Consider the following 56,551-nt stretch of genomic DNA (forward strand, 5'->3'; position numbering starts at 1 on the left):
CAATAAACCACGTTGGATTATCCAACTGGTTAGGTAAAATGATATTTTATCGCATTCTCTTAACTGATGGGTTATGAAATGCCATGATCGACAGCCGCATCAAGTTTCGCCACCTGCAAACTTTTCTGGAAGTCGCACGTCAGAAGAGCGTGATGAAGGCGGCAGCTATTCTTCATATCAGTCAACCGGCTGTCACCAAAACAATCCGTGAAATGGAAAGCGAGCTAGGCGTTGCCGTATTCGAACGCGACGGCCGCGGCATCAGGATCACGCGCTATGGCGAGGTGTTCCTGCGCCATGCCGGCGCTGCCATCACGGCATTGCGCCAAGGCATTGATTCCGTTTCCAACGAACGGTCGGGGGAGGGTGTCCACATCCGCATTGGCGCTTTACCGACCGTGTCCACCCGCGTGATGCCGCATGCCATCAGTTTGTTTCTGCAAGAGGAAACACAAAGCCGGATCAAGATTGTTACGGGCGAAAACGCGGTCCTGCTGGAGCAGCTTCGGCTTGGCGATCTCGATCTCGTTGTTGGCCGACTTGCAGCCCCTGAGAAAATGACGGGATTCTCCTTCGAACATCTCTATTCCGAGCAGGTGGTTTTCGCCGTCAGCGCCAGCCATCCGCTCTTGAATTCACAAGAGGATATTTTTTCGCTTCTCGCCGAATTTCCCGTTCTCATGCCAACCAAGGCATCTATTATCCGGCCCTTCGTCGACCGCTTTCTCATCGCCAATGGGGTGGCCACTCCGCCTATCCAGATCGAGACGGTATCCGACGCGTTTGGCCGCGCCTTTGTTCGCTCCAGTAACGCGGTCTGGATTATCTCATCGGGCGTCGTCGCCGATGATGTTGACGATGGGAGTTTGGCGCTTTTACCGATAGACACAAGCGAAACGCGCGGACCGGTAGGTCTCACGATGCGTGCTGACATAACGCCGTCACTACCACTGATGATCCTGATGCAGACTATCCGCGAGGCAGCAATAGAAGCATCAACTACCTAGACCAATAAGCCCGCAAGCGTATCGCGAGTTGATTGCATCACCGGTAGATAGGTTGTGACCATTTCATCAACAGTAACCCTCGGTGCCTGCGCACCGACGTTAAGGGCGGCAATGGTGGTACCCCGCATATTGCGCACCGGGATGGCAATCGAGCAGAGACCAATCTCCAATTCCTGATCGATGACGGCATATCCCTGCTCGCGTATCAGTTGCAGCTCCGCCATCAAGTCGGCAATCGTCGTTTTTGTATTCGGCGTATTCGCTTTGCGGTTGCTATTCTCCAGAACACGCTTCGCATCGCCCTCATTCATCGCGGCAAGCAAGACTCGCCCCATGGACGAGCAATAGGCGGGCAGGCGGCTTCCGGGATTGAGATTGATCGACATTACCCGCTTATGCGAAGCCCGGGCGATATAGACGATCTCATTACCATCGAGGACGGAAGCCGATGCGCTTTCGCCGGTCTTTTCCGACAGTTGATCGAGAAAAGGTTGCAGCAGGCGGGGCAGGGGCGTGGATGTGAGATAGGAATGGCCGAGACGCAGTATTCGCGGCGACAGCGAGAAGAATTTGCCGTCATAGTCGGCATAGCCGAGTTGCGCCAAGGTCAAGAGACAGCGCCGGGCGGTTGCACGTTCGAGGCCGGTGATCCTCGAGATATCCGTGATTGAAAGACGCGGATTTGCCGCGTCGAATGCCTCGATTACCGAGAGGCCCTTGGCAAAACCGCTGATGAAGTCTGTGTCTCGCATGGGCAAAATATGGCACGTTTTGTGCGTTATACGAACAAAAATCATATAACGCACAAATAAATTGACCTTTGAGCCAATGAAGCACTAATCAAAAGATGAGGAATTCGGGACAGGGAGAGAAATGTGGCGCGGATTTGCACGCTTTCCGAAGCGATTGAAGAAAATGTCAGGGACGGCGATTCCATTGCAATGGAAGGGTTCACGCACCTGATCCCTTATGCGGCTGGCCACGAAATCATCCGGCAGGATCGCAAGGAGCTTTTTCTCATCCGGATGACGCCAGATCTGATCTACGACCAGTTGATCGGCGTGGGCGCAGCACGCGGTATGAAATTCTCCTGGGGCGGCAATCCAGGGGTTGGCTCGTTGCACCGTTTTCGCGATGCAGTCGAGAACCAATGGCCACGCCCGCTCGAAATCGAGGAGCATTCGCACGCCGCCATGGCAAACGCCTATGAGGCTGGGGCAGCAAACCTGCCATTCGCCATGCTCCGCGGCTATATCGGTGCGGATCTAGCGAAGGTTAATCCGAACATCAAATCAATCACCTGCCCGTTCACCGGCGAAGTTCTTGCGGCGGTCCCGTCCATTCGACCTGACGTGTCGATTATCCACGCCCAGCGCGCGGACCGCAAAGGCAATGTGCTGATCGAAGGCATCTCCGGCGTTCAAAAAGAAGCGGTACTTGCGGCCAAACGCTCGATCGTTACGGTCGAAGAAATCGTTGATGAACTGAATCCGCCGTCGCCCAACGCGGTGGTTCTGCCGACGTGGGCCGTCAGTTCGGTTGTTCATGTGCCAGGTGGTGCGTTTCCGTCCTATGCGCACGGCTATTATCCGCGCTCCAACGCTTTTTACATTGCCTGGGACAGGATTGCCCGTGACCGCGATAGTTTCACCGCCTGGATCAAGGAGCATGTTCGTGGCGGAAAGCCCGAAGATTTCGCCCGCCATGTCGGCAAGCGTTCTGCAAAAGCAGCGTAAGGAGTATCGTCATGTCGATTGAATTTACACCAACAGAGATGATGACGATCGCTGCAGCCCGCGCTTTGACCAATGATGACGTGTGTTTCGTCGGCATCGGCGCGCCATCGGCAGCCTGCAATGTTGCAAGGCTTACCCACGCACCGGATATCACTCTAATCTATGAAAGCGGCACGATCGGTACGAAGCCAGACGTTCTGCCGCTTTCGATCGGCGATGGTGAATTGTGCGATACCGCCTTGTGCACTGTTTCAGTCCCGGAGATGTTTCGCTACTGGTTGCAGGGCGGACGCATCACCACAGGCTTTCTCGGCGGTGCGCAGATCGACCGGTTCGCCAATCTGAATACAACCGTTGTCGGCGACTATGACAAGCCGAACGTTCGCCTGCCGGGTGGCGGCGGCGCACCCGAAATCGCCAGCAATTGCGGCCAGATCTATATAACCATGGCGCTCAACAAGCGTGGTTTTGTCGACCATCTCGATTTCATCACGTCGATGGGGCACGGAGAGGGCGGCAATCATCGGGCGCGGCTTGGGATGAAAACCAAGGGCCCGACACGCGTCATTACCGACCTATGTATATTTGAGCCCGATGCTGTAACCAGGGAATTAACGGTTGTGTCGATCCATCCGGGTGTGATCCGGGCGACGATTGAAGAGAATTGCGGCTGGCCTGTTCTTTTTGCCGAGACCGTTACGGAAACTCCGGCCCCGACGACAGTCGAAATCTCCGTGCTCCGCGACATCAATGCCCGGACCAAGAAAGCGCATGAGGCCGCCTGATGACCGAAGTTTACATCTGCGATTATATACGCACGCCGATTGGCCGCTTTGGCGGAGCCCTGGCCTCCGTTCGTGCTGACGATCTTGGCGCAATTCCGTTGAAGGCACTGATCCAACGCAATAAAGGTGTCGACTGGGAAGCCATCGACGAAGTGATTTACGGCTGCGCCAACCAGGCTGGCGAAGACAATCGCAACGTGGCGCGCATGGCGCTGCTACTCGCCGGGCTTCCTGTGAGCGTCCCCGGAACAACCATGAACCGCCTGTGCGGTTCGGGTATGGATGCCGTCATCACCGCCGCCCGTGCTGTCAAGGCCGGCGAAATCGAACTTGCGATCGCCGGCGGTGTCGAATCTATGTCTCGTGCCCCTTTCGTAATGCCGAAAGCGGAGAGTGCATTTTCGCGCCATGCGGAAATCCATGACACGACGATCGGCTGGCGTTTCATCAATCCACTGATGCAGCAAGAATATGGCGTCGATTCAATGCCGGAAACTGGCGAGAACGTTGCCGAGGATTTCAATGTATCGCGTGCAGATCAGGATGCTTTTGCCGTGCGATCCCAGCAAAAGGCCGGGGCGGCGATGGCGAACGGACGCCTCGCCCGTGAAATCACGCCGGTCACGATCCCGCAGCGAAAAGGTGATGCAATCATTGTTGACCAGGACGAACACCCGCGTCCCCAAACCACAATCGAGCAACTGGCGAAACTCCCGACGCCGTTCCGCAAAGGCGGGTCGGTTACAGCGGGCAATGCGTCAGGCGTCAACGACGGCGCGGCAGCGCTGATCGTCGCTTCCGAAGCCGCCGCGAAGAAATATGGCCTGACGCCGATTGCCCGTATCGCCGGTGGCGCAACTGCTGGTGTACCGCCCCGTATCATGGGTGTCGGGCCGATCGCAGCCTCGGTGAAGCTCTGTGCCCGGCTTGGCATTTCGCCGAAAGATTTCGATATCATCGAACTCAACGAGGCCTTTGCCTCCCAGGGACTCGCGACGCTTCGGGCGCTTGGCATTGCCGATGATGCAGAGTTCGTCAATCCAAATGGCGGCGCCATTGCGCTGGGTCATCCACTTGGCATGAGCGGTGCCCGCATCACAGGCACAGCCGCGCTGGAACTCAAACTGCGCGGCGCGAAACGTGTACTTGCCACCATGTGCATTGGTGTCGGGCAAGGGATTGCCGTCGCACTTGAGAGGGTTTGATCAGACACTCTGCCGATCCCGAATGGAGGTACGCCTGCCACAATCATTGTCCTTATACAGATTTGGCTGTACCAGCCTGGCGCGTTTTTTGTGCACGTAGCCGCGTTAGGGTATTCTCCGCCCACTGCCAATCCGGCGCAAGTTCGGTGCTTCGAACTGCAGCATCGATAGCTTTGTCGCGTTGCCCATTCACCTCGTAGAGTTGCGATCTCAGCATGTAGACTTCCGCGCGTTCACGTGCTTGGAAGAGTGTTTCGAGCAGACGATCTGTGGCAATCAAACCCTGTTCCGGATTGGTCTTGCTGCGAACGCGAAGATTTGAAAGTTTCAGCAGAGGCCAAGCCCATTCGGGCCGCGCATCGGATGCACGCACAAACGCTTCAGCAGCGTCTTCGATATTGTTCAAAGCTTCATGGCAGCGCCCGAGCAACTGCCAGGCATCGGACGAATCCGGCCGGCGGGCAATGTATTCGCGCAAGGCATCAGTGCAGGGCTCGTATTTCTGTTGCCGGAACAGGACTTGCGCGAGTTGATAATTCCACCAATCAACGCTGCAATCGAATTCGACGGCTTTGCGCAGTTGGGCTTCAGCCTCTTCAGGCTGTTCCAGCCGCATCAGGGTCAAGGCCAGTTGATGCCGCGAGCGCGCATTCCATGGCTCAGAGCTGACCGCACGTTCCGCGTAAATACGCGCCTCATCAAGCTTTTCACCAAGCCGGGACAATTCGACCGAGACCATGTACTGTGCTTCAGGATTGTCCGGATGATGGTTCTTCAGCTCCGCAACAAGATCGGGAGGAATGGCTTTGCCGCTATGTGCGGACAACAGTGCCTGATAGACAGCGCGAACCGGGAAGATGGCAGGTTCGATGCTGGCCGCTTGTTGTGTTGCGAATGCCAAATCTTCCTTCGACAGAAGCTTCAGCTTGGCACGAACCACCGAAGCGTAGGTGAAGTGCGGCGTATCGACGGGTGGCTCGATCAAGAAGCGTTCGACGAATTGCGACAGGACAACATCCGGCTGGTAGGCTTCGATCAACTCACGGTCAAATGATTTGCCGTAGATATAGACGAGCGTGCTGAAACTCTCCTTGAGGAAAGGCAAGAGATTACCGCCAAAGGAATCGCCGAACATCACGCAGCGCGGCAGCGTCGTGTCCTTGTTGACAAAAACCCTGATCCTCCCGCGGTTCGGAATGCGGTTGTCGAAGGCGAGGCGGCCAGCTGCGCCTTCAATGCGGGCGGACAAAGTGGGCGCAGAAACAGGGGGTTCGAACTTGATACCCAGATCACCGACATACGGGACCTCTTCAAACGCCACCCGCGAGCCTTCGACCCGCAGCGGTTCGATGCCACTATTCGAAAGGCCCGCGCAAAAGGCCTGATAGCCAATATAGGCCCCAAATCCGCTCCAGTGCGTATCACTTTTCGGATAGGTTAGGCCTTGCATTTTACCCGCGCGGATTACCTCAAGAGGATAAATGATTTTCCGTGCGCGTTGCGGGCCAAGGGCAGCCATGATCTGGTGGATGGGGCGTTGTTCGGCGATTTCCACCCAGTCCGGAAGTTGTTCCGAATAGACGAGCTCTTTGTTCGGAGCCACGAACATCAGATGTTGGGCACCGACCGAAGCTACATATTGATCGCGTTCGAGGATCAGTTTTTTCCAAGCGTCAACACCCTGCTGATCCAGCAAATGACGGCCAGTGATCTGGTCGATAACGCGATTTGAATCATGATCGAGAAAAATCCAGCCATTTTTGCCCAGGAGATATTTCTTGCTCTTGTCTGCGCGCGACGTGGAAACGAAATCATCACTCATGAACACCTCCAGAGCGGCACGTCCTGCCACTCGCTGTTTTGGAATACGCGAATGCTTTTCACCGAGGTTGCCGCGCCATCCACATCGCCGTCATCTTTACCGGCGAAAGACGCGACCGCGTTGCTGAAGAGAAGCTGCGCAGGCGTGTGCGCGAAGGTGTTTCCAACCTCGTATATTTTCCGGTCATCGAAGAAGAACTGAAACCGGTCCTTGCTCCACAGCATGCCGTAGCGATGGAAGGCATCGGCCAGTTTCAAGCGCGGACGGTAAGTCTTGGATAAAACCTGCCTGTCAGGTAGCCAGCGGCGCGCTGTCACTTGAACCAGATTGGGATACTTGGCTTCTGCCACGTCGAGCTCAAAGCGGGTATCGCCTTCACTCTCGCGCACGGAGGTAAGCCAGAACGCGTTGTTGACACCGGGCTCATTGGCGATCTTCATTTCGCACTCGAAATAACCGTAACATTGGCGAAAATCGCGCGTTCGCACGTATCCGCCGCTGAACGGCCGCTTGTCACTCAACTTGCCCGTGTTGCGGCCAAGTTTCAATGAAAGCCCGGCGCCCGAAATTGCAACATTCCCGGGTATCCGGATGCTCCTGGTCTCTCCGCCGCTGTCACTAACCTTGATCCAGCGTTGATCGAAGGCGGCATTGTCGGTGAAATCATCATTGAACGAGAGTTGCCATTTGCCTCGCGCGCGTTGGAGCGGAACGGGAATATCCGAGCAAAGCGCGTGAGCAAGTGCAGGCCGCGTCAGCAATCCAGCCGAAGCAATTCCCAAGCCTGCGAGGCTCAGGAAGGAACGTCGGCTGAATTGCGCGCGGCTCTGCGTCATACCGCGGCCTTGGCTGGAGCTTCCTTGAGGCTGCGCAGGCTGGTTTCGAGATTCCAGGCACGATTACGCAAGGTTTCCACCTCTCCGGTCATGAAATCGATCTCGCTACGGAACCATGCCACAGCTTCATGGATGTTGTGCGGAACCTGAACCAGATTGGGTACCGAGAGCGGCTTGTCTGCAGGTGCAGCCACAGGCTTTGGCAGCACGTGGTTCAGCTTGTTCTCGGTCAGGAAGCGATGATACTCGGCATAGTTCAGGCGATAAATATGCTGGACTTTGGAGAAGTCCGCTTTTTCGAGCATTTTTTCGAGGTTGATCGGCAGGTAGTCCTCGATCTCGATCGATGGAATTGCAAACAGCGAGGACAATTCCCGAATACGCGAATCATAGGTGAAAAATACCGCCGGAATTCCCTGATGCAGGGCTATGACATTGCCATGTAGCCGGAAACCAACCATCACATCCACATTTGCAGCTGCGTCGGCCGCCCATTCTTCGATATCGAAAAAGGCGCTCATGCGATTGTTAAGCATCTCTTCCGCCTCGGCGTGGCCAAGCAGATTGAACTTGGTGAGGATGGCCTTGATGTTGTCCTGTTTCTCCTTGCCGGAGGAGAAAATAGCAAGCGTCTCTTCGCGTTCGCCCTGCGAGTAGAGTTTGCTCGAAGGACGCTTGGCGACTGCATCGATCAGCGCGCGCTGCATCCGGTTGGTCTTGGTCGCGTTGCTGGCGTAGTCAGCAGAAAGATATTTATTCAGTGTGAGGCCGACGCGGGCAGTTGCCGGATCGATGGATTTGATCGTGATCGAGGGGCGTAAGGAACGGTAAAAGCTCGGGCAGCCAATCACCCGCACATTCTTGATGCCGAGATCGTTGAATATCTCCGCGCTGTAGAAGCCACGAACGCCAATCGTCTCGCATTTGTCGGCGATGACCTTCCACGCCTCGACGGTACCTTTCGGCACGTTGAGCTTCTTGTACTTGCCGGCCTGTGCACCGACACCGATGGCGACGACCGGGCCTTTGAGCTTCTTGAGCAGTGGTACGACATGGGCGAGATCGACGGTTTCCGTCAGATAGTTCGAACCGCGCACGACGGTAGCATCATAAGTTCCGTCTTGCGGCCAGAGCTTTTCGTTACCGGCGTGCGAGAACTGCACGTTCTTGATGTCGTCGTAGGCGAGGGCCTTGAGCGTAGCGTCATAGACGAGAACGTCGCCTGTGTTGATGCCACCCTTGTTGAAGGCCGCCAGTGGGTCCTCAAACTTCAAATAGGCGGACTTGTTGCCAGGCTTGACCGCGGCGCCACCATTCAGAACAAAAAGTTTCTTCATCGTTAGTTCCTCAAATTATGCATGTGGGCTGATCCGGCAGCAGCGATCTGCAGCGGCCTGATTTCGGAAATTTCGTCACGCTGTTTTGGCGCTGCCTCGCGCGGAAACCGTTCGAAAGAGGGTGTCCTCTCAGGCGTGATTGTCGGCGCAGTCTGTTCGACAAGCTTCAGGGTTGTCTCCACCGGGAGGGCGGGAAGCCGGTCAGGGAACCATGACTTCAACTGGTTCACCAACGGTTCGACACTGTGTTCCCACATGAGGGAACCGCCGCGCTCTGCAGCAGCTTCAGAGAGGCGGCGCAATGCAGCGGGATCCTCTGACAATGCCGTGATGATTTCCGTCAGTTCCCGGCTGATAACGTTGTCGTCCGTCGACTCGATCAACAGACCATCGGCACCATGGTCGATGAGTTCGCCGACCGCGCCGACTGACGTGGCGATCGGTACACAACCCAGACGCTGAGCCTCGATAATGGTCAAGGGTGCGCCTTCCCAGCGCGACGGCAACACGACCACGTCGGCCCAGGCGAACGCCTTGTTCAGGTGGCGGCTCGAAAAGACCGGCGGTTCGACGTGAACGCCAACTTCAGCGAAACGTTCTTTCCACGAACCTCCGGCGCCAGCGTCCATGACATCGCTACCAATGATTTTCCAGTCGATCGGTGCTGAGCGCTGGCGCAGGTCGCGAACAGAGGCGAACAATCGCTCGATACCCTTTTGAGCATCGAGCCGTCCCAGGAAAAGAACATTGAGCCTGTCCCGCTGCGGCCTGTTGCGGCGCGCCGCAAGGATAGCTTCCTGCTCCTTGGAAGACAGCGCATAACTCGCGGCATTTTGAATGTGCATGAGTTTGGCATCCGGGACGCCCATACCATGCAACCACTCCGCCATATCCCTGGAGCAGGTCAGGATGGTGTCGTAGACATGCTCGAAGGCGAGCGTGAGGTACGGATGGCCTGCATCGCGTCCCATTTTCGATTTATCGAGTACGTGAACATAGTTCAGCACCTTCATGCCGCGGCGGCGAAGTTCACCGAGCATGGAATTGACCGGGGCCGCCTGATTGTTGATCACGACATCCAGCCCGGCCAGAAAGCCCATGATCAGCTCGGCTTTCGCGGCCTCATCATGGCCCATCAACAAATCATGCCCGGCAAACTGATTGGGACCGCCCCAGAGCGGGTAATCATCTGCGAGGAAGTTAACCGTCTTGAACACGCCGTCGTTTTCGGGAATGCGATTATAAACCGGCTTGCCAAGCAGGAAGAGGTGTACTTCGCAGCCCGCATTCTTCAAAGCTTGCGCCACCGCATAGGCGACTTTTTCGACGCCGCCGAAACTGCCAATGGGCAAAAGGAATCCGACACGCAGCGGATTGGACGCGTGAGCGAGTCTTGGCATTACCGGTCTTGCGCCCACTGCATGCCGCAGCAATTCGAAATAGCGGCTGCGATTGGGGAAATAGACGGAACGCCAGAGCCAGCGGTTTTTTGACTGCAATCGATAGCCGGAATCGCGCAGTGCCCCCAATGTAGCCAGAAGGGCATTGGTTGGCGACAAGGCAGTGCTTTGCATTTCTCGCGACGTGAATGGCCCGCTGATGACGATTTCGATCACATTGGGACTTGGAACCGGCTTGTGCAGTGAGCGCGTCCAATCGTCGGATGCATCATCTGCGCAGGTAGAGAAAATATCGAATGTACACATCCAGCCAAAAGGCTTGTCAGTAAGGGGTTCCGCGTCGCTGATCTTGCGTATGTCAATGCCGACCTTGGCGTTGTTCCGCTCGAAGCGAATGGCGACGAAATGGTGTTTTTGAGCAATCCGCTCGCCCAGCCACAGCAGATTGTGGATCAAGCCGAGGCGGCTCAGAGCCTCTCTGTGTGCCGCCGTCATCCATAATAGAAACGGCGGAACACCGAAGGTTTCCGGTTCGGCCTTAGCGGCCCAGAAACGCGTGACAAAATCTTCCAGGCTGCATTTGGTATGCTCGACTGTCGGATCGGTGAACAAATCCACCGCATACGTACCCATGCCGATCGCAGCATAGCGCGGCGTTTCCTCGTGTTCCCAGGCAAGCAGGGTTTCGGCGGCAAAGAGTTTCTTATGCTTCTGCCGGATGTAGGTCAGAATGCCCTCTCGCGTGCGATTTGAATCGCGCAACATGCTCTCGGCGCGTTGCCGGTATTCGAAACCGAAGAAAGGATAGTTCGCGCCAAGGAAGCCGCGCCCGATCGCTTGCAGCCAGAAGTCCCAGTCCTCAAAACCAGCTTTCATGCTCTCATCGAAACGCACGCCGGCATTGAGCATACGCCGCGAAACCAGACTGCCGGCTTCGCATATATTGTCAAAGGTCAGGTGCAGCAGGCGCGAGTATTGCGTTGTGTAATTTCCATTCCACTCGATGCCAAACTTGTCGATATTCGGATAGATCCAGTCGACCTTGTCGTCCGCCTTCATGAAACCGAGAATGTCGCGGATCGCCGTGGGCGTAATGCGATTGTCGGCGTCGAGAAAATAGACGGCTTCGAGATCCGGGAAATTGCGGAGCGCAAACTCGATGCCGTAGTTGCGGGCTGAACTCAGCCCTCCATTGGCCTTGCGCAGGTAAAAGACGTTTTCATGTGCCAGCGCATAAGTTCGCCCGATTTCGCCGGTTTCCCGATAGGGACAACCATCGTCGATGATCACTGCCGCGATACCGAAAGGCGCTTCCTGCACCAAAACGGATTCGACAGCTTCCGCGAGAAGCACAGAGTGCTTATAGGCCGGAATTAGCACTGCAACCCTGGTCGGCGGTGGACTATCCGGGTCGATCTCGGACGGCAATTGCGTGGCGATCTGTTCTCGGAGACGGCTGATCTGGTCCAGCATGAAAATTATCCGTTGACCATGAGGGTGATATTACGGAATTTCGCCCAAGCGAAGGCGTTGTCTCCCGGATTGTCCTTCATTCGGGTCGCGATGTAGATGTTTTGCCACACGCCAACCTGCTCGGTAATGAAGGCAGTGAGCCGCGGCTCTTCACCCGGTGCAACACTAACCCAACCTGAAAATCCTTCTCCGGCGCCGGGTGTCCGTTGCTCATCGAATAGCTGACGGGCAGTTCGAATGTCGCTCGCAATTACCAGAGCAAAATCGACATCCTTCGATTCTTCATTATCGATGACCGCACTGGACGAGATGCGCAGGATATTGGGCGGGCAGGCCGCTGGTATATGGCCGATCGTTATACCGGTTGACGGCGGATGACAGCCTATAGCCCTTTCCTCGGGCAGAGGGAGAATAGCTGCGAAATCGAACGAAATCTCGTCCGTATTGGATAGGTCCGCGAGCTCGAGGATGCCGGTTGCCATTGGCATTTCCCGAAAGCCGCCGTCTCTAGTGTCCTGGGATTGAGCCGGCAAATAGTTCGCCCAGCTCGGAAGCAGAACACCTGGCATACCGCACCAGATTTGCATGGCAAGGCTGTTCTTCAGTAGCGGTGTGTCGTTTGCCGCATCTCTGACCTGAAACATATCGAGCGGCTGAAGTCCGCCAAGCGACAACAGCGGCATTTCATCGTCCATGCCGTCGATACGAAGGCGCAGGCTCAGCGTCCGCCGCAAGCCGGCAAGCGTTCGCGAGAGGCCCAGATAGTTCCAGCCCTGACCAAGTTTTGAAAGCGGCACCACCCAGCTCTCTACAATACACATGTCTTCCAGCGTCACCAGTTGGGCATGCAGAGTGGTATCGTCACGTTGCATCAGACGTTCGAAATGGATGGCAACGGCACTGACGCCTGCGCTCGCGACTGGGAGGATTTGCGATACGCCTTCGAATGAAGCATCGGCCAGAACGTTGGAACGCGACGAACTGCGGACCGGCTCGTTTGAGAAGGCAAGGTCGAAGGGTTGCAATCCCTGCCGGTCGACAAAGCTCTCGACCGCAGCAAACCTGTTCTGCAAATTGTCATTCAAGGTGCGCAAGGCAAGCAGTTCGCGATTTGACTGCGTGATTTTCCTCGCTTCGAATACCACCAAGCTCGCGAGCTTCTGGATAATCAAACCTGCCGTCTCAATCTCCCTCCCGGCATGCCATTCAAAAACAGTTGGTTCGTCGACTACGCCACGGCTTTTCAACCAGTCGAGCAGCCTCTTTTCCCGGCCCCGATGAACGGGATTGATGAGAACAGCCAGCGTGCACAGGGGCGCCTCATGCATCTCGAATTTTCTCCCGGATGAATCCGACAACATGGCCGCGTCATCCTTGACGCCTTCGAAACCCAGAATTTTTATGGCTTTCGACAGGCCTTCGGGCAGCTCGTCATGGTCAATGCCCATGCGAAGCAGGATCGGTTCCTTCAACAAATCTATTTCTCTCAAAGATTTCGCAACCGGCGAAAGCTTGTACGAAGTCTGAACCGTCATTTCCCTCATCCTTGACCAACCACAGGCGCCGAACCGTGTCTCTATACAAATAGAATGGCAGATTGATGAAGCTTGTCACATAAATATATTGCAGCGCAACACTAAAATATTTGATCGCGTGCGTTTTTATTCTTCACGTAACTTACAATCATTGTAAAAGTAATTTATTTCAAAATTCAAAGTATTTGCTGACTTATTGCATGTTACTATAGCAGCCCCGGCGTTTCGAACGTCGTCGCTGCTATACTCATGGAAATGGCTAGACGGCAATGCGCTTTTCCGGCGCGTCAGCCGCTCTCAACGATTGCAGTTTTCGTTCCCAAGCAAGAGCATCCCCAACGATCAGGTCAAGATCTGCACGCTTGGGTGAGAAACCAAATTCCTTGCAGACCCGATCATTACCAGCCACCAGAATAGCTGGATCACCGGCACGCCGAGGCGCCATGCGCACCGAAAAATCAACGCCCGACACGCGCTTGACCGCATCAATGATCTCAAGCACCGAATAGCCATAACCATAACCGCAATTGGCTGAAGTGCTTTTGCCACCAGCCTCGAGATAATTCAGCGCGCAGAGATGCGCCTGGGCCAGATCGCCAACGTGGATATAGTCGCGGATACAGGTTCCGTCTGCTGTCGGGTAGTCCGTACCGTAAACCTCGATATGAGAGCGTTCACCCGTAGCAGCCTGGCTGGCGATTTTGATCAGGTGGGTTGCGCGCGGAAACGACTGTCCGGAACGCAGCTGCGGATCGGCGCCGGCCACGTTGAAATAGCGCAGCGCAACATAGTTGAAATCCGGATGAGCAGCTGCCGCATCGCGCAACATCCACTCCGTCATGAGTTTTGACGTGCCATAGGGCGAAATCGGTTGATGCGGCATTTCTTCGGTGATTGGCGTCTTCTCGGGCTCGCCATAGACGGCGGCCGTGGACGAAAAAATGAAATGCTCGATACCTTCGGCAATAGCTGCTTCGATCAGCGAACGTGATTGCACCGTGTTGTTCCGGTAATAGAAAAGCGGATCGCGCACGGAATCCGGCACGACGATAGAGCCGGCAAAATGCAGAATCGCGGTCACTCCGTGCGTGCGGATCACATCGCGCACGAGCGCCTGATCGCCGACATCGCCCTCGATGAACGGGACGTCTTCGGGCACCAACCAGGAAAAACCGCAGCTCAAATCATCGAGCACAACAACGGATCGTCCCGCGTCTTTCAATGCGAGCACCATGTGGCTGCCGATATAGCCTGCACCACCTGTAACAAGAACGCTCATTGGGGAAACTCCTGGAATTTCTGTTTGAGGGATTGTTTGTAAGAACCTGGCATTTGCCAATTAGCGAATTTTGGTTAGACCTCCCCAACCTGCTGCGGTCCCCACGAAAGTCGCACTGGCATCATGCGACGCGGCGAACCGAATCTGGCACCTGCTTATCGGTCTCCACCATTTTGTGGTCCACACCGTTTTCCGTCAGAAACAGGTACATTTCGCCATAAGTCCGGTACCAAGCTTGATTATATTTGTCGAAGAGCGCCTGGTCCCAATAGTCCTCCAGCCTGAACTTCCCGCCGCTGAAAATATCGAAACTCGGAATTTGATAGGTCTCGGCAAACTCCACGGTGCGGCTGTCGTAGGTGAAGTAGATAGAAGGCACTCCATTGGCCATGGCCATGAGATTGCCGTGCAACCGATAACCGAGAACGAGTTCTTTTGTCCGGACGAGGCTCTCATAATCGGCGACGACATCGGAATAGAACATGCGTTCGCGGTAGAGCTTTTCCACCGTCTCATCCAGATACCAGTCGGAAGCCCATTTGTTTGCCTTCAGAGCCGCAATCGCTTCCTCTTTCTGGTCATCCGTCCCGAAAACCAGTTTTTTTTCTTCGACTTCGCCCTGGGCCATCAGGGTTGCGTCGAAGCGACCCGCCATTTCCTTGACGAGATCGCGATGAAACGTCAGGTAACGCTCGATATCCTGAGCGTAGGTCGGTGAGACTTCACGCCGGATGGTGATCCCGATATTTCGCACCTCATCAAGCCGCGGCAGTTCTATTCTCATCTCGGGATCGTTGCGGCGGAATGCAGTCGGGCAGCCAATAATCCGAACATTTTTTATGCCGATATCGCTCATGACCTGTGCAGAATAAGCTCCACGCACACCGACCGAAGCCGTCGAGTCCGCTATCACCTTCAGAACTGTCTTCGTTTGGTCGGAGAGTTCCAATTGGCCCTCGACTGGAGCTTGAGCCCCTATGCCAAAGGCAATCACCGGCAACCCGAGCCGCTTCAGAACCGGGATGGCATCGGTCCAGTCCATATGCTGGTGAACATAGTTCGAGCCGCGAAGAATGACGTAGTCATATTCCTCCCGCAGGCGATCGATGTGATCCATGTTCGGATTCATGATCGGCAATTCAGCCTGCTTTTCGTAGTTCATCAATTTCAACGACGAATCGAAGACAAAAGCGTCGCCGATATTATGGTAGTGATCGATACTGCGCTGCACATTGCTGTGCTGATACCAGCGAACGCTATCGTGATCGTAGACCTCGCCCGATGGGATCATTACCAGTACACGTGCCATGGGGTTTCCTTCTCGTGGCGTTGAAAGCTGGCGAAATTCAGCTCGCTTGCGAAAGAACGACGTCGGTCCTTGCGGCTATGTTGATTGGCTCTTGCCGGCCGGATTTGAGCAGGTCGCCATAGAGGGCAACATGTTCTTCGGCACAGTCGATGTAATTCGTCGGCCGGCGGGCACTGTGATGAAGACGATCCCAAATCAATGGATCACACAATACCTCTGTGAACCGGTCGGCAAGATCTTCGGCGCTGCGAACGCGGAAATGCAGGCCATCCTCACCATCGCGTACTTTTTCGGCCATTCCGCCAATATTGGAGCAGATGATCGGCCGGCGATGATGCAATGCTTCTTGAATAACGATCGGTGAATTCTCCCACCAGATTGAAGGCATCACGACCCAGTCGACCGATTGCATCAGGCGTGGCATTTCAGCGTTCTGATAGGCGCCGTAGAAGCGCACGCGCGAGCCGGCCTCTGCGATCAGCTTTTCCATACGTTCCTGAAATTCGCGCGGCTGTTTTTCGAGATTGCCGCCGAAAATCATCAAGCGCGAATCGGCACCCCATGTTTCTTCCGGTACACGGGACACGGCATCAACCAGCACATCTATGCCTTTGTAGGGTGTCATCTGTCCGAAATAGGCAAAACGGTTGCGACGCGGTTTTGGGCCCGTCAGCTCCCTTGGCGGCGTCACGCTTTCAATGGAGATGCCGTTCTCGATCACATGCAACTTGTCCGCATCGAGACCCCATTCCGCATACTTCCGGGCAAGAAAGACGCTGGGCGCAACGAAGGCGTCGGCAAGTTCGAGCATTCCGCGGACAAATCGTTCACGCTTCAGAAAACGCGCAGGAGGAACGTCGGGGAAACAGGCGTGGCAGTCGATCGGTGAGGCCTCGCTGCAGAGTTTCGACGAGCCGGCTTTTACCATCTGACCGTCATTGTTGCAGATCGACAGATATTCATGGAACGTCACGAGGATCGCCGTATCGGGCAAGGCCTCGCGGATGGCGTAAAGCGTTTCCAGGCCTAGTCCCATCACGTGATGAAAATGCACGACGTGCGGGTTGAGATCGCCGACAAAGCGCAAAAGATCGCGGCGAATTTCGTCGGTGTTGTTGTTCGACAGGTAAAAATGGTCGTATTCGTCCGCGTGAAAGAGGATCTCATCGCTGCTGCGGCGTAGACTCATCAGCGCCGTCGTGCCATGGCGCGGTATTGGATGGCTTGCCCGCGCCAGATAGACGGATTGCACGCCGGGCAACGTATTCAGGCCCTTGTGCAGATTGTAAGATGCGATCTCGCCACCGCCGAGTGAGATGCTCGGATGGGCATGCGAAATCACCAATACCCGGAGTTGTTCGGTCATACCGCTGCCTCCGTCGTTGTCGCACGATCTCTTGTGAGAATGTTTGCCCAGCGCGCATCGAAGACCTGACGATCGATACGTTCGATGAGTGCAATCGTTGACGCCTTGTCTGCAACGGAAATGTCGTCGGAGCCCAGCATCTGGGCGGATGGCAGCCAGTAGGATCTGAGGCCGGATTGCTTGAGCTTCAGACCGAGATCAAGGCCTTTTTCATGCGTGCCAAGATATCCGCGCGTAAACCCGTCGACAGAAAACAACGCCTCTCGTGGCATCACACAACATTCGAATGTCGCGGTCGCTACCTCCGTCGTTGCCATTCCTGTTACGGCGTCAATGGGATATCCGGCATAACGGCTGATCAGAGCACGGTCGGATTGCGCTCCCGCGACCCATGTGCCGGCCCAGCGGATCGAATCGTCTTCGTAGGCAAGAGTGGGGGAGAGGACGCATTCCTTGCGCGTTTCATAGGCTGCCAGCAACTTGCTGAACCATCCAGGATTGCGCGGAAGCAGCGAGGCGGCGAGAAAAACAACCGTCTCGGTGGAAACGGCCCGGGCGCCCACCTCAAGGGCATCGTAAAGATCTTCCGCTCCGCTGGCCGAAACCAGGCGCAGATGCAGACCGTAGAAATCCGCAAGCCGCCGCACCTGTACCCCGATGCGATCGACAATCTCGGTCGCCGCCGCAATAACGATGGGTGCCCGACGGGTTTCGGGGTCGAGCGCGAGCAAGGCAATGAGCGGAGCGATCTCTTCAACGCGCTCATCAACACCAATAATCAGCGCTGGTCCAAGGACGTCCTCGAAAGAGCCGAGGTCGACCACGCCAAAGATTTCAGGGGCAGGGCGGTTCACTCCACGTAATAGCGGCACGAGTTGTTGATCGACAATATGCCGTAACGCCCAAGCGTTCGGGTCAATCGCGCGGATCTGCCGGACAACCGCATCGCGCGACGTGATCCGCGTCGGTGTCAATGGCATGAATGCACGCCGTCCGTCGCTCAGGCCAAGCTCCACATAGAACGGTGCTGTGCTGTCCCCATCGAGTTCGGGTGCGAAGGCAACGAAGCCATGCGCATGCCGATTGGGATCAAGCCCGGCGTTGAACGGCGGTTTATTGTCGAATTCCCGGGTAACATCTGGCCTGTCGATACGTGTCCAGTTTGCATCGAGCTGTGTTTCGCCGCGATGCCGGCGCAATTTGACATCCCCCACATGGTTGTCGGGATCGAGCAACCAGCCGGAGACAAGCAGGCCGCTACCCTCCACACGAAACACGTGGTCGATACCCATGCGTACCGGGAAGGGCAGGCTGGAGATCGTCTCGGTTCCATCGAAGCGATTGGCGGCCGAGCGCATACGAAGGAGAATCTCGGTCGAGCTGCGAACGCGAGGCAAAATCGCTCGCACATGGCTGGGCGTCTCGCGCGCGCCTGAGATCAGACGGCGGTCGTAAACCTCGGTGAAGCGCCAGCCGCGACGCCCGCGAAATAAAAGACGCTCGATATCATTCGGCTCAACGATTTCATTGGCGAGCAAAAGCCCGGCAAAACCTGATGATTGCTCGTTCAGATCGGGGCGCGCGAAAACACTGATCGCACATTCAGCAAGTGAAGGCGACCGGCCACTGATCAGGAGCCGTGTGACGGAAGGCGTCAGGTCCTGCGCCCAGCCTTGCACGAAAATCTCGCCCTCATCGCTGCCGCCGATCAGTTCGATGCAACCGTCCGAACGAGCGCCCGCCTGCAAAAGGACGGTGATCGCGGAGAGCTTCTTGCGGCCGATCGGTCCAGAGATCAGGCCTTCAACGAGTCCGTCGATTACGGAAGGCAAGCTGGAACCGGCAAGGTCGGTGATCATTGCAATCAGTTCGCCGGTCGAAGCGGCGCGGCTGGCAAAAGCATAACGCGTCACGTTTGCCTTGTGCTGGAACATGATCGTCTTTAGCGCTCCGCGGCGCAGGATATTGGTCGGAACAATCGCCACAAACCCGTGGGTACCGGCAGGGGACGCATCTTTCAGCGGCCAGCTTACAAGTGTCACCTTCACGCTCATGGCGGGATCGCCATTGAGAAAAACCGTGGCCTGTTCGGAGGTCAGGCTGCCGATGCCGAGTACAAGAATAAGCGTATCGTCTATGGGGCAACCAACCACGGTCTCGCCTTGCATCACCACGGGGAGGCGCTCTGCGGCTTTTCCGGTCTTTATCGGCAAAACGTTTTTGTCGTCTCGAAGCATTCAAATCTGCTCCATGGTCAAGGCATCACTGCCATGGACAGAATGGCTCCGGCGGCAAAGCCTACGAGAACGAACAAAAGCAGAATCAACGGCTTAACGTCGCCACCGGAGCGCTTTTGCAGTGACTCCATGCGCGTTTCCATACCTGCTACGACGCCGTCCATTCGCATCAGATGAACATCAAGTTCCGTCAGGCGCTGGTTGACATCGCCGCGGAGATTTTCAATCGAATTGCTCACATCGGCGGCGTCGACTGCAGCGCTGCCGCCCGATCCATCAATGACCGGCGCAATCCGCTGCAATGAGCGCTGGTTGACCTGCAACTGCCGCTGTGCCGCCATCAACATATCGAGCTTGTCGAGAATACGCGTCATCGGCGCGGCAATCAGAGCCTCGGCAGCTTGTTCATCAGGCTTTGGTACGCGTAACGCTTGTTCAATACCTGCGCCATTTATGGCAACGACCACCAGTTCACCAGCGCGCATCGCAGCGAATTGCGGCAGCATCACATCGAATGCATGTCCGCCGTCGCCAATACCTGAACGCTTCAAATCCGGGCGGTCCTTGTCGGCTACAGCTTCCGCAATAGGTTTGCCATCCAGAAGCACGCGAATGGTCAGCCTCTTGGTCGGCGCTGCTGGATCGAAGGCCCAACCGAACAAACGGCCGTCATCGATAGCGTCCACCCGTCCCTTTGTAGGTTCAAGCTTTTTGGCCTGGGTATTGTCCTGTTGGGGAACGGCACTTGCCTGAATCGGCGCCTGTGCCGACACATTTGTGATTATTGACATAATGGTCCTCTCAGGCTGCTTCGACATGCGCCGGACGCAGCGTCTCGATCAAATCGAGATAGCGCGCCGCCGTCATGTCGATTGTGTCGGGGTGGCGAGCCCCAAGGACAAGAGTCTGGCGTAAGTCAGGATCTTCAGCGATACGTCGGATGGCAGCCGCCAGCGCCATGGGGTCATTAGGCGAGACGGTCAGCCCGTTGACGCCGTCTTCAATCATTTCGGCCATGCCACCGATATTGCTCGTGATCACTGGGCAATCCTGGCCCTGTGCTTCCTGGATCACCAGCGGTGCATTTTCCCACCAGATCGAAGGCATGATCGCGCAATCGACTGTGGCGATCAGACCAGCGATATCTTCGCGCCGGTAAGCGCCACGGCGCTGCACGGTAGGTGACGTTTCAGCGAAGAGGCGATCTATATCAGCAACGAAACTTTCGCTCTGGAACGGCGCCGCGCCGTGGACACGCAGCTCGAATTCGAAATCCTCGGAAATCAGCTGCTTTGCTGCTTCGAGCAGGACAGTGGCACCCTTCCATGGATTGAGATTACCGAAATAACCAAAGACCGGTTTGGTGCGCTGCGCGACTTCTCCCCTTTTCACCTCAACCCTTTCGGGCTGACCATTGGGAATCACGCTGATCAAATGTTCGGAAATACCCCAGTCGATATAGCGCTGCTTCAGAAATTCGCTCGGCGACACAAAAGCATCGACAGCACTCAAAAGAGACTTCAGATGACGCTCACGCAGAACGAACTTGTCGAGAGCAATTTCCTTGAAACAGCTGTGGCAGCGGTCCGGACTAGCACCATGGCATAGTTCTTTGCTCGCCGTGCGCACCATCAAACCATCGTGGTGACAGATCGGATAATAATCATGTAGCGTCATGACGATGCGGCATTCAGGCAAGGTGCGCCGTACGATATGCGGAAACTCCGCGCCCAAAAGCAGGAGATGATGCAGATGTACGACGTCTGGCCGGAAATCGCGCAGGAGTTCGACGATGTCAGGAACGATGCCATAGAGATCGACCTGACTCATGAAGAACCGGTCGAAGTGCCCCGACCACAGCAGAATTTCGTCGCCGTTGGTGCCGATGCTCTGGAAGCTCGTTCCTGGTCGTGCCTCGCGGTGGATGTGATTGGTCGCGCCGAGAAAGAGCGCCTCACATCCGGCCCGCTGATAGGCACGGAAAAGGTCGTGGGCGAATATTTCCGTGCCGCCTGGGTGCAAAGCTGGATGATTGTGTGCAGCGACGAGTACACGGGTCATCGATCGCCCCTATCGAGCTCGGCCACAAACAGATCCTGATAATGATCCGAAGGAACGCCGCGCCAGTGACCGAATGACTTGGTCGTGACCGACAAACCGGCACGCGCTAGCGCACCATCCAGAAATCCATCGTCGAAACCCACAGCAGCCAGTGGCGGCAGTTCTGGAACGAACCAGCACGGACCTTCGTCGTAACGCTGAAATCCGAGCCGCGCGTCACGCTTTTTCAAGGGATTCTCAGCTGCAACCTTATCGACGACGAAGCATGTCATGAACAGGCGGCCACCCGGCGCAAGGACCCGTTCCACCTCGCGCAGATAGGCGCTTACCTCTTCGTCGGGCAGATGGGTGACGACAGACGTCATGATGATGAAATCGAATTGCCGGTCTTCATAGGGCAGAACGAGTTCGAGCCCGTCGATCGCACCCTTCGGATTATACAGCGAGTGCGCAATATCCAGATGACGGAATTCGAAGTTGGAGTAGACAGGGCTGATCATCTGCCGGCACCAGTTGATCCCACCGGCAACCGGATCGATGCCGCAATAGCTGCCTTTTGCAAAGTCAAGGTACTGGGTTAGCGGGACAGCCATGCGCCCGATACCACAACCGATATCGAGGACCCGGCTATCTGGCCGCACACCACCCTTGCGGATGAAATGACCGAGGAACTCTGCGCCAACGGCCTGGAAATTGCCGTCTCCGACGAAAATGCTATCCGGGTCAGGACAGGGTAGAAACCGGTTGCGCAGGACGGCTTCCATCAACCATTCGACGTGATCATTGTTGAATGCGGGGGGAAGTTCGGTAAAGGCTGTCTTGAGTGCAATAACCTCAGTCAAGCGGCGCTCCTTTCAGACTTTTCCTTGACGAAAGAAGTGACGGTGTCCCCGTTCAGTTGATCGGGTACCGCTTCATCGAGATAGGTCGTCATTAATTCAGTGATGTCGTCGTCCCAGCGCTGCGTATGAAGCCAGGAATTATATTGGCTCGCGAGACCGCGCATGTAGTCGCTGCTACGACGGATAGATCGGCGTTCGAAGTGGTAGAGAGCAACATTCGGCTCGTAAGCCACCTGAAAGCCGATCTGCCGGATTTTCAGGCATAGGTCACTGTCCTCATAGTCCCCGATGACGTATTCCTCGGTGAACCCGCCGACCAGATCATAAATGTCCTTGCGGGTAACGAGGCACGCACCGGTCACGCCCGGCACTGTCCGCGCAATCTGAGCCGGCGAATAGTAGCCCGGCATGCCTTTGTAGAAATGATGGTTCAGCCAGACGCCGCGCTGGTCGCGGGCAAAGTACAGCCCCGCATGCTGCAGGGAGCCATCTTCGAAGAGCAGTTTCGGCCCGATCGCACCCAGCTTCTTCTGTTCGAGCAAGGGCCGGGTGAGTGTGTCCAACCAGCCCGGACCACAGGGGACAACGTCGGAATTCAACATTACCAGCATGGTGCCTGTCGCAAGACTCGCACCGGCGTTACAGGCCCGGGCATAGCCGCTGTTGCGATTCATGGTGGCGAGCTTCATCGGCAAGTCATGCAGGATATGCAGTCCGCCAAGCATGTGCTCTGTATCGTCCTGGATTTCCGGAGAATCGAGCACAAAAATGACCTCTGCATTCGCCACAAGCCAAGGATCTGTTGCCATGGCCGAAAGCTGGAAGCGCAAAAAGTCGAGATTGCGATAGAGGGGAATTACGATCGAGATCAGAGGGGTTGCCGGTCCCACACCGTATTCCTTGATATCTGCAATCCTCACCGTCTGGCCAAGTTTTTGTTCGACCTCTTTCAGGGCTGGCGCAAGAATGCTTTCGAACACCTGGCTACGCGCATGCTGCGGCGGTACCGCCCGCAAAATGCGGTTACGTTGTGCCGATGGTTCAAATGGCTGTATTGGCGGCACCAGCATCGCGGTTGCACCCGAGACGAGTCGCATCTGAAAGCGCGGCTGCAGCAATGGTCCAAGATTTTTGGCTTGTGGCAGCCAGGCGACAAAACCGGTCACGTCTGCGCCAAGTCCATCCGCGCGTTCGCCAGTCTTGCCAGGAAACTTGTAGAAATTGGGCTGGAGCGGCAGAGCGCTTCCATCTTCCGAAAGATATTCGATACGGGCTAGCATCGCTGCGGGATCGTGGGTCCAGCCGCCGACGAGCAGACCACCATCAAGTGCAATCGCGAGATCGATTTCGGCCGCAGGCTGCGTTCCTGACTTTGCGATCTGGCGAACTGGCAACGGCGCGCGCATCTGCATATCGATAGCAATGGCTGCGCCAACACCGGGGACTTCTGCCAGTTGACGCACGAGGAACTCACGCAGTTCCATATCGTTCTGCCGCTTTGGCCACCACTTGGAAAAGTCAAGCTGGCCATCGCTGTCGGATAATTTGCGGACGGCGATACCGTTTTTCCCCGTAAACACAAAGTGCAATGATTGCGGCAACGCCCGGGCGGACTCCACAAGGAGATGGCACGACTGCCAGCCCTTTTTGGATTGGCGCCCCAGACCCAGCTTCGTCGGCAGCGCAGTTATGGAATTGGCGCTGATTGCATAGATGGCAGTAACATCGCCAAGGTCCGGATCCAGTGCGGTTTCCAACAGGTGATGTCCGTCAACCGGCTGGCCGCAACCGCGCACTTGTCGTGGCTCCGGCGTCAACGCCAAGGTGATTTCGCGAACAACGCTGGCAAAAATGGGGTTCTGCGACAGGCGAAAGGCACTGCGCCATGTGCTCAGTATATTGTTGAGCAGCTTGATATGTCCGGCAGCCGAGAGATTATCGACGGCACGGTCCACATCGAAAGAGCCAAGCTCGACTGCGGGATAAAGAATAGCTTGTTCGGTCGGCCCGAGTGCACCAGCCGATACGGTGACACTAATCGGCTCATCCTTGGTGCGCACGGCCCAGAGAATACGCTGGCCGCCCGTTTCAAGGGGAATATTCAAGCTGATGAGCGGAACGAGCGGTTCCGACGTCTCCAGCGTACATTTTGTTGAGGCCCGTATGGAAGCCGGAAGGTCCCAGATCACGACGGCCACATCTGCACAGAGACGCGAGATTGAAATGCTCTCGATATCGCCTGCAATATCCGTCGAATGGTCGAGGTTCAACGCGTTGCCCTTTCATTCACATCGGAAAGAAAGCGTGCCCGGCCGGAGGGCAGGACACGCCATAATCGCTATCAATGAACGACGAAGTAATCGCCCGGATGTTCCGTGACATCGTCGGCATTGACGCCAACGAGCGTGACGGAATCACCATGACCGAGATCGACGACAACATTGCCACCAACCTGCGTAACACGATCGGCAAGATCGTCAGCCGAATGAATATCCTGCCCGTTGATACCGCTGGAGATCTGGAGGACGTCTTCACCAGGGGTAAAATCGAGCACGACGTCGTTACCGCCGCCGCCAGTGAACAGGAATACATCACTGCCTGCGCCGCCAATAAGTGTATCATTGCCTGCGCCGCCAAAGAGAGTGTCGTCGCCGGCACCACCGGAAAGAACATCGTTTCCAGCATCGCCGAACAAGAGGTCCGAACCGGCACCGCCGGTAAGAACGTCATCTCCGTGACCACCGAAGAGAACGTCATTTCCCTCGTTACCGCTCAGTATGTCGTTACCATTGTCGCCGAAGAGGATATCAGTTCCCTCGCCGCCGAAAATCGAGTCATTGCCGTTGCCGCCAAACAACAAATCGTCGCCGGCGTCACCGAATATCGAGTCATTTCCGTTCGAGCCAAAAACGACATCATCACCGCCATTGGCGTGGATGAAGTCGTCAAAACGCGAGCCAAACAAAACGTCGTCGTAGGCGCCGCCTTCTAAAGTGGCCATCTGCTTCTCCTTCTGTCCTGCTTTGAGTCTACAAATTGCCGGAAAGATTCCGACGATCGATGCCGAAACGATTGTGCGCTGCACCAAATCGAATTGCAATCTAGACTAAGAATATAAATGTGGCAATCCATAGTAACAAATTATTACGTCCATGTATTATGACACTTTTATATTAGTGTCTATAATTCCTGTTTAAAGCAAAACTACTTATTATATTGCGTCGTATTAAGTGTAATTTAATTTGAAATTTGAAATATCGCCGAATATGGTGCGCTGCAGTGAGAATCTTCTAACTAGTCCTCTCTGAAGGCACGGTTAAAGCTGTCTGAAATTGGGGAAATGAGGTATTCGATCGCTTTGCGCGGCTTATGCACGATCAGCACCTCAGCTGGCATACCAGGGTAAAGTTTAATTGTCGGGTTGGACGCCAGAGATTGAGTGGCGATTTCCGCACGTGCCACGAAGTACGCCGTATCGGTCTTTTCATCGATAACCTGATCCGCGGCCACATAAGTGACTTTGCCATCGAGCGGCGACAGCGAACGCTGGTTATAGGCAGTAAGGCGAACCTGCACCGGCGAACTGACAATCACGCTGTCGATGTCGCGCGGGCTGATCTTCATTTCGACAACCAGCGGTTCATTCTCCGGCACGATATCGAGTATGGCCTCGCCAGGGGCCACCACACCGCCAGGTGTCCGCAAACGAATATTGGCAACGACGCCCGCCTGCGGCGAACGTATTTCGACACGGCGCATGACGTCTTTGGCCGCCACGATACGCTCCTCGGTATCGGCCAACTCAACCTGGCTCGTCGTAATTTCTCCGGCGATCTCCGACTGCAGATCGCTTTCAATGCCAATGAGGGAAAATTCCGCGCCCGCCTTGGCCTGCTCCGCCTTTGCTTTGTCACCCGCATACTCACCGCGGGTTCCCGCCAGTTCGCTCAATCTGGTGTCGATTTCGGTCAACTTCGACTTCTGGGCAAAGCCTTTTTTAACAAGCCCGGCGATCGCGTCCCGTTGCTCAGTGATGAGTTCGATCTGCCGGTCGGTCGCAGCTATCTGTGCGTCAGACGATTTCGCTTGCTCCGTATATTGTTCAATGGTTTTCTTCTGGATGTCGACACGGCTCATTTTCTGCGCGTAGCGTTTCTCAAAGAATATCCTCTCAGCTCTTACGGCGCTCTCGGCAGAAATATCGCCCATTTCGCCGAAGTTCTGCGGGAATGCGATTTCGGTTTCCGCTGCCTGCTCGGCACGCAGTCGCGCCAACTTTGCTATAAGCCCCACCCGGCGGCTCTGCAGGGATTGCAACTCAGACCGCGCTTTGGTGTCGTCAAGGCGGACGAGCGCCTGACCGACTTTCACTTCATCGCCTTCCTGCACCAGCAGACGATCGAGGATACCGCCCTCGAGGTGGCTGACTGTCTTTCGCTTCGAATCGACGATCACAGTTCCGAGCGAAACGGCAGCGCTGCCAAGTTCTGCAGAATAGGCCCATCCGAAAAACCCGCCAAATGCGATCAAAATCGTCGATACGCCGGCGATGATCAACTTGCGCAGGGGGGACTTTCTATCTTCCTGCTCCAGATCGGTCACCCATTCCGGACGGACGGACCCAAACTTGGTGGGGACGGCTTCGCTGCCCGACACGGTGCGTGGTGCCAATAGTTGAGGGGCGCGTTTCTGTAGATTTGTGTTGCCGGTCATGATGCGGTGGCTCCCATTTTAGGACCGGCCGGGGTGATGGACGACACAACGTCCGTGCGGGGGCCGAACTGTGTGATGCGCCCGTTCTCCAATACGAGCAGCTTATCAGCCACCTGCATAATTGTTGGGCGGTGGGCAATCATCACCACGATTGCTCCATCATCGCGGGCCTGTTCGATCGCACGCATCAGCGCTCTTTCGCCGACTGCATCGAGATTGGCGTTCGGCTCATCAAGCACGATCAGGCGAGGGCGATTGTAGAGGCAACGGGCAAGGCCGATGCGTTGCCGCTGACCGCCGGAAAGCGTCAACTTTCCGTCGCCCACCGGTGTATCGTAACCAAGCGGCAGCCGTCCGATCATTTCATGAACATCAGCGAGCCGCGCCGCTTCGAGCACCCGATGTGGATCGCCGTCGCCCATCCGCGCGATATTATCCTGGATGGTACCTTCAAGCAGCGCCACTGATTGCGGCAGATAGCCGGCAATCTCTCCGAAAGATGCACGTTCCCAGAGATAGACATTGTTCCCGTCGAGAAACACGCCGCCCGATGTTGGTTTGACGATCCCGATCATGAGTCGTGCAAGCGTCGATTTGCCGGCTGCGGAGGGGCCGACAATGCCAAGTACTTCCCCGGGCGACAGGCTGAAGGAAATACCCTTGATGATCGGCATCTCGACACCCGGAGCCGCATAAACCAGCTTGTCGATGATCAGATCGCCATGCGGGCGGGGCGTTGGCATCGTCTGGCGCACGGCAAGATTCTGTGCGAGCAGTGCCTGGATGCGCTTCCAGTTGCCAACCGCATTCACCCATTGACGCCAGGTCTCGACGACATGATCGAACGGCATCAGCAAACGGCCAACGATAATGCTGGTCGCGATCATTGCCCCTGGCGAGATCGCCTGCTCCATCGCCAGCAGGGTTCCGGCACCCAGCGTCGCGACCTGGATGATAAAGCGCAAAGTGCGCGCAATGGACGCCATCGCGCGACTCCGGGTGCCTCCAAGATCGAGCAGATCCAGCGCATTCATCTGCAAACCCCGCCAGCGTCTTGCCAGAGCGGGCAACATTCCCATCGCCTCGATGGCTTCGGCGTGCCGCAGCGTTGCACCGATTTTTGAAATGGCTTCGATGTTGGCCTGATTTGCATCCTTGACCAGGCTGCGGGTTAAGAGATCAGTAACCACGCCGCAACAAACAAGGACGATCACGCCGACGACGCCGATGATCCCGAAAACCGGGTGCAGCAGGAAGAGCACGGCGAGAAAGATGGGCGACCAGGCAGCGTCCAGTGGCGCGCTAACCGCCGAGGAAGTCAAAAAAGTACGCAGTTCGGTGAGATCGCGCAAGGATTGCGTGGCCTTGGGAAGTCCCTGATCCACCGATGCCTGCACGGCAGCTGTCAGAATCGGCAGATTTAGCCGGCGCACAAGCGCGCTTCCCATGGCCTGGAAAGACAAAGCACGGATGAATTCTAGAATGCCGTAAACCAGCAAAGCGCCCACAGCCAGGATCGTCAGCATAAGCAGAGTGTCGGTGCTGCGACTGTTCAGAACCCTGTCATGCACCTGCAACATGTAAAGGGGTACCGTAAGTTGCAAAAGGCTGATACAGAAACTAAGTAATACGGCGTAGAGGAGACCTGCCAGAAAAACCCTGCGGGCCTTGAAAATCAGCGTTTGCGGCGTCGGAACTTCCGGCGTCTTCGCTTTTTTTCCCACATGGCTCTTGCCATTTGTACCGATTTGACGAGTATCATTCATGTGTAATCTGCCTTGGAAATGACACAGCTGCCAGTTAGCCCCAACGACCTTGGTCTAAGACCAGAGACTAGTAAAGTAATACCGTGCAGAATGTGACAGAAAAAAGATCATATGACGGGGGAAAAAGCAAAGGAGAACGGAAAATACACTCGCAACTTACTTCAAATTTTGAAGTAAAATGACCATGGAGACAAAGATGATACAAAAACTTCTGCACGAAGGAGTGGAAGTCGAAACATCTATTGATGGATATTACGCCGCCGATTTCCCCGAAATTACAGCGGAAAAACAGGGACATAGACACCCGGTTCATACGGTCGTAGTTACACACTTCGAGCTAGCTCGAATGATCGAGAGAGTGAATCGCCGGTTCGCCAGTCTGCTCAGAACAGAAATGACGAAACTTGGGATTGAAGACGTCGGTCCGGCACAGGCGATGGTCCTGATGGCTATAGGCGACGTCGAACTTTCTGTTGGGGAATTGTTGGACCGGGGGCACTATGTCGGCTCGAATATTTCCTACTACCTGAAACAGCTTGCCGATGGGGGTTACATCGACAGGGTCGCGTCCCAGCGCGACAAGCGTTCTGCAAGGATTCGATTGACGGAAAAGGGAGAGCAGCTTTGCGCCAATCTGCGTGATGCTGGCGGGGCATATAATCGTGTTCTCGCCAGGGATGCCGATGATCTCCGCAATCTCGAAATCGCGTTTCAGACGCTGCACAGGCTCGAACTGGTTTGGGGCAATGCCGCGCGTTATGGCATCTGACTCAGCTTCGATCAGTGTTCTGAGTCCCGGAAGCGGCTGATCTCATGCATGTGGCTTTTGTTCACAGGCGTGGTTTTGGCCAATTCGCAGCATTGGCTGAGCATCTGGCAACGAGCGGCCATGATGTCAGTCTTATTTGTGAGACCGTGGACCGGCGCCTCCCGTCGGTTCGCGTGATCTTGCATCGTGCAGAACCTGGCCCCCGGACAGATGCCCGGATGGCCAGGCATCTGGGCATTCCGGACCACCATGTCCGCATCGGTCACCGTGTTGCGGAGACATTCGACGCCATGGTGCGCCATGGCGAACGGCCGGATATCGTCATCGGCCATATAGGCTGGGGCAGCATGATGTTCGTCAAGGATATCCTGCCCAAAGTGCCAGCTATCGGTTATTGCGAATTCTTCTACAAGGCGGAAGGTGCAGACGTCGGTTTTGCTCCCGACGATAATCCGGATGCTGAAACCCGCAAACGCTTGAGATTGCGCAATGTCGCGCAACTTCTTTCGCTGGAAGCCATCGACGGTGGGATCAGCCCCACCCGCTGGCAAAAAAGCCTTTATCCGGTCTCTGCCCGGAGTCGGATCGCTGTCTGTCATGAGGGCGTCGATACGGAAATTTTCCGCCCTGACCGCAGCGCGTCGCTGCGGCTGCCTGATGGGCGCTTGTTGAAAGCGGGCGATCCGCCGATCATCACTTTTGTCGCTCGAGACCTCGAACCCTATCGCGGTTTTCCGCAAGCACTCGCGGCGGCTGCAAAGGTCATACGCCAGAATCCAGAAGCACTCTTCGTATTTGTCGGTGGCAATGGCGTCAGCTATGGAACACAGCCACCTGGTGGAGGGTCCTGGAAGGATGCGTTGCTCGCCAGCCATGATATTCCGCCGGACAGAATTGTGTTTCCCGGAGCCATTTCGCACGATCTCTTGCGTAAGCTCTACCAGATATCAACCGCCCATATCTACCTGACATATCCTTTCGTGTTGTCGTGGTCAGTGATCGAGGCAATGTCTTGTGGTGCCTTGATAATCGGCTCCGATACGCCGCCGGTACAGGAAATTGTCCGATCCGGGACGAATGGCCTCCTCGTGCCATTCTTTGATACCGATGCTTTGGCCGATACGATCCTTCGAGTCCTGCAAAAGCCTGAGGATTTTCTGCCGCTACGCATTGCCGCCCGTAAGACGATCGAGAATCGCTTCCGACTGGTGGATTGTCTTTCGCGGCAGAAAGCTCTGATCAATTCGGTCGTCAAAGCTGCGTGACCCGTTATCGGTTTCTGCTTTGCCGATTAACCGCCGCACTTCTGTCTTGCACCTCGCGCAGGTTCGTTTCACCCGTGTGCGCGTGCGAAAGTTGCGCCGGCGCAGATCCGATTGAGGTGCGTCCAGAAGAATCTCCGCCGCCACTCCTTCCCACCATCGCGTTGACAATATTTCTACTGGCATTGCCCGCGTGAGACGCAAGATTGGTAAACCATTCCTGGCTGCTTGTTGCAATTCGGCCGCTGAGAGGCACGATCTGGGCGAGCAAAAAGAATCCCGTCAGGCAAACGAGCACAAAAGGGCCAGCATCCTTCATGGCCGGTATATTGCCCTTTGCAATGCTCAACACCAGCGCCTTGACCACATCCTGTATACCGACGTTGTAAAAACCGAGGAAGGTTGTCAGAAAGATCGGTATCAGGATGATCTGGATCGTGCCCGTGAGCCAGCCGGAAAAGTACCGCGACGGGATTTGGAACATCAGCAACACAATGAAAAACGGAGCGAGCGCAAGCATGATCCACAAGGCAACTTTTGCAAACAAGAGGAGTGCAACGGCGTAGCCAACGAACAAAGCCGCGGCGATCCATACGATTGCTGCCTGCACCGATGAACTCAATGGAACTGTCAACGGATTTTCCGCTGGGCTTTTTGTTTGAGCAACCGGGTTTGATTTGGCCGGGTTTGGCGGGCTGCCTTCCTCCGGAACCGGTTGAGCCAGGGGGGCGGCGGCCGAAAGTGTTGACTGCTCGATTTTGGCCGACGCCGTTAGCGCGAAACTGTAGATAGCGTTTAGGTCATTGGCGAGGGTGCTAAATCCCATGGCTTTGCCACTGCGAGGATTGACAATATGATTGAGCATGACGGAACTCACCATGTACGGCGCATTGGTGAACAGTCCGTAGAGCGCGACCTGAAAGGGTCCCCATGCGGTCACGAGCGAGAAGATGATGGCTATACGAACGAGCTTGAACACCATGCCGGCGATGCTGTCGCCCCGTCCTTGCCAAAACCGGAATCCCCAAAAGATCAGATAAAGGGTCAATAGCCCGGCCATAACGGGCGTGAGGTAATAAGCGAAGACGCCGTAGGTCGCCGCGGTAAAATTTGTACCCAGGCTGTCGATGTTACTCGATAGTGCGGCGATAGAATTAGCTCCCTCCACTGGACACTCCCGATTGCAACGGCGGCTGGACGACAATATCGAAGGCCCCGTTGACCGGTCGCAGCGGGCCGCAATCGTCAGATGAATAAGACAAGGCCGAGGCGGGCAGGTCGCAAGGCATCTTCAGTTTATGACCGCCCCCGCACGCCACGCACAATGCAGCGGCGAAAAGCGCGACGCTAACCGATATGATTCTCACGGCCTGTCTCCTTGCCCGCAAAACATCGGCAGCCATTGTTTTGGATCATCCCCGAGCTGCTCACGCAAAACCGTCAGTTCGTGGACAGTTTCGGTCCGGCCGGACAGCACCTTCAAAAGATCGTCCATGCCGTTCAGACGAAGTCTTGCTATCACCGATTCCTGACCGTGTTTGATCAGAAAGGAGCGGCTGGCCGGATCCGTTGTCTTGATCCATTCAACTTCCCGCGAGGAGAGTCCGAGCCCGCTGCCGTGACTCTCCAGATCGGCGCGTGGATTGGGGAAGAAAATATGCGTCGCACTCTGTTCGATCAGCGTGTTGGCGATTTGGGAATTGACGATATCCGAGGCGCTTTGCGTACCGAAACCGATAATCCCGTTGAACTTGCGGATCGTCTTCATTTTGTCGCGGATGAAGGTCGCGAACACCGGATCTTCGAGTAGCCGCCAGCCTTCATCGAGAAAGATCAGGACAGGATTGCCGTCGAGCAATTCGTCCAGCCGGTGAAAAATATACATCAGCGCAGCGCTGCGGGTGAGGGGATCGTCCAGGATTTTCGTCATGTCGAACCCCGAAACCTCGGACCAGGTGAAACGATCCTGCGGATTGTTGAACAACCAGCCCATTTGATCAGGGCGGAGCCACTTTTCGAACCGGGCCAGAAGATCGTCATCGCCGGCGCGTATCCGGCCACGCAGCAAGGTTGCAAAGGCCGGCAGAGACCGGCCATCCGGTCCGGTCGACATGATCTGACCAATTGCTGCGCGGATGACGCTTTCCTCGCTGGCAGGCAGCGACAAGCCATCGGGGCGGCGCAGCATCAACGAAAACAACTGGAACAGAAACTCGCGATTTCCCGCAGTGTCGGGCAGGGCGAGGGGATTGAAACCAGTCGGCGCACCTGGTTGAAGGACTTCGTAGTTGCCTCCCAGTGCTCGAATGAAAATTTCGCCGCCGCGATCCTTGTCGAAAAAAATGCAGCGCGGTGTTGGTTTGATGCGCTGCGACTGCGCCATAAGAAAGGAGAGGGCCACCGTCTTGCCTGAGCCGGATGGTCCTACCATGGTGAAATTACCGAGATCACGGACGTGAAAATTAAAGAAATAAGCGCTTTGGCTGGTCGTCTCCAGCAGCGAAATGGCGCTGCCCCAGTGATTGCCCGCCTTCTGGCCGCTGGGAAAATTATGCAACGACAGAAATCCGGCAAAATTCTTGGACGAAATCATTGCCGACCGGGCGATATATGAAAAATTGCCAGGCAGCTGCGCCCAGAATGCTGCTTCGCAGTTCAGATCCTCGCGGAGCCAGATGATGGATTGGTCGGTGAGAGTAGCGCCAACGGAGCGAATGCAGCGATCAAGCTCAGCTTTGTCGTCGCCAAGACACATCACAGACAGGTGATGTTCTCCGTAGATGGAGCGTGAGCTCAGAAGCTCATCGCGTGCACCTGCGAGTTGATTCCCGACAATCGAACCAGCCTCATCGGCCATGGAAATCTGGCGGTAGACACGCTCCATCTGGTTCTGCGCCACAGGCTTGTCGACAATGGAAAAACTCTGGCTGACAATAAATTCGTGCGGAACCTTCAGCAGCCCGTCGAGCAGGAGAGGGCCCGTATAGGATGGATATTCGCGCACGGACAGCATGGCACCGAGCCGTGAGTCTCTTGGCGGCGTCGCACCGACGAACTCTATAGCATTGCGCCCGAAGTGCAGCCGCTTCATCGCAAGTGCACCATCGAGCGGCATACGCGGCAAACGCATGGAGACCGGATCGAGCCCGTTGAGTATTTGAACGAGAAATTCCAGCGGCTCGGAGAAATAATTTCCCGGCTCAGGTTCACGGATACCTAGAATACGAGCCTGATAATCCTGCAGGACTTCGCGTACGCCCAGAACTGCGTCGTGAAGTTCGCGAAGCTCCTCGTCCTCTCCCTGCCGTGCACCCTTTGCCTGGTCTTTGACGCCACGGCCAGCAAACAGGCTACGAGTCAAGCTGTCGATCAGTCCGACCTGACCGCGCAGGGGCCGGCGGACGACCGTGATATACATGTCATTGACGAACATGCGCCGCTCTTCGAGCTGCGCCATGTAGCGGCGGTTCAATTCAGCTGCAAATTGATTGTCGAATTCGCCCTCGAGCTTCGGCTCAAGCCGGCGCCGGATCATGTGACCATAGACCGCGTAGCGGCTGCTGCCGAGCGAACGCAGGATCGTATTACGCCCCTCAAGCTTGCCATTGATCTGCGCCATGTCCGCAGTCTCGAAACAAAAACCATCGAGCTTGATCGTACTTAAGAGCAGCCCGTCCTTGGTGCGCAACACCGTGTCATCGACATGGCGTGCGTAGGGAACGTGCGTGGCAACCGAGCGCTCTCGCTTGGCTTGTGCTCCAAAACGCATCTCCTTGCGCACCAGACGCGACATCATGTCTGGTCCCCCGGTGCATAGCTTTTGACGCCCCACAGGACTTTCGACTGTGGAGGAGTCCTTGCGCCCTTGACCCGGAGAATGTTGAAAATCTGCTCGTCGCGCAGCGTCAGGAAATAGCCGAAACTATGGATCGGCATCACCAGGAATAGCGTGAAGAGGCTCTTGGTTGCGAGGAAGACCACCGCAGTAACCACCATGTTGAACATGGCATACATGTACGGCACGCCAAAAAGCGTCGGTGCTCTCGTCAGGGCCTTGACCAGGGGGGTCATGTCCGGCGCATCCTCGGTCATCTATTTCAATGACCCAAAGCGTTCTGAAAGAACGCGACGATCTGCGTCGAGCCGAAGACCAGCACAATCCCCATAATCACGGAACCGGCGATGCTCCAGGTGAAACGCCCCGACCAGGCGAGAAAGCCGCAGCTGATAACGGCCAGGATTGCGAGCATCGAGGCAATTGGACCGGTGAGAATTGAAATAAGGGTCTGCAGCACACCTGTCACCGGTTGCAGGCTCTGTGCAAAGGCATCCCCGGCAAAAATTGTGAACGATAACAATACGAAAGCTTTGAAAATTTTTGAACGTAAAAACATTGAACTACTCCACATGAAGAACAAATCCTTGGGACCACGTTTCCCGACTGCCGTCCTCGGGCTTTTCTTGTTTGTTTATCGTGCCATTTCCGCGTGCCTTGGCTGCCGGCCTTTCGAGCGGTTTCCAACCATAGAGATCGGTGAGAATGGCAGAGACGTAGCGAACGGTTTCCGGATAAAATGGAACGCCGCGGCTTTGCTCGACAGCCCCTTCACCGGCATTGTAGGCAGCAAGCACATAAAGCGGGTTTTGGTATTTTTTCTGCAGCAGACGCAGATAGCGGATCGCGCCGCGCACATTGTCTTCTGGATCGCAGATATCGACATCGAAACGCTTCGCCGTTGCCGGCATCAGTTGCATCAAGCCGACCGCGCCCGCACTTGAGACGCTGTTCATGCGGAAGCCGCTTTCTTGCCGGGCGATCGCCAGCACGAGATCAAGGTCGAAGCGTTCCTCTCCGGCAATCTTGCGGACAACAGTCTCACCCTGAACTGCATCGATTGGCGGAGTAGGATTGCAGGCCGCAGCCGGCGCGCCGGCCTTGTTCGAAGCTGCGTCGTCCTGAATCACTGTAATCTTCAGAGGCTGTTCGCTGGATGCAGCATATCCGGCGTTGCAAAAGACCAACCCGAAAGCGATGGTGATAGCCGAAAACAAATTACTCCTGTTCATTGGGTTCGCCCTATCGAAACAATGCCGGCGTTCTCAAATCTGGTTAGATCGTTGCTCGTGAGTGCCGCCGGTCGCTGCAGATTGGCCCGAACGAAGGGAGCGTAGAAAATTTCCGTGACAACGCCGGGACGGCCATTTCGACGGCCAAGCTGGATGACCAGTGGCAATGTCGTCTGCAGCGTATCGACAATCTCGGTCTTGCTCAGTCCGAGCCCGCCCCCGGCGCCGCTTTGCATAATGAGAAGCGCAAGCCGCGTATAGGCGGCACGCGGAGAGTTGGCATGAACCGTCGAGAGAGAGCCAGGGTGGCCGGTATTGATTGCCTGGAGGAAGTCCAGCGCCTCGCCACCGCGTACTTCACCGAGCAGCAATCGATCCGGCCGCATGCGCAGAGATGCCTCGACCAGGTGACGCGGCTCGATGCGGGCGATATTCTGGTTGCCGCGCGTGGCGATAAGACGAACATGGTTCTCCTGTGGAGGTGTCAGCTCCGGCGTATCCTCAATGGTGATCAATCGCTCGTGCGCCGGAATCTCCTGCATCAGCGCATTCAGAAAGGTCGTCTTTCCGGAACCCGTGCCGCCAGAAACCATAATGGACACGCGCCGTTGCACGGCTTCACGCAAAAACGTCCAGATATCCCCCGCAGCGAGCAATTTGCACAGACTGCCTTCGTCGTCTGTAAAGTCATGCGCACTGTCCGTCACCAACGCAGAGTCGAACGCTCCAGAAGCTGCATAATCGGAAAGGAAAAGCCTGCGCGCGACCTGTCGGCGGATGACAATAGCGCCCCCTTGCGGCGCGGCGGGCGGCAGTACAACCTGAATTCGCGCGCCGTCCGGCAGCGCGGCCGACAACAGCGGCTCTTCGTCGTTGATGAATTGGTGACTCGCCGCGGCAACGCGTTCCGCCATGAAGCGAATACGCTCAGCCGTCAATTCTGGCACCGCATGGCGCACCATCGCCGCGCCCGAGCTTCCCCCTGCATGTTCGATGAACACGGCGCCCGGCCGATTGATGCATATCTCGACGACATCCGGCGTTTGAAGAAAGTGCCTCAGGGGAGCAAACGCCAAATCGATCAATTCGGAGAGGGGCACTGCAAGGCTCACGGCGTGCCCCCCTTGTAGACTGGCTGTGTGCCTTCTCCTGTATCCCAGCCGCGCCCCTTCTTTAGCTCCTTGAGCTTCTGCATGACCGGATCCGGGTAAAGATCGGAGAAATCGAGATCGCGCCGCACGAATATGGAAACAGGCGTCCCCTGATCGATCGTAATGGTCGGCGGAATGTTGATCTGCGCCTTCAGTGCCTCCTGGGCGAGCTGCGTGAAATTCTGAACTGCAAGCGCCGCGCCTTGCATCGCGAGATCGTTGCCTGCATTGTTGTCATCAGGATAGATTGTATTGACCGTTACCTTACCGGTAGTTGGGTCAGTCGTCGTAGTCTGGATAGGGCCGCCATAATAAGTTCGGTTCCGCGTCCCGCCACCACTCGCAGCAATCAACTGCGTGCCCGCACTTATAATGCTCAGTACACCCGCCGCGCCGAACCGCTTCAGGTAATGGTTGTTGACATTGCCGGCAGATCCCGACCGGCCGAGTTCATCCGTGCCGATAGAACCGAGATTCATTGAAACGCCATCAGCGCGCATGAGCCGCGTCCAGACGATAAAGGCACGGGTCTGACCCTGTGCAACGCCGGCATTGTATTCGCCGATCATGCGCGACGCGGCCGGGATGAGAATCCGCCTTCCATCGAACGACCATATATCCTCGGTGGTCACGGCCCGCACCATGCCAGGCAGATCCGTCTGCACGGCCGTTTCAAGAACCCCGCGGATCATCGTACCCTGCGGCACAAGTGCATCGATGCGCTTTGTACGTTCGGCCTTTGCAACTTCAACCGGCTTGGTTGCCATGGCAGACAAAAACTGCCCGTTAGGATTGGCGTCCTGGAATGTAGCGGCTGCTTTCTCGGCATCCGTCGGTGGTTTTGGCTGTTCGGCTGCCAGTCCTTCGGTTTGACCGGTTTCGGTCACGACCATCGGGGAGCGATAGCGTTCCCACTTTTTCTCATCAGTTTCGGATTCCCGCGCCAGCCGCTCCGCCTCAGCCATTCGCCGGGCTTCCTCATTCGCCTGCAGTCGCGCTCGTTCGGCAGCGGCATCTGCTTCAGCCCGCGATGGTTCCGCCGCAGGCATCGGCTCAGGCGTTGTAGGTAGCTCTTTTACCGGAGGAGGGACTGCTAGTTGAACTTTGCCGACTGGCGACAACAAGTTCTCATCACTGGTATCGACATTATCAGGCGTCGACGGACGTTGGAGCCAGAAGGGCATTGCCAGCAACGGCAGACAGACCAACGCGAACAGCAAGATCAACGCTGCCTTGCTCAAACCGCGCTTCGGCTCGGCAAGCTTCGATCGTGCGGCTTCTTCGACTTCTACGTTGAGATGGTAATCGGGATCAGGCATCTCACCTCATCCTTGTGTCGGAGGAGTTGCTGGTAGCGGCGGCAACCGGGACGCCTTTTTTCAAGTTGAAAAGGCAGAGCGCGTAGTCGCTGCGCCGCAACATCCATTGCCTGGCGATCTTGTCGACGACGATATAATCTCCCTCACGGCGGAAATTAGCGAGTATCTCGCGCTTTCCACCTTCGACGATGAAGATGGCCGGGATGTCACCTTCAAAGCGAAACCAGGTCTTCACGCCATCGTCAAAAGCGTTGGTCGGTTTGAGTTCGCCGTCGCCACGAAAACTATAGTTGGTATTGGTATCCTGAAACCGAAAGTTGTCGCGGTTCGGCTCCGAAACGAGCCGTTGCGCTTCTGCCAGAAGCTTTGAATCCGCCTCTTCATCCGGATAACGGAATTTGACCATGTATGTCTGATCGCCTTCCGATTCCGGATGGGCGCGCAGGATGAAGGTGTAAACGTGCTTGTCGCTCACAACATTCATGTTCGTGGTCGTCTTCGCTTCCACAGGTTTCAGAAAGATGATATTGCCGCGTTTGTTGGGTTCGATTTTCCACGAAAGGCTATCACCGACCGCTACAGTCTCGATCTTTTCGGCATCCCCCAATACGACCATCGTCGAGACGCCGTGGCTCGCATCGACAGAGACCACATTGGCCGAATTATAAATGACCGTGCGAACGCGCGGATCCGCGGCGCCGCGGCGCGGGGCTATCTCGGCAAACGCCTGTGTCAGCGATCCTACAAGACCTACGCCAATCAGCATCAGCCGCATATAGGACGCGATCGGTTGCAAAAGCCGTGTGATCATTGCTGGCCACCGTTTGCGGGGACGCTTTCCTGATCGCGGCGGTAATCGATGATCTGGAAACCGAGCGGATTGTCGAAACGCCATTCATTGGTCATCGGCTCGCGCGAATGGCGGAAATGCATCAGCGCGACCCAGTGTTCCTCCGGTCCAGTATCCCGCCCTATGCGCTGCGTTGAAAACCGCACGATTGCCGTGCGGTTGTTGGGGACCTGCACCGACTTGATGGTCGGCAGCACACGCGTGGCGTTGCCAAAACGGTTTACGGGATTCGCCGGGCTGGACGGACCATAAAGATTAAGAAGGTCGCGCGCGGCGTCGCCGGTAGACAGCATCTGCGCCATGTCGAAATTGTCCTGCACAGCGGAAGGATCGTAGGTCTCCCGCGCTCTGATGTATCGTACGACGTTCATCCTTGTGACGGCCTCGGATTGTGTCAGATCGCCTTCCGCGAGAGGCCGCTTGATCTCCATGAAACCGGTGGTCTTGTCGACTTCGATGACATAAGGCTCAAAGCTCTTCAGCGGCAAAAGCAACGCCAGGCAAGCCATGGCTGTAACCGCGAGCAGTGCGCTGATACCGGCGACGATCCAGGCCACGTGGCGTGAACGCTTGACCGAACGGACGACATCGTTTTCCCAGCGGACCGCTTCGCTAAAATAGCGGGCGTCGATACCTGTTTTCTCTTCATGATTTGACGCGTGGTCACTCATAGAAAAAAGCTGGAAAATAACGCGAGGCACGCACGCGACACTTGAAATACTGGATTCAAAACCATTCCGCCTAAATCGGTTGAATTGTACGTCTTACGTAAAAAAATGCGGTTTAAACAAATTCAAAGTCAGTTGAAAATCGACCCTCGTGAAAGCCTACAACACAATGCGAGTATTTATTTGACCTATTTCTGTCAATGAGACTTAAGTATTATGAAATCGTCGTTCTATGCTACCAAATATGGAAATTTAAGACGATTTACAGTGAGTTAGGTTGTATTTGTACCGAGATACCTATCGTTGAAAATATTGAAAAACTCCGGCACGATACGCCGCCATAATCTTTGTGAAACAACTGCAACGTGTTAAGCCGTGGCTATCAGCAGTGCGAGCGCCAAAACCATGAACGAAGCCGATATCGTCGAAATTGAAACCTGGCTTGATCTGCAAGGATTGTCGGGCATGTCAGAAATGGACCTGTTCAACGGCTTCTGCGCGCGATGCCTTGCTGCAGGCATTCAGCTCGAACGTGCGAGCGCCTTTGTCGATACGCTTCATCCGATATATGAGGGCAGGGCATTCCCGTGGCGCCGGGACGGGGAGGTCGAAAAAGCCATCATCGAATATGGCTCCTCACAGCAAGGCGAAAGCGCTGACAACTGGCAGAATTCGACGTTCTACCATCTTCTGCAAATCGGCGAGGACGAGATGCGCCATCGGCTTGCCGAGGTTGATGATATCGGCTTCCGTCATCTGACGACTCTCAAGAGCGAGGGTTGTACCGATTATCTCGCTTTCATGAATCGGTTTTCGAGCGAAGGCAGCATCGGCGAGATGGATTGTTTCTATTCCTCCTGGTCGACCGCGGATTCAGCGGGTTTCTGCGAGAACGATGTGGACGCGCTCAGGCGATTGGTGAGGGGTCTCGCTCTCGCCGTCAAATGCGCTTCGCTCACGCGCATCGTCAGAACACTGGCCGATGTCTATCTCGGCCGTGATGCAGCGAAACGCGTGCTTGCAGGGAGGATCAACCGCGGTTCGGCCGAGCGCATCGAGGCAGTGCTATGGTATTCCGACTTGCGGGATTACACTCGCATCTCTGATGCGGCTGCACCTGATGCGATCATCCCCATGTTGAACGATTACGCTGAAGCCGTCATTGCATCGGTACAGGAGGCGGGCGGCGATGTATTGAAGCTGATCGGGGATGGCATACTTGCGATTTTCACCGAAGAGGATTCGGCAAGCGCGGCAACCGCCGCATTGAAAGCGCAGATGCACCTGCGCAAGCGCGTGGTAGTACTCAACAAGACGCGCAAAGCTAGCGGCGCACCCGCGACAGATGTCTATCTTGGCGTTCATATCGGCGAGGTCTTTTACGGCAACATCGGCAGCGATACGCGGCTGGACTTCACTGTTGTCGGACCTGCAGTCAACGAAGTCAGCCGCATTGCTTCGATGTGCCGGTCGGTCGATCAGGACGTTCTCCTTTCCGACCGCTTCGCCGCAGCTCTGCCTGAAGAACTGCGCGCGAAACTGGTATCCGTTGGCCGCTTCGCGCTGCGCGGCGTCGGTCGAGCGCAGGAATTGTTTACGCTGGATCCGATAATTCTTGAAAAATATAGAGCGGCTGGCCGTGCACAACACGCCGCCCGGTCTCAATAGGCATTCGCATGACATGGCGTACTCGGCCAGTCGGTAACCGGAAAATTGCATAAGCTTAATTATGGAACTTATTACGTTGTCCCTTTGTGCGCTGGATTTGGAAACTTAGGGATAATACGTTGTGAATCAGTATTTTAATCTCAAGTATATGTGATATTATCCCCTTTACGCCAGATAAGGCACCTAACAGGGATAAGATGAGTAAATTCAAAGAATTATCCTCTGAACAGATTCGCCAGCACATTGATACTGCGCAGGCTTACGAGGTCTATCGGACCAGCTTGAAGGAACATGAGCAGCGATTTTTAGGGTCGATGTCGTGGAAGAAAAGCACGAATGAAAAAGAATACCTCTATAAAAAGACCAGCGGCATATGGAAATCCCTCGGCGCCAGATCGCCTGAGACCGAGACGATTTATAATCAGTTCCACGCCGGCCGCGATAGCTCCAAGGAGCGCGTAGCGCGTCTGGCACAACGTCTGGATGAATTGGCTCCGGTCAATCGGGCCATGGCTTTGGGTCGTGTACCGCTTTTGACGGCACGTATTATCCGCGCACTCGACAAGCTCGGTCTCATGGGCACGGCGATTGATGTTGTGGGTACCAATGCACTGTTTGTCTATGAACGCATGGCTGCAGTTCACATTACCAGCGGATTGCTTTCGACGCAGGATGTCGACCTGTTGATGGATTCGCGGTTCAACCTGCGGCTGATAACCAGGGACTTTTCCCACAAGGGACTGATCGGACTCTTACAGAAAATCGATCATTCCTTCGTGCCGTTGGCCAAGAACGGCTACAGGGCAGCGAACCGCGACGGTTTTCTGGTGGATCTCATTAAACCCGTACCGAAAGACGTCATGTTATCAAAAGAGAAGACGCGTTTCAGCGCTGATGCCGACGATCTGCAGGCGATCGGAATCGAGGGGCTGTCCTGGCTGGTCAACAGCCCGAAAACGCAGGGAGTGGTGATTGATGAGAGGGGCTATCCCCTCTCCTTTTCCTGTCCGGATCCCCGAGCATTCGCGCTGCATAAATTGTGGTTATCACGGCGTGCCGATCGCGATGCGGCCAAGCGTATACGGGATGAACAGCAAGCGCGGATCGTTGCGAAGCTTATCGCCAAGCGTCTGCCGCATCTTTCCTTTGAATCCAGCGACTTGCAGGCCTTGCCGCTAGCATTGCGTCAGCTGGCAATGGAGCTCGTTCCTGCCACTGGCAACAGCAATGAAGAGTTGCGCCTCACACCAAACTGGTGACCGAAGCGCTATGAGCGCTGGAATATACCCAGCGCCCACCATTTAACGATTCAAGACCTCAGCTATAAGCCTGCATCGGCGGGCAAGAGCAAACCAGGTTACGGTCGCCAGCAACATTGTCGATACGCGAAACCGGCGGCCAATATTTCGGGTTGTCCTCGCTTTCGCCAGCCGGGAGGCTCGCCTCGCTGCGGCTATAGGGATGCGACCAGTCATCGGCCAGAACGTCACCGGCTGGATGCGGCGCATTGACCAGCGGATTATCGTCCTTTGGCCACTCACCGCTCGCGACTTTTGCCGCCTCGTTGGCAATGGCAATCATCGCATCGCAGAACCGGTCGATTTCACGCTTCGATTCCGACTCGGTCGGCTCGACCATCAGCGTTCCAGCAATCGGCCAGGACATGGTTGGCGCGTGAAACCCATAGTCGATGAGCCGTTTGGCAATGTCTTCGACGCTGATCCCAGCGCTGTCCTTCAATACCCGCGTATCGAGGATACACTCATGCGCCACACGGCCATTGCGCCCCTGGAATAGCACGGGATAGGTATCCTTCAGCCGTTCGGCAATGTAATTGGCATTGAGGATTGCCATTTCCGTGGCGCGCTTCAATCCGTCGCCGCCCATCATGCGGATATACATCCATGTGATCGGTAGAATCGAGGCGCTACCGAATGGTGCAGCCGACACCGCATGCCCTGAACCGTTAGCGACATGCCCGGGCAGGAATGGTGCCAAGTGCTTTTTAACGCCGATTGGCCCTACGCCTGGCCCGCCTCCGCCATGTGGAATGCAGAAGGTCTTGTGCAGGTTCATATGACAAACATCTGCCCCGATATCGCCGGGACGAGCCAGACCAACCAGCGCATTAAGGTTAGCGCCATCGAAATAAACCTGTCCGCCATGGCCGTGGATAACCGCGCAAATATCCTTCACACCCTCCTCGAACACACCGTGCGTCGAGGGGTAGGTGATCATCAGCGCCGCAAGATTGGCGCTGTGCATCTCCGCCTTGGCCTTCAGATCATCGAGATCAATGTCACCCGCCTCTTCGCAAGCGACGACGACTACCCGCATGCCCGCCATATGCGCGCTGGCCGGGTTGGTGCCATGTGCGGATTCCGGAATGAGGCAGACATCGCGATTGTCGTCACCGCGGTCGAGATGATAGCGGCGGATGGCAAGCAAGCCCGCATATTCGCCTTGGCTACCCGCATTCGGCTGCAATGAAACAGCATCAAATCCGGTAATCTCGGACAGCCACGCTTCAAGATCATTCGTCAGCGATTTATACCCGAGCGCGTGATCGGACGGCGCAAAGGGGTGCACATTGGCAACGCTTTGCCAGCTGACGGGCAGCATTTCCGCTGCGGCGTTGAGCTTCATCGTACAGGAGCCGAGCGGGATCATGGCTCGGTCTAGCGCCAGATCCTTGTCGGCAAGCCGGCGCAGGAAGCGCATCATCTCGGTTTCGGACCGCTGCTGATGAAATACGGCTTGGGTCATGAACCCTTCAGCCGGTCTCGTGCTTGGCAGCTTTACGCCGGGATCATTCGGCAAGCTTGCACCGAACAGCGCTGCAAGTGCGCTGAGGTCCCCGTCCGTCGTCGTCTCGTCAACCGTAATGCCGAGCCGGTCCTGATCAATCACACGGAGCAAGCGCCCACCCTTTTCGGCAGCATCGGCAATGGAAGCCGCCCTGCCGGGGACGCTGACCGTTATCGTATCGAAGAAGCGTTCGCCGCCAAGCTGGAGGCCGGCAGCCTCAAGTCCCGCCGCAAGACGCGCAGCTCTTGCATGAACTTGGGCTGCGATAGCCTGAAGTCCCTGCGGGCCATGCCAGATGGCGAAGGACACCGCCATATTGGCAAGCAGTGCCTGCGCGGTACAGATATTCGATGTCGCCTTGTCGCGGCGGATATGCTGCTCGCGAGTCTGCAGGGCAAGGCGGTAGCCCGGCCGTCCCTTGCTGTCTACCGACTGGCCAACCAGACGTCCCGGAATAAGCCGGGTCAGATTATCGCTCACTGCGAGATATGCTGCGTGCGGTCCACCATAGCCGATCGGAACGCCGAAGCGCTGCATGGAACCAGCGGCGATATCCGCTCCAAGCGAAGCGGGGGAAGCTGTGATTGTCAGTGCGAGGGGATCTGCGACTGCAATAACCAGCGCGCCGGCTGCTTTTGCAGCCTTGATGATCGCCGAGTGATCGCCGTAGACACCATAGGTGTCAGGCCAAGGCACGATGATCGCCGCGACGCTGGCATCGATCTCGCCGCCGTTCACGCTCATGCCAAGGGGCTCGGCGCGGGTCCTGACCACATCGAGAATCTGCGGATGCACTTCTCCGGCAAGTACTATGCGATCGCGCTTTTCGCGATGGTGACGATAGGCTATGCCAACGGCTTCCGCCACAGCGGTCGCCTCATCGAGCAGCGATGCGGATGCGACCGGCAAGCCTGTCAATTCCGTAACCAGCGTCTGGAAATGGAACAGCAACTCGAGCCGCCCCTGACTTATCTCTGACTGGTACGGTGTATAGGCGGTGTACCACGCAGGGTTTTCAAAGAGATTGCGCTGGATGACCGCAGGTACATGCGTGCCGTGATAGCCCTGCCCGATGAAGCTTTTATGGGTCTTGTTCTGACCCATCTTGAGGCTAAGTTCTGCCAGTGCTTCCGCCTCATTGGCAGCTTCGGGAATATTCAGCGGCCGTTCCAGACGAATGGATTTCGGTACAGCCTGTGAAATCAGCGTTTCCAGCGAGGGAATGCCCAGTGCCGCCAGCATTGCGCGCGAACCCTGTATGCTTGGGCCGATATGGCGGTCGGAAAACGGAAAAATGCTTTTGTTCATGATCGATCAACCAATAATCGCTTTGTAACCGGCTTCGTCGAGCAAACCGGTCAACTGGTCCGTGTCGGACAATTTCATCTTCCATAGCCAGCCATCGCCGGTTGCCGAAGAATTGACCAGCGCGGGATCGCTTGCCATCGCTTCATTGACTTCAGTCACTTCGCCGTCCAGCGGCGCATAGACATCCGAAGCCGCCTTGACCGATTCCACCACAACTGCGGCATCGCCCTTCGACAGGGATTGACCGACATCCGGCAATTGAACGAAGACGAGATCGCCGAGCTGGTCCTGCGCATGATCGGTAATGCCGACGGTGGCGATGCCGTCCTCGACGCGGACCCATTCATGATCTTCGGTAAAATAAGTGGCTGCCATCTGAATTATCCTTTGTGGTAGCGATGCGGGGTGAAGGGAAGTGAATGAACGTGGAGCGCAATGCGGTTACCGCGCACTTCAGCGAAAACCTGGGTACCAATGGGCGCGAAATCCTTGCCGACATAGCCCATCGCAACAGGAAAGCCTGCCGAAGGCCCGAAACCGCCCGATGTGACCACACCGACCGCATTGCCATGGATATCGACCAGAATGGAATCAGACCGGACCGGCTGGCGGCTATCGGGTTTCAGACCCACACGTTTTCTTGCCGGGCCCTTGGCGATCTTGTCGAGCAGAGCTTTGGCACCGATGAACCCAGCCTGTTCACGCACTGGCTTGGCGATCGCCCAGGTAAGACCCGCATCGACGGGATCGATCTCCGGCGCGATGTCCTGGCCGTGCAGGCAGAGGCCGGCCTCCAGTCGCAGACTGTCACGCGCGGCGAGGCCAACCCACGCCACGCGTTCGTCTGCAAGAAGCACGGTCACGAGTTCGCGCGCTTCATCTGGTGGCAGGCCGATCTCGAAACCGTCCTCGCCGGTATAGCCCGAGCGGCTCATGAACCAACCAGGCTTGGGCTCGAAGCCATGCATGAATGCAAGCTCTGTTCCGGGAACTCCGGCCACGCGCAGCACATCCACCGCCTGCGGTCCCTGAATAGCCAGGAACACGCGATCGAGCGTATTGATCCTGCAATCAAAGCCTTTCGCAACGTCGCGCAAATGCGCTTCGTCAGCGGCCGCATTGCCGGCATTGGCGACGACCATGAAATGGTCTCCGCCCAATCTCGTGACAATCAGATCATCGAGAATTCCCGCCTTCTCGTTGAGGAAGAATGTATATTTGGATTGCCCTGTAGCCAGCGCGTCCGCGTCTAACGGGCAAATATGGGAAAGCAGCGCCGCTGTTCCGGGTCCTGCAATATCGAACAGCTGCATGTGCGAGATATCGAACAGCCCGGCTTTCTCGCGCGTATGCAGATGCTCTTTCATCACCCCCAACGGATAGGTGATCGGCATGGACCAACCTGCAAACCCGCCAAAGCGCGCACCGGCGGCTTTATGCAGATCATCAAGCGGCAATGATTTCAAGTTTTCTTCAGCGCCCATTTTTACTCCAGAGTCGTGCAAAGATCCCCGCCACAAGGACGGACCGTTTCTTTGCCCCTCTGTCGGAAGCCTGAGAGACTCGCACAGCGCGGGACTTGCATCCGGCTGCACTTACACCTTCGGCGCGAGGTTTCCCTCGACTTTCCAGAGTTGTCTTATCCTTTTGCGGTTCTTGCTACCTGAGAGATTTCGGGCGATTTCCCCTTCGGTGGACCTGCACATCGCTGTGCAAAGACACTCTCCCGCAAATTGACAGGGCTTAGATTCTACAATCGAAGACCCTCGACGAAGATGACCATATCGCACCGCACAAGCGCTGTCACCGCTTAATCCGCTGAATTGACGCTTTGTGGACAGAAATTGTCGAGGGCAGAATATGGCAGCAAATTAGGCACTCCGAGCCACCAGCTTAAAAGCAGGTTCCTTTGCCCGTATCAGCGCCATGACGCCGAGCGATTGGCCCCTGCCCTTCAGCGCGTGCTGGCCGAGATATTCGGCTTTGATGTCACCCGATAAATCCAGGCGTTTCGCCAGATCGCTCGAAATCAATACCGGCACGCCGAGCGTACGGCACAGACTTTCCAGACGGGCTGTCGTATTCACGGTATCGCCAAAATAAGCGATCTTGTGGTGATCTACTCCGACTTCTGCAGTGACAATAGGCCCGCCATGCAGAGCCACGCGCAAACGCGGTACCCGGCCGAATTTCTGCAGCCATTTATCGGCGTCGGCCTCGATCGCGTCTACAATCGCGAATGCACATTTCACGCAATTGCCTTGTCTCAACCCGCGGGCCATCGGCCAGGTTATGATCGCCGCATCGCCAATGTAATCGTCGATGGTGCCTCGATACTGTCGCACCGGTTTGGCAAAAGCCGTAAACAGCGCACTGAGAAACTGTTGCGCGCGCAGATCCCCGAATTCCTCGGCAAAAGACGTAGATCCGACAAGATCGATGAACAGGAATATCCGCTCTTCTTCAATGGGTTTGCGGTATCGGCCAAGAAGCAGGCTGGCGAAGACGTCCCGGCCAAGCAGTTCGCGGACGCGGGTGACAAAACTGAGGATCAGCGACACTCCCATCGTGTAGAGCAAGATATCCGCTGGTAAAATGACAGCCTCCTGCCAAGTGACCTTGAGACGCCCCAGGAACCAAAGCAGACCGCCACAGGCCGCGAAAGCCACGCTGACCATTAAATAGAAAACGAGAAGCGAGAAAATAATATAGGCCGGAGTCGAAAGAGATGTAACCCAGGCGTTCAGACGCGGCAGCAACAGGCCCCGCTCAAAAGCAATGACCGGAACACAGACGAACAAAGCAAAAATGGCGCCAATCAGCGACCAGTCATCATAAAATATCGCGCCGTAAACCACGCCGCTGACGGCGACGGCGCACAAAACGAAGATCCAGAACCCAAAGGAATATCTGTTCATGATATCAGCATCGTGAGCATTCAAGTTCTCCGAATCATAATGGCACGGCATTTCTAACTGTTACTCGTCCGGCGAGACGGCAGATTTCAGACGGCTCCCTGCGACACTTTGACAGAAAACGCCAGCATTGCTATCTATCCGCTCCGCCGCCGCCCATCTTGCCGCTGACTCATAACCGGCCAACTGCAAATTGAAGGACAGTGACGATGCCCGATACCGCCCGACCGCAGAAAGGTGCCGCCATCGAAGCGCGGGGCCTCAGCAAACATTTCGGCGATGTCCGTGCGGTCGATGGCATTGATCTCGATGTGCCGCGCGGCATGATATTCGGCATTCTCGGTCCGAACGGTGCCGGCAAGACCACGCTGCTGCGCATGCTGGCGACGCTGCTGCCTCCCGATGCAGGCTCTGCCAGGGTCCTTGGATACGACCTGGCGAAATCTCCTCACGATGTTCGCGCTTCGATCGCCATGACCGGACAATTCGCTTCGCTCGACGAGGATTTGACCGGGCGCGAAAACCTGATCCTGCTGGCGCGGTTATGGGGATTTCGCGGCCAGTCAGCGAAAAAGCGCGCCGATGATCTGTTGATCGCCTTCGATCTTGCAGATGCCTCCGCCAAACAGGTCAAGGATTATTCCGGCGGCATGCGGCGCCGGCTGGATATCGCAGCCTCGCTCGTGGTCACGCCGGGCGTCCTGTTCCTCGACGAACCAACGACCGGGCTCGACCCCATGGCACGAAAGAGCGTCTGGCGCATGATCCGCTCTCTCGCGGATGCAGGCGTTACCATACTTCTTACCACGCAATATCTGGAGGAAGCCGACCAGCTCGCCGCCCGCATCGCGGTGATCGACCATGGCAAAAAGATTGCCGAAGGAACCAGCCGCGAGCTCAAGACGGCAACGGGGTCGGGCTTCCTGCATCTGACATTGGTCGATGCAACACGTATCGCCGAAGCCGAACGGCTGCTGGAGGAAACAACCGGCAGCAAGGCGCAACGCAGTTCCGAAGGCTCGGCGCTGTCACTGATGGTTGATACGCCGCAAAACGCCAATCGCGCTATCGCGGCATTGATCGACGCGAATATCGAACTTGCCGATTTCTCGATGGGCGCGCCCAGCCTCGACGAGGTGTTCTTCGCTTTGACCGGGCACATCACCGAAAGCCAGCCTTCTCCGGGAGAAGCATGATGGACAACGAAACCGCAACGACTTCGCTCATCTATGCGGAGCGTCCGCCCCAGCCTTCAGCCCTGTCCAATGCGCTCGTCTTTGGCTGGCGCGCCGTGCTGAAATTCAAACACGTCCCGGAACAGCTCTTCGACCTGGTCATGACGCCGATCATGTTCACCCTGTTGTTCACCTTTGTGTTCGGTGGTGCGCTTTCAGGTTCTACAGCGGCCTATTTGCAATATTTTCTTCCAGGCATTCTGGTGCAGACCGTGGTGTTCAATTCGATGTACTCCGGCATGGGGCTGAGCACGGACCTTGGCAAGGGTCTGTTCGACCGGTTCCGTTCATTGCCGATATGGTCGCTGTCACCCTTCGCCGGCCTGATGGTCGGCGACATCCTGCGCCATCTGATTGCCTCCCTGCTTATCCTGCTCATCGGCATCCTACTTGGGTACAGGCCGGAAGCCGGCATCATCGGCGTCGTTGAAGCACTGCTCCTGCTAGTGGTGATCGGTTTCGGGTTCGGCTGGATATTTCTGGTGCTCGGGCTGGTCATGCGCACGCCCAGCACCGTTATGACCATGGCCTTTACCGGGATCATGCCACTGGTCTTCGCCTCCAACATCATGGTAGACCCTGCAACAATGCCTGGCTGGTTGAGGGTCTTCGTCGATGTCAATCCAGTGTCGCTGATGACGACTGCCATGCGCGGTCTAATGGCCGGAAATGCCACCGCAGCGCAGCTAGGCGCGGCGCTCATAGCCCCGGTATTACTGACTGCCTCCCTCGCACCGCTGACGCTTTGGCTCTATCGCCGCAAGTAAAGCCCCGGCCAGGCCGATTGCATAACCATCGTGCGCCCTTCGACAAGCTCAGGGTGAGGAGTTCGTTTGATTTCAGGGGAGCCAATGCCAAGATTCGCTGGCAGTTATCCTGCGACCTACTAACTCCCTCATGGTGAGCCTGTCGAACCACGCACAATGGTTCTGCAATTCATCGGCTAATCACTCTCCGTAGGGCACCCAGATATTCTTCACCTGCACCGCACGTCGCAGATAATCGCGACCTTGACCTTGCAGGTTGCTCAGCCAATCCCTTTGACGGCCATTATTGACCCATGTGGCCTTGAGGTTCCCGCACGAAGCCATTTCGACCATGGCGCTCCCCTCGTTCGAACCGACATACCAGATCGCATCCACCTCATCATGCTCTGCCAGCGTCTTCGCCAGTACATCGCGCTCGCCGGTGACTATATTCACCACGCCGCCCGGAAGGTCTGATGTGTCGATCACCTGATAGATACTGGTTGCCAATAGTGGATGCCGCGTCGAGGGCACGGTGACCACGCGGTTGCCCATGGCAATCGCCGGCAAGACCAGAGATACGAACGACAGCAGCGGCAATTCGTCGGGGCACACGATACCCATGACACCCCAAGGCTCGTTCATCGCCAATGTCACATGGCGCGATTTAGTCGAATGCACGGCGCCATCATATTTGTCTGCCTGGGCAGCGTAGTAGAAGATGCGGCGGAGCGCGACGGCAAACTCCTCGGCTGCGGCCTTTGCCGAAACGCCGGTACTTGTCTCCAGCAGTTCCTCGAATTCGGCCTGACGCGCGCTCAGGTTTTCGCCGAGATAGTACAGCACCTGCGCGCGGTTATGCGCCGTCGCGCCACCCCATGTGCCGGCTTTGGCCGCCGCCTCGACGGCGTTGCGAATGTCCTTGCGGTTGCCGAGCCCGGCCTGGCCAATGACCTGTCCGCCCTTGCCCAGCACCGAATAGCTGTAACCGCCGTCCGGACGCACCTGTTTGCCGCCGACATAATTCTTCGCCGTGCGGTCGATTGTGCCGCTGACAGCGACCTTCGCATCTCGATCCGGTGCCGCCGAAGGCTTGAACGTAGGTTCACTCTTCGCCTGAGGCAGACGCTTTTCCCAGTCGGCCGTCAGATATTCGTACAGACCCTCACGGCCGCCTTCACGACCGAAACCACTTTCGCGGTAGCCGCCGAACCCTGCGCCTGCATCAAGCAGGTTGGTCGAGTTGATCCAGACGACACCGGCCTTGACCCGCGCAGCCATATCGAGCGCCAGATTGATATTCTCCGACCAGATCGAGGCCGCAAGTCCGTACTTCGTGTTGTTGGCAAGCGCGATCGCCTCGTCCGGCGTGCGGAAGGTCGTCGCCGTGGCGACGGGACCAAAGATTTCGACTTCGCAGACCGTTGACGCAGGCTCGACATCGGTGAAGAAGCCGGGGGCGAAGTAGCTGCCCTTGGCGGGCAGTCTGACCGGTGCCTGCCACAACGTGCCGCCCTCAACCTTGCCCTGCTCGACCAGTGCCGAAACGCGTTTCAACTGCCCTGCCGAGACAAGCGCGCCGATGTCCATGGTCTTGTCCAGCGGATCGCCGACGCGCAGCGTCTCCATGCGCTTGCGCAGCTTGTTGTAAAACCGTTCCGCGATACCTTCCTGCACGAGGATGCGCGAACCGGCGCAGCAGACTTCGCCCTGGTTGAACCAGATGGCATCGACGACGCCTTCCACCGCCCCGTCCATGTCCGCATCTTCGAAGACGATGAACGGCGACTTGCCGCCGAGCTCCAGCGACACCTTTTTCTCCGAGCCGGCGATCTGTTCGCGAATGATACGTCCGACTTCAGTCGAGCCCGTAAACGCCACCTTGTCGATATCCTCATGGCCGCAAATCAGTGCGCCGGTTTCACCATCGCCATGCACGATATTGACCACGCCTGCCGGTAGGCCAACTTCATGGCAAACTTCAGCAAAGGCGATCGCCGTCAGCGGCGTCAATTCGGCCGGCTTGAGGACAACGGTGTTGCCGGCCGCCAACGCCGGAGCAATCTTCCACGCCAGCATCAACAGCGGGAAATTCCACGGGATCACCTGCCCGCACACGCCGACCGGAGAGAAGCCTTCGAACTCGGTCTCGACCATCTCGGCCCAGCCGGCGTGATGGTAGAAATGCCGGGCAACAAGCGGGATATCGATGTCGCGTGTCTCGCGGATGGGCTTGCCATTGTCCATGGTCTCGAGCACCGAGAAGAAGCGCTCACGCTTCTGGATATGGCGGGCGATGGCATAGAGATATTTGGCGCGCTCATGGCCCGGTAATTTGGACCACGTGCCGAAGGCGGCACGAGCGGCTTTCACCGCGGCATCGACGTCCGCTTTCGCACCGTGCGCGACCTTCGCCAGCACTTTTTCGTTGGCCGGATTGATCACAGCGAAGGTCTTGTGGCCTTCACTGTCGGTAAATTTGCCATTGATGAAATGACCGAAGCCCTTTTTGTTGGCATCAAGCCATGCGTGAGCGTCACTGTTGCTCTCCGGAGCGGGGCCATATTCCATGGTGCGAAGAATATCCTTGATCTGTCCCATGTTCTCTTCCTCAGGCTAGCGCGTGGCGCGAAGACGCGGCGTAGCGGCCCGTCACGTAATGTTCCAGCTGCCGTTCGATATCGCCGAGCATCGAACTTGCGCCGAGGCGGAAAAGCTCAGGCTGCATCCACGGCAGGCCAAGTTCTTCCTTCATCAGGATCAGCCAGTTCATCGCATCCTTGGCGGTCTTCATGCCGCCTGCCGGCTTGAAGCCGACAGTCTGGCCCGACAATTCGCCATAGTCGCGCAAGGCGCGCAGCATGATCAGGCTGACTGGAAGCGTGGCATTCACTTCTTCCTTGCCGGTCGATGTCTTGATGAAATCGGCGCCGGCCTGCATAGCAACCATCGAAGCGCGATAGACGTTGCGCAGCGTGTTAAGGTCGCCGGTAGCCAGGATCGCCTTCAGATGTGATTCGCCCGCCGCTTCCCGCATCTGCGCGATCTCATCGTACAGCGCTGACCAGTTCTGGGTCAGCACGTGTTCGCGCGTGATGACGATGTCGATTTCAGCGGCCCCCTCACCCACAGCATAGTGGATCTCGGCAAGGCGCTGCGGCAGCGGCGTGAGGCCAGCCGGGAAACCAGTTGCCACCGAGGCCACAGGTATGCCGGACCCCTGCAATGCCTTCACCGCATGCGGCACCATTGTCGGATAGACGCAAACAGCACCAGTCGTGATGTTCGCATCGGCCAGGCCAAGAGCCTCGAGGATATCCTCCCGCACCGGACGCCTTGCCTTGGCGCAAAGCCGATGGACGCGGCCCGCCGTGTCGTCGCCGGCAAGCGTCGTAAGATCGATGCAGGTGATGGCCTTTATCAGCCACGCCGCCTGATATTCCTTCTTCACCGTCCGGCGCGTCGTCAGCGTCGCAGCCCGACGCTCCGTCGCCGAGCGGTTGACGGCGATATCGTCAAACCAGTCGAGCGCAAGCTTGGTGCCCGCATTGCGTGCATGTGAGTGCTGCACAGCCAAATCCGTTCGCTTCGAAACCAATATTTCCTGGCGGTTCATGCGCGATCCTTCCTGTGATCGACACGGCAATTCGTCGCCTTACGCGTGTCAGACACCATTTTGATTCTCCAATGCATAGAGTGCCGTTGCTTCGTCCGTGATGATGACCGACACATAGCCCGCTTTCAACGCTGCAACGGCGACCCGGTGCTTTTCTTCACCCGCAACCACGCCGATGGCTCGCTGTTTGGTCTTCAGATGTTCGAGCCGCATGCCCACGGTGCGGTCGTCGATAGTCTCATCGATTATCCTGCCATTCTCATCGACAAACCGCCCAAGTATGTCGCCAACGGCGCCCGCATCCTTCAGCCTGTCCATATCGGCCTCGTCAAGATAGCCGTTGCTGAGCAGTACCGATTGATGGTTGATGCCACCCATGCTGAAGCACACGACATCGGCCTGCATGGCGAGTTGCAGCACACGCTCGATGATCGGGTCTTCTTCCAGCACCTCGCGCGTGCTTTTCTTGCCGACAATTGCCGGCACGGGCAGCAAGGTCGCGATCCCGTTGGCGGCGCGGGCAAATTCTTCCGCAACCGCGCTTGAATGCGTCGACGTCGACCGCAGATTGGTCGCGCCATTGACCAGCACAACATGCACGCCCGGGTTCCAGTTGCTCGGCAAAAATCGCGCAACGGCAGACATGGTGCGGCCCCAGGAAACGCCGATCAGTTCGGATTTCGGCGTGAGCCCGGCAAGATAGGTCGCCGCGGCTTGCGCCACGCGTTCGGTCAAAAGCGCGGAATCCGTCATGTCCCCGGACGGAACGACAATCGCGTCTTTGAGGCAATATTGCTGCTGCAATCGCACTTCGAGATCGGTCCGGCGCATGACCCTTGGAGTGATCTCTATGCGGACGACGCCGAGCTCTCTCGCCTCGGTCAGCAACCGGCCGATCTGCCAGCGGGTCAAGCCGAGTTCCGCCGCGATATCGCCCTGCGTCCACTCAAGGTCATAATAAAGCTTGGCGACGCGCACCATCAAATGTTCGCGCTGCTCGTCCGAAGGAAGCCTGTTCGATGATTGGAGGCGAATTTCATTCATAGCTGGGTCGCACCTCCCTTCACACAAGATTCAAGAACCCGCAAATGTGGATTTATTGCTCTTTTGTGAAGTGGTACTCCTGGACACGATTGGAGTCAATGACGGTTTCATACGGCTTAGCCAATGATCAATCGTTTGCACTTGCATCTCAGACTTCGTCACCACTATTGTCCGCACCGTCCTTCAAGCGAGAATCCCATGAACTCCCTGATCACACCTGAACGAATTGCCGAGATAGAGCGGTTGATCCGTCCGCATATCCGTCACACACCAACCCTGCGCGTCGACATGATTGAATTCGGGCTTGCACCGTGTCCGGTCGATCTCAAGCTGGAATATTTGCAGCACTCAGGCTCGTTCAAGGCGCGCGGTGCTTTCACCAATCTCCTGACCCGTTCCATTCCGGAGGCTGGTGTCGTGGCGGCGTCCGGTGGCAATCACGGCGCCGCGGTCGCCTACGCCGCCATGCGTCTCGGCGTGCCCGCAACGATCTTCGTTCCGGGCGTCAGTTCCCCGGCCAAGGCTGAACGCATCCGTGGCTATGGTGCAGCTCTTGTCATCGGTGGCGATCGTTACGCCGACGCCTTGGCCGCGAGCGAGAAATTTGTCGAAGACAACGGCGCCCTGGCTATTCATGCCTATGACCAACCCGAGACGCTAGTCGGTCAGGGTACACTCGGCGCCGAGATCGAAGCTGACCTTCCCGATATAACGACACTCTTGGTTGCAGTTGGCGGCGGTGGACTGATCGGCGGCATCGCTGCATGGTTCAAAGGCCGGGTGAAAATCGTGGCCGTTGAACCGGAGGGCTCGCCGACTCTTCATATGGCGCTGGCGGCCGGTCAGCCAGTCGATGCGCCGGCGGAAGGTATCGCCGCCGATTCGCTGGCACCCAAACAGGTGGGCAGGTTGATGTTTCCGATCGCCCAGGCTTTCGTCGACCGGTCTGTACTCGTCGTCTCTGACGACGATATTCGCGCGGCGCAGCAGGCGCTCTGGGACAAGATACGCATCGTCGCCGAGCCGGGCGGTGCCGCCGCCTTCGCCGCACTGTTTTCCGGCAAGTATGTTCCGGCACCCGATGAGCGGGTGGCAGTTCTCATCTGCGGTGCGAATACAACTGCTGTAAAATTCGACTGAGGCTTTCAGTTGTTTTGAGTGAACCCCAACGCAAAAAACCCCGCTTGACGCGGGGTTTTGTGTTTGTACTGAGTTGAATGAGAAGCTGGAAGTGATCTGGTTGCGGGGACAGGATTTGAACCTGTGACCTTCAGGTTATGAGCCTGACGAGCTACCGGGCTGCTCCACCCCGCGTCATAGTTCTGTGTGTTGTTGTGAGATTTGTTTATGAACGTTGCGTTTGGCAGACCTGGCAGCGACCTACTCTCCCGCGTCTTGAGACGAAGTACCATTGGC

At 56.5% G+C, this 56,551-nt stretch carries 44 protein-coding genes, 1 tRNA gene and 1 riboswitch; of the genes, 11 read left to right on the forward strand and 34 right to left on the reverse strand.

Annotated elements, in window-relative coordinates:
* Positions 1–83: 83 nt before the first annotated feature.
* Positions 84–1,007, forward strand: a complete 924-nt coding sequence (pcaQ, locus tag C7476_RS14500) for a pca operon transcription factor PcaQ (RefSeq protein ID WP_114430616.1) — start codon at positions 84–86, stop codon at positions 1,005–1,007.
* On the opposite strand, the gene C7476_RS14505 is transcribed toward pcaQ, so the two are convergent.
* Entirely contained in the window at positions 1,004–1,759 is a 756-nt protein-coding gene (locus tag C7476_RS14505; RefSeq protein WP_114430673.1) for an IclR family transcriptional regulator, read from the reverse strand. The two genes, pcaQ and C7476_RS14505, sit on opposite strands and share 4 nt — an antisense overlap.
* A 123-nt stretch (positions 1,760–1,882) precedes the next feature.
* Between C7476_RS14505 and C7476_RS14510 the strand changes: the two genes are divergently transcribed.
* From C7476_RS14510 to pcaF, 3 genes are read left to right on the forward strand one after another with little or no spacing between them, the layout of a single operon-like run.
* Positions 1,883–2,743, forward strand: coding sequence for a CoA transferase subunit A (locus C7476_RS14510; RefSeq protein ID WP_114430617.1), 861 nt, complete (start codon positions 1,883–1,885; stop codon positions 2,741–2,743).
* Between the two features lie 11 nt (positions 2,744–2,754).
* Positions 2,755–3,528: a CoA-transferase subunit beta gene (locus C7476_RS14515; protein ID WP_114430618.1), complete on the forward strand. Its 774-nt coding sequence runs from the start codon at positions 2,755–2,757 to the stop codon at positions 3,526–3,528.
* A complete protein-coding gene (gene pcaF / locus C7476_RS14520; RefSeq protein WP_114430619.1) occupies positions 3,528–4,733 on the forward strand; it encodes a 3-oxoadipyl-CoA thiolase in 1,206 nt (401 codons plus the stop codon). The genes C7476_RS14515 and pcaF overlap by 1 nt, the downstream gene beginning before the upstream one ends.
* A gap of 52 nt (positions 4,734–4,785) precedes the next feature.
* On the opposite strand, the gene C7476_RS14525 is transcribed toward pcaF, so the two are convergent.
* From C7476_RS14525 to C7476_RS14600, 16 genes are all read right to left on the reverse strand, one after another.
* Positions 4,786–6,555: a CDC27 family protein gene (locus C7476_RS14525; protein WP_114430620.1), complete on the reverse strand. Its 1,770-nt coding sequence runs from the start codon at positions 6,553–6,555 to the stop codon at positions 4,786–4,788.
* Positions 6,552–7,391, reverse strand: a complete 840-nt coding sequence (locus C7476_RS14530) for a glycoside hydrolase family 16 protein (RefSeq protein ID WP_114430621.1) — start codon at positions 7,389–7,391, stop codon at positions 6,552–6,554. The genes C7476_RS14525 and C7476_RS14530 overlap by 4 nt, the downstream gene beginning before the upstream one ends.
* A complete protein-coding gene (locus C7476_RS14535) occupies positions 7,388–8,728 on the reverse strand; it encodes a polysaccharide pyruvyl transferase family protein (RefSeq protein ID WP_114430622.1) in 1,341 nt (446 codons plus the stop codon). The genes C7476_RS14530 and C7476_RS14535 overlap by 4 nt, the downstream gene beginning before the upstream one ends.
* Before the next feature lie 2 nt (positions 8,729–8,730).
* Positions 8,731–11,601: a glycosyltransferase gene (locus tag C7476_RS14540; protein WP_114430623.1), complete on the reverse strand. Its 2,871-nt coding sequence runs from the start codon at positions 11,599–11,601 to the stop codon at positions 8,731–8,733.
* Between the two features lie 5 nt (positions 11,602–11,606).
* Positions 11,607–13,136 (reverse strand): DUF6212 domain-containing protein, encoded by a 1,530-nt coding sequence (locus tag C7476_RS14545; RefSeq protein WP_114430624.1) that lies wholly within the window; start codon positions 13,134–13,136, stop codon positions 11,607–11,609.
* 259 nt (positions 13,137–13,395) lie between these two features.
* Positions 13,396–14,415 carry a UDP-glucose 4-epimerase GalE gene (galE, locus tag C7476_RS14550; protein WP_114430625.1) on the reverse strand — a complete coding sequence of 340 codons (1,020 nt, stop codon included), beginning with the start codon at positions 14,413–14,415 and terminating at the stop codon, positions 13,396–13,398.
* A gap of 121 nt (positions 14,416–14,536) precedes the next feature.
* Positions 14,537–15,724 (reverse strand): polysaccharide pyruvyl transferase family protein, encoded by a 1,188-nt coding sequence (locus tag C7476_RS14555; protein WP_114430626.1) that lies wholly within the window; start codon positions 15,722–15,724, stop codon positions 14,537–14,539.
* 37 nt (positions 15,725–15,761) lie between these two features.
* Positions 15,762–17,090, reverse strand: a complete 1,329-nt coding sequence (locus C7476_RS14560; protein ID WP_114430627.1) for a glycosyltransferase family 4 protein — start codon at positions 17,088–17,090, stop codon at positions 15,762–15,764.
* Positions 17,087–19,327: a hypothetical protein gene (locus C7476_RS14565; protein WP_114430628.1), complete on the reverse strand. Its 2,241-nt coding sequence runs from the start codon at positions 19,325–19,327 to the stop codon at positions 17,087–17,089. Before C7476_RS14565 ends, C7476_RS14560 begins: the two co-directional genes overlap by 4 nt.
* Before the next feature lie 17 nt (positions 19,328–19,344).
* Positions 19,345–20,118, reverse strand: coding sequence for a hypothetical protein (locus C7476_RS14570; RefSeq protein WP_114430629.1), 774 nt, complete (start codon positions 20,116–20,118; stop codon positions 19,345–19,347).
* Between the two features lie 10 nt (positions 20,119–20,128).
* Positions 20,129–21,388, reverse strand: a complete 1,260-nt coding sequence (locus C7476_RS14575; protein WP_114430630.1) for a glycosyltransferase family 4 protein — start codon at positions 21,386–21,388, stop codon at positions 20,129–20,131.
* Positions 21,385–22,230 (reverse strand): class I SAM-dependent methyltransferase, encoded by an 846-nt coding sequence (locus C7476_RS14580; protein WP_114430631.1) that lies wholly within the window; start codon positions 22,228–22,230, stop codon positions 21,385–21,387. Before C7476_RS14580 ends, C7476_RS14575 begins: the two co-directional genes overlap by 4 nt.
* A complete protein-coding gene (locus C7476_RS14585) occupies positions 22,227–24,500 on the reverse strand; it encodes a glycosyltransferase family 2 protein (protein WP_114430632.1) in 2,274 nt (757 codons plus the stop codon). Before C7476_RS14585 ends, C7476_RS14580 begins: the two co-directional genes overlap by 4 nt.
* Positions 24,501–24,571: 71 nt before the next feature.
* A complete protein-coding gene (locus C7476_RS14590; RefSeq protein WP_112531200.1) occupies positions 24,572–25,231 on the reverse strand; it encodes a calcium-binding protein in 660 nt (219 codons plus the stop codon).
* A gap of 293 nt (positions 25,232–25,524) precedes the next feature.
* Positions 25,525–26,943, reverse strand: coding sequence for an HlyD family type I secretion periplasmic adaptor subunit (locus C7476_RS14595; RefSeq protein ID WP_114430633.1), 1,419 nt, complete (start codon positions 26,941–26,943; stop codon positions 25,525–25,527).
* Positions 26,940–28,709 (reverse strand): type I secretion system permease/ATPase, encoded by a 1,770-nt coding sequence (locus tag C7476_RS14600; RefSeq protein ID WP_114430634.1) that lies wholly within the window; start codon positions 28,707–28,709, stop codon positions 26,940–26,942. The genes C7476_RS14595 and C7476_RS14600 overlap by 4 nt, the downstream gene beginning before the upstream one ends.
* A 199-nt stretch (positions 28,710–28,908) precedes the next feature.
* On the opposite strand from C7476_RS14600, the gene C7476_RS14605 reads away from it, so the two are divergent.
* Together C7476_RS14605 and C7476_RS14610 are read left to right on the forward strand one after the other, a co-directional pair.
* Positions 28,909–29,478 (forward strand): MarR family transcriptional regulator, encoded by a 570-nt coding sequence (locus C7476_RS14605; RefSeq protein WP_112531210.1) that lies wholly within the window; start codon positions 28,909–28,911, stop codon positions 29,476–29,478.
* A 44-nt stretch (positions 29,479–29,522) separates the two neighbouring features.
* Positions 29,523–30,743, forward strand: coding sequence for a glycosyltransferase family 4 protein (locus tag C7476_RS14610; RefSeq protein WP_114430635.1), 1,221 nt, complete (start codon positions 29,523–29,525; stop codon positions 30,741–30,743).
* A 4-nt stretch (positions 30,744–30,747) separates the two neighbouring features.
* On the opposite strand, the gene C7476_RS14615 is transcribed toward C7476_RS14610, so the two are convergent.
* The 9 genes from C7476_RS14615 to C7476_RS14655 all read right to left on the reverse strand — a co-directional run bounded on the left by C7476_RS14615 (position 30,748) and on the right by C7476_RS14655 (position 39,798).
* Positions 30,748–31,944, reverse strand: a complete 1,197-nt coding sequence (locus C7476_RS14615; RefSeq protein WP_147274654.1) for a TrbL/VirB6 family protein — start codon at positions 31,942–31,944, stop codon at positions 30,748–30,750.
* A 159-nt stretch (positions 31,945–32,103) separates the two neighbouring features.
* Positions 32,104–34,536, reverse strand: coding sequence for a VirB4 family type IV secretion/conjugal transfer ATPase (locus C7476_RS14620; protein WP_114430637.1), 2,433 nt, complete (start codon positions 34,534–34,536; stop codon positions 32,104–32,106).
* The gene (locus tag C7476_RS14625; protein WP_245426347.1) at positions 34,533–34,811 is read right to left on the reverse strand and encodes a VirB3 family type IV secretion system protein; all 279 of its coding nucleotides are present in this window, start codon (positions 34,809–34,811) and stop codon (positions 34,533–34,535) included. The genes C7476_RS14620 and C7476_RS14625 overlap by 4 nt, the downstream gene beginning before the upstream one ends.
* A gap of 26 nt (positions 34,812–34,837) precedes the next feature.
* A complete protein-coding gene (locus tag C7476_RS14630; RefSeq protein WP_114430639.1) occupies positions 34,838–35,134 on the reverse strand; it encodes a TrbC/VirB2 family type IV secretion system protein in 297 nt (98 codons plus the stop codon).
* A gap of 4 nt (positions 35,135–35,138) precedes the next feature.
* Complete coding sequence (locus C7476_RS14635) at positions 35,139–35,807, reverse strand: lytic transglycosylase domain-containing protein (RefSeq protein WP_114430640.1); 669 nt, start codon at positions 35,805–35,807, stop codon at positions 35,139–35,141.
* Positions 35,804–36,919: a P-type DNA transfer ATPase VirB11 gene (gene virB11, locus C7476_RS14640; RefSeq protein WP_114430641.1), complete on the reverse strand. Its 1,116-nt coding sequence runs from the start codon at positions 36,917–36,919 to the stop codon at positions 35,804–35,806. The genes C7476_RS14635 and virB11 overlap by 4 nt, the downstream gene beginning before the upstream one ends.
* A complete protein-coding gene (gene virB10, locus C7476_RS29115; RefSeq protein WP_114430642.1) occupies positions 36,916–38,277 on the reverse strand; it encodes a type IV secretion system protein VirB10 in 1,362 nt (453 codons plus the stop codon). The genes virB11 and virB10 overlap by 4 nt, the downstream gene beginning before the upstream one ends.
* Before the next feature lies 1 nt (position 38,278).
* Positions 38,279–39,088, reverse strand: coding sequence for a P-type conjugative transfer protein VirB9 (gene virB9, locus C7476_RS14650; protein ID WP_245426349.1), 810 nt, complete (start codon positions 39,086–39,088; stop codon positions 38,279–38,281).
* Positions 39,085–39,798 (reverse strand): VirB8 family type IV secretion system protein, encoded by a 714-nt coding sequence (locus C7476_RS14655; protein WP_114430643.1) that lies wholly within the window; start codon positions 39,796–39,798, stop codon positions 39,085–39,087. The genes virB9 and C7476_RS14655 overlap by 4 nt, the downstream gene beginning before the upstream one ends.
* A 402-nt stretch (positions 39,799–40,200) precedes the next feature.
* On the opposite strand from C7476_RS14655, the gene C7476_RS14660 reads away from it, so the two are divergent.
* Together C7476_RS14660 and C7476_RS14665 are read left to right on the forward strand one after the other, a co-directional pair.
* Complete coding sequence (locus C7476_RS14660) at positions 40,201–41,463, forward strand: adenylate/guanylate cyclase domain-containing protein (protein WP_114430644.1); 1,263 nt, start codon at positions 40,201–40,203, stop codon at positions 41,461–41,463.
* A 197-nt stretch (positions 41,464–41,660) separates the two neighbouring features.
* Positions 41,661–42,722 (forward strand): GSU2403 family nucleotidyltransferase fold protein, encoded by a 1,062-nt coding sequence (locus C7476_RS14665; RefSeq protein ID WP_114430645.1) that lies wholly within the window; start codon positions 41,661–41,663, stop codon positions 42,720–42,722.
* A gap of 58 nt (positions 42,723–42,780) precedes the next feature.
* Here the strand turns inward: C7476_RS14665 and gcvP are convergent, their stop codons facing one another.
* The 4 genes from gcvP to C7476_RS14685 form a co-directional block, all read right to left on the reverse strand.
* Positions 42,781–45,582, reverse strand: coding sequence for an aminomethyl-transferring glycine dehydrogenase (gcvP, locus tag C7476_RS14670; protein WP_181872450.1), 2,802 nt, complete (start codon positions 45,580–45,582; stop codon positions 42,781–42,783).
* A gap of 3 nt (positions 45,583–45,585) precedes the next feature.
* The gene (gcvH, locus tag C7476_RS14675) at positions 45,586–45,954 is read right to left on the reverse strand and encodes a glycine cleavage system protein GcvH (RefSeq protein ID WP_114430647.1); all 369 of its coding nucleotides are present in this window, start codon (positions 45,952–45,954) and stop codon (positions 45,586–45,588) included.
* 5 nt (positions 45,955–45,959) lie between these two features.
* A complete protein-coding gene (gene gcvT, locus C7476_RS14680; protein ID WP_114430648.1) occupies positions 45,960–47,063 on the reverse strand; it encodes a glycine cleavage system aminomethyltransferase GcvT in 1,104 nt (367 codons plus the stop codon).
* Between the two features lie 156 nt (positions 47,064–47,219).
* Positions 47,220–47,318, reverse strand: a riboswitch (glycine riboswitch).
* Between the two features lie 132 nt (positions 47,319–47,450).
* Entirely contained in the window at positions 47,451–48,497 is a 1,047-nt protein-coding gene (locus C7476_RS14685) for an adenylate/guanylate cyclase domain-containing protein (RefSeq protein WP_114430675.1), read from the reverse strand.
* Positions 48,498–48,703: 206 nt separating this feature from the next.
* Between C7476_RS14685 and C7476_RS14690 the strand changes: the two genes are divergently transcribed.
* Together C7476_RS14690 and C7476_RS14695 are read left to right on the forward strand one after the other, a co-directional pair.
* Positions 48,704–49,690, forward strand: a complete 987-nt coding sequence (locus C7476_RS14690) for an ATP-binding cassette domain-containing protein (protein ID WP_114430649.1) — start codon at positions 48,704–48,706, stop codon at positions 49,688–49,690.
* The gene (locus tag C7476_RS14695) at positions 49,690–50,496 is read left to right on the forward strand and encodes an ABC transporter permease (protein WP_114430650.1); all 807 of its coding nucleotides are present in this window, start codon (positions 49,690–49,692) and stop codon (positions 50,494–50,496) included. Before C7476_RS14690 ends, C7476_RS14695 begins: the two co-directional genes overlap by 1 nt.
* Before the next feature lie 180 nt (positions 50,497–50,676).
* Here C7476_RS14695 and C7476_RS14700 read toward each other — a convergent pair whose 3' ends face one another.
* From C7476_RS14700 to C7476_RS14710, 3 genes are read right to left on the reverse strand one after another with little or no spacing between them, the layout of a single operon-like run.
* The gene (locus C7476_RS14700; RefSeq protein ID WP_181872447.1) at positions 50,677–53,076 is read right to left on the reverse strand and encodes an aldehyde dehydrogenase family protein; all 2,400 of its coding nucleotides are present in this window, start codon (positions 53,074–53,076) and stop codon (positions 50,677–50,679) included.
* A 10-nt stretch (positions 53,077–53,086) separates the two neighbouring features.
* Entirely contained in the window at positions 53,087–54,091 is a 1,005-nt protein-coding gene (gene deoC / locus C7476_RS14705; RefSeq protein WP_114430651.1) for a deoxyribose-phosphate aldolase, read from the reverse strand.
* A gap of 48 nt (positions 54,092–54,139) precedes the next feature.
* Positions 54,140–55,135, reverse strand: coding sequence for a sugar-binding transcriptional regulator (locus C7476_RS14710; protein WP_114430652.1), 996 nt, complete (start codon positions 55,133–55,135; stop codon positions 54,140–54,142).
* Between the two features lie 198 nt (positions 55,136–55,333).
* Here C7476_RS14710 and C7476_RS14715 point away from each other — a divergent pair, with 198 nt between their 5' ends.
* Positions 55,334–56,275 carry a threonine/serine dehydratase gene (locus C7476_RS14715; RefSeq protein WP_114430653.1) on the forward strand — a complete coding sequence of 314 codons (942 nt, stop codon included), beginning with the start codon at positions 55,334–55,336 and terminating at the stop codon, positions 56,273–56,275.
* Between the two features lie 97 nt (positions 56,276–56,372).
* Here the strand turns inward: C7476_RS14715 and C7476_RS14720 are convergent.
* Positions 56,373–56,449, reverse strand: a tRNA-Met gene (locus tag C7476_RS14720).
* Positions 56,450–56,551: the final 102 nt, after the last annotated feature.

Origin of the sequence: Phyllobacterium bourgognense, from assembly GCF_003337575.1 — a bacterium.
Classification (GTDB): domain Bacteria; phylum Pseudomonadota; class Alphaproteobacteria; order Rhizobiales; family Rhizobiaceae; genus Phyllobacterium; species Phyllobacterium bourgognense.

Coding starts and splice junctions, on each gene's coding strand:
- pcaQ (WP_114430616.1), top strand. CDS start 84: ATGATCGACAGCCGCATCAAGTTTCGCCACCTGCAAACTTTTCTGGAA.
- C7476_RS14505 (WP_114430673.1), bottom strand. CDS start 1,759: ATGCGAGACACAGACTTCATCAGCGGTTTTGCCAAGGGCCTCTCGGTA.
- C7476_RS14515 (WP_114430618.1), top strand. CDS start 2,755: ATGTCGATTGAATTTACACCAACAGAGATGATGACGATCGCTGCAGCC.
- pcaF (WP_114430619.1), top strand. CDS start 3,528: ATGACCGAAGTTTACATCTGCGATTATATACGCACGCCGATTGGCCGC.
- C7476_RS14525 (WP_114430620.1), bottom strand. CDS start 6,555: ATGAGTGATGATTTCGTTTCCACGTCGCGCGCAGACAAGAGCAAGAAA.
- C7476_RS14530 (WP_114430621.1), bottom strand. CDS start 7,391: ATGACGCAGAGCCGCGCGCAATTCAGCCGACGTTCCTTCCTGAGCCTC.
- C7476_RS14535 (WP_114430622.1), bottom strand. CDS start 8,728: ATGAAGAAACTTTTTGTTCTGAATGGTGGCGCCGCGGTCAAGCCTGGC.
- C7476_RS14540 (WP_114430623.1), bottom strand. CDS start 11,601: ATGCTGGACCAGATCAGCCGTCTCCGAGAACAGATCGCCACGCAATTG.
- C7476_RS14545 (WP_114430624.1), bottom strand. CDS start 13,136: ATGACGGTTCAGACTTCGTACAAGCTTTCGCCGGTTGCGAAATCTTTG.
- galE (WP_114430625.1), bottom strand. CDS start 14,415: ATGAGCGTTCTTGTTACAGGTGGTGCAGGCTATATCGGCAGCCACATG.
- C7476_RS14555 (WP_114430626.1), bottom strand. CDS start 15,724: ATGGCACGTGTACTGGTAATGATCCCATCGGGCGAGGTCTACGATCAC.
- C7476_RS14560 (WP_114430627.1), bottom strand. CDS start 17,090: ATGACCGAACAACTCCGGGTATTGGTGATTTCGCATGCCCATCCGAGC.
- C7476_RS14565 (WP_114430628.1), bottom strand. CDS start 19,327: ATGCTTCGAGACGACAAAAACGTTTTGCCGATAAAGACCGGAAAAGCC.
- C7476_RS14570 (WP_114430629.1), bottom strand. CDS start 20,118: ATGTCAATAATCACAAATGTGTCGGCACAGGCGCCGATTCAGGCAAGT.
- C7476_RS14575 (WP_114430630.1), bottom strand. CDS start 21,388: ATGACCCGTGTACTCGTCGCTGCACACAATCATCCAGCTTTGCACCCA.
- C7476_RS14590 (WP_112531200.1), bottom strand. CDS start 25,231: ATGGCCACTTTAGAAGGCGGCGCCTACGACGACGTTTTGTTTGGCTCG.
- C7476_RS14595 (WP_114430633.1), bottom strand. CDS start 26,943: ATGACCGGCAACACAAATCTACAGAAACGCGCCCCTCAACTATTGGCA.
- C7476_RS14600 (WP_114430634.1), bottom strand. CDS start 28,709: ATGAATGATACTCGTCAAATCGGTACAAATGGCAAGAGCCATGTGGGA.
- C7476_RS14610 (WP_114430635.1), top strand. CDS start 29,523: ATGCATGTGGCTTTTGTTCACAGGCGTGGTTTTGGCCAATTCGCAGCA.
- C7476_RS14620 (WP_114430637.1), bottom strand. CDS start 34,536: ATGATGTCGCGTCTGGTGCGCAAGGAGATGCGTTTTGGAGCACAAGCC.
- C7476_RS14625 (WP_245426347.1), bottom strand. CDS start 34,811: ATGACCCCCCTGGTCAAGGCCCTGACGAGAGCACCGACGCTTTTTGGC.
- C7476_RS14630 (WP_114430639.1), bottom strand. CDS start 35,134: ATGTTTTTACGTTCAAAAATTTTCAAAGCTTTCGTATTGTTATCGTTC.
- C7476_RS14635 (WP_114430640.1), bottom strand. CDS start 35,807: ATGAACAGGAGTAATTTGTTTTCGGCTATCACCATCGCTTTCGGGTTG.
- virB10 (WP_114430642.1), bottom strand. CDS start 38,277: ATGCCTGATCCCGATTACCATCTCAACGTAGAAGTCGAAGAAGCCGCA.
- virB9 (WP_245426349.1), bottom strand. CDS start 39,088: ATGATCACACGGCTTTTGCAACCGATCGCGTCCTATATGCGGCTGATG.
- C7476_RS14655 (WP_114430643.1), bottom strand. CDS start 39,798: ATGAGTGACCACGCGTCAAATCATGAAGAGAAAACAGGTATCGACGCC.
- C7476_RS14660 (WP_114430644.1), top strand. CDS start 40,201: ATGAACGAAGCCGATATCGTCGAAATTGAAACCTGGCTTGATCTGCAA.
- C7476_RS14665 (WP_114430645.1), top strand. CDS start 41,661: ATGAGTAAATTCAAAGAATTATCCTCTGAACAGATTCGCCAGCACATT.
- gcvH (WP_114430647.1), bottom strand. CDS start 45,954: ATGGCAGCCACTTATTTTACCGAAGATCATGAATGGGTCCGCGTCGAG.
- gcvT (WP_114430648.1), bottom strand. CDS start 47,063: ATGGGCGCTGAAGAAAACTTGAAATCATTGCCGCTTGATGATCTGCAT.
- C7476_RS14685 (WP_114430675.1), bottom strand. CDS start 48,497: ATGAACAGATATTCCTTTGGGTTCTGGATCTTCGTTTTGTGCGCCGTC.
- C7476_RS14690 (WP_114430649.1), top strand. CDS start 48,704: ATGCCCGATACCGCCCGACCGCAGAAAGGTGCCGCCATCGAAGCGCGG.
- C7476_RS14695 (WP_114430650.1), top strand. CDS start 49,690: ATGGACAACGAAACCGCAACGACTTCGCTCATCTATGCGGAGCGTCCG.
- C7476_RS14700 (WP_181872447.1), bottom strand. CDS start 53,076: ATGGGACAGATCAAGGATATTCTTCGCACCATGGAATATGGCCCCGCT.
- deoC (WP_114430651.1), bottom strand. CDS start 54,091: ATGAACCGCCAGGAAATATTGGTTTCGAAGCGAACGGATTTGGCTGTG.
- C7476_RS14710 (WP_114430652.1), bottom strand. CDS start 55,135: ATGAATGAAATTCGCCTCCAATCATCGAACAGGCTTCCTTCGGACGAG.
- C7476_RS14715 (WP_114430653.1), top strand. CDS start 55,334: ATGAACTCCCTGATCACACCTGAACGAATTGCCGAGATAGAGCGGTTG.